The sequence below is a fragment of the Sporomusa rhizae genome (genome assembly GCF_041428845.1).
Lineage (GTDB): Bacteria > Bacillota > Negativicutes > Sporomusales > Sporomusaceae > Sporomusa > Sporomusa rhizae.
The window spans coordinates 5,745,476-5,803,146 of the sequence record NZ_CP156925.1 but is presented as its reverse complement, the minus strand read 5'-3'; the positions used below and the strand labels follow the sequence as shown (position 1 = coordinate 5,803,146).

The window sequence follows — 57,671 nt, the reverse complement described above, 5'->3', positions numbered from 1 at the left end:
ATAAAGTAGTAGACCAAGCGGTGAATAAACTGATGGCTGCTAAGAAATTGCAGTGTTTTGATAAACTATATATTGTGTCAAGCATAGTCGAGCGGCTTACTCACAAGATGACTACTGCTCTGCGTGAATACCATAAAAGTCAACCGGACAAGGGCGGATTGACGAAAGAAATAATCCGGCAAAAGCTGGCGGTTGATGAAAAAAGTTTTGATACCATGCTGGCACAGTGGTTACAAGACAATAAAGTGACAATTAATGGTGGGTTGCTCGCGCTTAGAAGTCATGCCGAGCGGCACGGTGGCTGGCAGCAGGATATTATTGCTAAAGCCGAGGCTGCTTTAGCTCAAGCTGGGTTAACCAATGTTGACCAAGGGTATCTAGCCGAAAGATTAACGCTGCCGCCAGAAAAAGCAAAACCTGCTCATGAGGCGTTAGTACGGGCCGGAGTACTTGTAAAGCTTGGCGATATGTATGTATACCGCAAAACAATGCAGTACATTGTACAGCTTATTCATAAACATTATCAGGAAAAAGAAACATTAACAGTTGGGGAGTTACGAGACATTTTGAACACTTCGCGCAAAGTTGCCTTGCCAGTTATGGAGTATCTTGATATGAATAAATATACAATAAGGGATGGAGATGTAAGGCGAGCAAGCAGAAAAATTCAGGATTTATCAGAATAAAATTACTTAAAAATGTATATTGACAACAAAACAAATCGTTTTTATAATAAGACTTGAAACAGTAAATTGTATATATTGGTACATTGTATACGCACAACTGTTTTAAGGGAGTGTGTCTAGGGTTCCGTGCTGACAAAGTGGTCTGGACCAAGCGACACAGGTGCTGCCATGGTGCGGCACTACACCGTGGGTATAAAAGACCCGGCGGAAGGTCCCAGCTAATGGGGATCTTTTGCTAGGTCTTTTTTTGCTTTTTTATCTTCTGTCTGTAAATTTTTTTGATAAGTTTGAAAGGGTGGGGAGAGTAGGATGTGTAGAATAGGGGCTATAAAAAGCAAAGTCGCATTTCATCCATCGCGGGCGCTGCATTTAATGCTGCCCCAGCAGGAAGGGCATGATAATTCAGGGTTTGCCATGGTCATGCAAGATCTCGAAGGGGTCTTTGCCAAATACAAGGATAAACCTCTGCTGTCTTTGGCTTGTACGCAAAAAGGGGCAGCTATGGTAGAACATTTCATGGAAACCAACAACTTTACTCCCCTGTATGAATGGATTCCCCGGGGGGGACGCCAGGAAGGCCTGGATATTAAAGCTATGCCTTATTATATATTCCGGGCATATGACTATCCGGAGTACTACCGGACGGCTACCCAGGAAGCCAAGGAGGAGCTATTACTCGATACACGGCTGGCGCTAAGAGCCTTACTGGAAAAAGATGAGCAGGGATTTGTGTATTCGTTCTGGCCTGATGTTTTGACACTGAAAGAGATTGGCGATCCTCGTGATATTGCCGTTTACTTTAAACTTTGGGACAATAACGGCGACTTAATGGCTAAAAATGTTGTCGTGCAATGCCGGCAAAATACCAACTATGAAATCGTGCGTTATGCAGCTCATCCTTTTTTTATGCAAGGATATACCTTATGCGCTAACGGGGAAAACACTTTCTATACCAAAAACAAAGAATATCAAAAATCGTTACACCGTGGTTATATCGGTTTTGAATCAGATTCGCAAAACTTCCTCTATACTTTGCATTACGTACTTAAGGTACTTAAATGGCCAATAAAATATTACAAGCATGTTATTACGCCGCTGCCGTTTGGTGAGATTTCTGAGCGGATCGACAAACAGGAACTGACGGCAATTCGCCAATCATTGGGACACCTCGAGATAAACGGTCCTAATACCATTATTGCGATGCTGCCGGACGGACGGATGATGACTTGCTGTGACTCGAAAAAATTACGGCCGGTTGTTGTAGGCGGTGACGGTACTACTATTGCCATATCTTCTGAGGTTTGCGGTATTAACCACATTCTGCCTCACCGTAACCAGGAACTTGATATATATCCGAATGAACGGGAAGTAGTAGTTATTACCCGGGAATTGGAGGTAGAACGATGGAAGCAGTAAGAGTACAAGATGTCAGCGTAACTGACTTACCTTGGAAAATTCAATATAGCAGCGAACGCTGTACTATGTGTGGCAGTTGTGTTGCGGCATGTACATTTCAGGCAATTGAGGCGTCAATGGAACGGCGGTCGGTCACGGTGTCGACAGGCCATCAGCCGGAGCCGAGCCAGCGCCATATGGCAGTGCCTGTTATTAAACAAAAAGCAGCCGTCGCTAACGCGTGTGTTGGCTGCGGTATGTGCGAAAAAGTTTGCCCTAATAACGCTATCAAACCGGTTCGCAACGTTGATTGCCGGATAAATAGCTTGAATCGCAGCGGTGGTGCGACGGTTAAACGCGGAGGGAGAAATAACCTTAGCGTTAACGAACGAACCCTGGATAAAATCGTTGTTGGACGGATTTCGCAGATGACTGATCCGTCTTTAGATTCAGAGCGCCACACCTTCGATATCTTGGCCCCATTTGGCCGGGTCTTACTGCCCCACGAACTGCCGCTTGCATCAAACGGTCATGATCTCAGATTAACAGGTCATACACCGCCGGTAAACTGGATTTATCCGGTCATATTCAGCGATATGTCAATCGGTGCGCTGTCAACCCGAGCTTGGGAAGCCGTGGCCTTAGCAACCGCCTATCTAAATGAAAAGCACAAAATGCCTGTCCGTATGTGTTCTGGTGAAGGAGGCATGCCTAAAAGGCTGCTGCAATCCGAATTTTTGAAATATATGATCTTGCAAATTGCTTCAGGCCACTTTGGTTGGAACCGTATTATTCAGGCTATGCCTCATATGAAGGTAGACCCGGCCGGCGTCTTAATTAAAATCGGCCAGGGAGCTAAACCGGGTGACGGCGGGTTATTGCCGGCAGCCAAAGTTTCAAAGCCGGTTCAAGCCATCCGGGGTGTGCCGAAGGCCGACCTTTTATCGCCGCCTAACCACCAAGGTCTATACTCTATTGAAGAATCGGTACAGAAAATGTTTATGTCCATGAACGCGGCCTTTAAATTTCGCGTGCCGGTAGCGATTAAATGTGCGGCTTCAGCTACTTCTGTGTCGGTATATAATAATTTGCTGCGTGATCCATATAAAATTTGCGGTGGCTTTTTCATCGATGGAATACAAGGCGGTACTGGTGCTGCTAACGAAGTATCGCTGGATCATACCGGTCACCCGGTTGTTTCAAAGGCCCGGGAGTGTTATCTGGCGGCGGTTAAACAAGGCCGTCAAGGACAAATCCCGCTGTGGGCAGGTGGCGGCGTCGGACTGACCGGCAATGCGGCAGCCGATGCCTTCAAATTAATTTGTCTTGGTGCCAACGGCGTATTTATAGGTAAATTGCTTATTCAGTTATGCGGCTGTGTCGGCAATGAACATGGACGCTGCAATGCCTGCAATACCGGCAATTGTCCGGCTGGAATCTGTACGCAGAACCCGCGGCTGGTGAAACGTCTTGATATTGATAAAGCGGCACAAAACATAGTTGACTATATGCTGGCCTTAGACAGTGAGTTTAGGAAGCTCATGGCTCCTGTCGGCAACAGCTCACTGCCTGTCGGACGGTCCGATGCGTTAATTACTACCGATAAAGCCATAGCTGACAAGTTGGCTATCCAATATGTGTGTTAGGAGGATCTCTGCATGTTTAGAATAAATACAATTGATGGCAATAACCGGATGTCAACGCAGGACCTTCTGGAAAGTATTAATGCAGCGTTGGCACAGGGAGAAACCGAGTTTCATATAGAAGCCTCAGGGCAGCATGATATCGGCGGTCCACTATGGCACCCGGAAGGAAAACCTCTTACATTTCATGTAACGAATGCCGGCCAGCGGGTGGGTGCGATGTGCTTGCCCGGCACAGAAATAATCGTAGAAGGGTCAGCTTCCGCCGATGTTGGCTGGCTCAATGCCGGAGGACGGATTGTAGTCAAGGGCGACGGCGGCGATACGACGGCTCATTGTGCGGCTGCCGGTACAATCTATATTGGCGGACGCGCCGGAACACGGTCGGGTTCGCTCATGAAGCACGATCCACTCTATGAAGCACCGGAATTCTGGGTCTTAAAAAATGTCAGCAGCTTTGCCTTTGAATTTATGGGCGGCGGTATTGCGGTGGTATGCGGCTATGACAGCGAGCAGTTTGAATCGGTACTGGGTGACCGAGCCTGTACGGGTATGGTAGGCGGAATCGTTTACTTCCGCGGCAAGGCTGGCGGCATTTCGGTTAAAGATACCAAAATTCTGCAGCTTACAGCTACAGATATTGCTTATTTGGACGGCAAAATGGAAGATTTCCTTACCGCCATTGGCCAGCCGGAACTGAGAGGTCTCCTTTCCAACTGGCGGGAATGGCGTAAAGCCGTACCGCTTTCCTATGAGGAAAGGCCGAAAAAAGCGAATACTGATATATATTCTTTCCGAACTAAAACCTGGGTGCCTGACAGTATTTTCAGCGATGTCTGTTACGACGATTTTTCCGTCATAGGCGCCATCGCCACCGACGTAGACCGCCGGCGTGTTCCTGTCTGGGAAAACGGAAAATACAGCGCTCCTTGTGAGTTCAACTGCACGGCCTCAATCCCTTCCCAACGACGCTTTAATTTGCTGCGGGAAGGTAAGATAGAAGAAGCTTATAAGCTGGTACTTGAGTATACACCGTTTCCTGGTTCGGTATGTGGTGCGGTATGTCCCAATCTGTGTATGGACGAATGTACCCGAAAAACAGTTGATATTTCCGCACAAATTGGTAAGCTGGGCAGATACTCGGCAGATTTTGAATTGCCTAAGGATCAGATAAAAACAGGAAAACGCGTGGCTGTCATCGGTGGTGGTGCGGCAGGTCTTACAGCGGCTTGGCAGTTGGCCCGGCTGGGGCATGAAGTAGCAGTATTTGAAGCCCATGAAAAAGCTGGCGGCAAAATGGAGCAGGTGATTCCACGTTCGCGGCTGCCACAAGAGACATTGCGTAAAGAAATAGAAAGAATTGCCGCAATGGGAGTAAGTTTTAAAAATGGTGTTGTTGTAGATAAAGAACTGTTTGTCTCTATAAAAAATAACCATGATGCAGTAGTTCTTGCGACCGGCGCTCATATCACCAAAATTTTTCCTTGGCCGGGCTGCGAAGGGATAACTAAAGGACTGGATTTCCTTAAAGCCGTTAACCGTGGAGAGAAGCCTGTTGTTGGTAAACAAGTAGTTGTTATTGGCTGCGGAAATTCCGGCATGGATGTGGCTGTCGGTGCCTATGGCGCCGGGGCCGAGCAAGTTACCTGTATTGACGTTCAGCAGCCGGCTGCTTTTGAGGAAGAAATGGAACATGTCAAAGGCCTAGGGGGGGAAATACTCTGGCCGGTATTCACTAAAGAGATTACGGAGCAGGGCGTTATTACCCAGGAAGGAAACCTGATTAAGGCTGATACGGTAATAATTGCAATTGGTGAAATCCCGGACCTTACCTTTTTGCCTGAACCATTAGAAGTTGATCGCGGCTGCTTAAAACCTGCCAGCGACTATAGTGTAGCACCAGGGATTTTTGTTGCCGGTGACATCGTTCGACCAGGCCGTCTCGTAGACGCAATTGGCGCCGGCGGCCAAGCTGCTATGGCTGTCAACGCCTATCTAAATGGAGAAAGTTATAATCCGGCACAAAAAAACAAAATTCCTGCAAAGCGAATGAGTATCGCCTACTTTAAAAAATGTCATAGCTGTGAGATGCCTGAGGCTAACAGCGATTATACCCGGTGTATTAGCTGTGGTACTTGCCGTGACTGTCATATGTGTTTGAAATCATGTCCGGAAAATGCAATTACCCGTATAGTTCAAGAAAATGGTACTGAGTATGTTTCCGATCCTGCTAAGTGTATCGGCTGCGGTATTTGTGCCGGTATCTGCCCCTGCGGCATCTGGAATATGGAGTCTAATGACGAGCCGATTCGCTTCTATAGATAATGTGTAAATAAAATACATGCCTCCAAAACTGGCGGCATGTATTTTATTAGGTTTTTCGCAGAATAGTAAGTTGGTGTCCTTTGTGAATGGACAAACAGTGAGATGTACTATGCTGGAAGTATTGACAGAGATAGACAAGGCACATATAATTACACTGTATGGCATACATCTATATGTTGATGGTGGACACGAAGTACTAAAGACAGAGGATTTACGGTCAAAATTGCCCGTGATTCTCGGTAACGGTACGAAGGGATAGTGCCGAGCGGAAACAGCGCTATCAGTAAACGGGAGAATGACTATTGGAGGGAAAACCATGGGAAAGAGAAAATTTACAAAACTAGTAAGTGTTTTGATCAGTGTACTTATGGTAGCAAGCCTTGTTGCCGGTTGTGGCGGCAGTGGTGGCTCCCAGTCGGATGTAATTAAACTCGGTGCCGACCTTGAAATGACTGGTGGCAATGCTACCTTCGGCCAATCAGCTACCAACGGAGCTAAATTGGCAATTAAAGAAGTAAATGCGAAGGGTGGAGTCCTTGGTAAACAGTTAACGCTGGTAGTTGCCGATAACAAGAGCGAAGCAGCCGAAGCAGCTAATGCCATGCAAAAATTAGTTACCCAAGACAAGGTAGTAGCTGTTATTGCACCAATTGCGTCTTCCAGCGTTATTGCAGCAGCTCAGGTTAATGCCGATAACAAAGTGTTGTCAATCAGCCCGACAGCATCTAACCCTAAAGTTACCGTAGATCCTAACACCGGCAAGGTTCGTGAATTCAATTTCCGGGGAGCCTTCATTGATCCGTTCCAAGGCTCAGTAATGGCGACATTCGCCCAAAAGTCGCTGAAAGCCAAAACGGCTGCTATATACATAGACAACTCCAGTGACTATGCTAAGGGGTTAGGGCAATTCTTTAAAGAAACCTTTGAGAAAAATGGCGGCACAATCGTATCTAACGAAGCTTACTTAGCTAAAGATACTGATTTCAAAGCAACGCTGACAAAAGTTAAGGCACAAAATCCTGACGTAATTTTTGTTCCTGGTTACTATCAAGAAGTGGGCATGATTGTAAAACAGGCTCGTGAACTTGGTCTAAACGTACCTATACTTGGTGGTGACGGCTGGGATTCCGCTAAGCTCCCGGAAATCGGCGGTGCGGCAGCGCTCAATAATACCTTCTTCAGCAACCACTATTCGCCTGATGATAATAGCCCTGCAGTAAAAACTTTCGTTGAGGCTTATAAAAAAGAATATGGCCAAACTCCGGATGCATTCGCTGCATTATCCTATGATGTTACTATGATGGTTATCGACGCCATGAAACGTGCTAACAGCGCTGATCCGGTTAAAATTAAAGATGAACTGGCGAAAACTAAAGACTATCAAGCAGTATCCGGTTTAATCAGCTTTAATGCCAACCATGACCCTGTTAAGAGTGCCGTAATAATCGAAATGAAAGACGGCAAACAAACTTTTAGAGAGAGAGTAAATCCTTAATTGAGGGCGAGTTGCGTTCCCTGTGACCGGGGCGAAAGTCCCGGTCTCCGGACCAACCGGCCCTTCATATTTCTAATACTATTTTTTGACAATGGAGAGGGGAGAGCGCAGTGGATTCGTCACACGTAATTATACAGCTAGGACAACAGCTAATTAACGGTATATCCCTGGGCAGCATTTATGCGCTCATTGCTCTAGGTTATACCATGGTTTACGGTATAATCAGGCTGATCAACTTCGCCCACGGCGATATTTATATGGTGGGTGCGTATGCAGGGTTTTTTGCTACGTCGGTGTTTAAATTTTCATTTGTTCCCGCACTGATTTTTTCTATGGCAGTTGCTGGTATTATGGGGATGATTATTGAACGGGCTGCCTACCGGCCGCTCAGAAATGCGCCGAAAATCGCCATATTAATTACGGCGATTGGTGTATCCTTGCTTTTGGAATACGGTGGAATGCTTCTAGTAACGCCCCAGCCGCGCACTTTCCCGGCAATATTCGTTGCTGAGGTATACACCTTTGGCGGTATAATAATCAATAGCCAGCAAATCGTCATACTAGCGGTTTCCCTGCTTTTGATGGTCATTCTGACCTATGTCGTACACCGTACAAAAATGGGCAAAGCCATGCGGGCGGTAGCCTTTGATACCGACGCTGCCCGGCTTATGGGTATCGACGTTGACAAGGTAATTTCCTTTACCTTTGGTATCGGCTCCGCGTTAGCGGCGGCGGCCGGTGTGCTTGTTGGCATTTACTATAATTCAATTGATCCGCTTATGGGAATTATGCCAGGCCTCAAGGCCTTCGTTGCCGCCGTACTTGGCGGTATTGGCAATATTCCGGGCGCCATGCTTGGCGGTACCATTTTAGGTGTTATCGAAGCTCTTGTCAGTGGCTTCTGGTCTTCCACCTTCCGGGACGCAGCAGCCTTTGCCATCTTGATTATAATCTTGTTGTTTAGACCGGCCGGCCTCTTGGGCAAAAACGTCCGGGAGAAAGTGTAGGTGACAGGTCATGAATTTTCAAAGAAAAACCAAGACTGACATTATGGCATTGATGGCCTGTGTTGTTGTATATGCCGCTGTTCAAGGGTTAATGCTTGCCGATGTTATCGATCCTTTCTGGTCGCTTAATATTATCCTGATTGGTATTAATATTATTTTGGTGGTAAGCCTTAATTTGATTAATGGTTTTACCGGCCAGTTTTCTATCGGTCATGCCGGTTTTATGGCCGTCGGCGCTTATTTAAGTGCTGTACTTACCGTAAAGATGCAGCTTCCCTTTATTGCAGCTATTATTGGCGGGGCACTCGGCGCCGGTATTTTAGGTTTTGCGATTGGACTACCAACCTTGCGGTTAAACGGCGATTATCTCGCAATCGCAACTCTGGGTCTGGGAGAGATTATCCGTATCTGTATTCTTAATATCCAATATGTTGGCGGTGCTTCAGGCTTTATGGGCATTCCCCGTTATACCGATTTTACCTGGGTATTTGGGCTTGCTGTATTAACGGTGTTTATTATTAAAAATTTTATTGATTCAACACATGGCCGGGCGTGTATCTCCATACGCGAAAATGAGATTGCCGCCGAGGCCATGGGTGTTGATACTACGAAATACAAAGTATTGGCATTTACCATCGGGGCGGCTTTCGCCGGAGTAGCCGGTTCATTGTTTTCCCACTACTTTTACATTGCCCACCCGGCGTCCTTTACCTTTATGAAATCCTTCGACATTCTGACAATGGTAGTTCTAGGCGGTTTAGGAAGCATTACCGGCAGTATCACTGCCGCTATACTGTTAACCTTTGTCTCAGCTGCCCTGGCTAGTTATCCTGAGTGGCGGATGATTATTTATTCGGTATTATTGATTGTCTTAATGCTGTATCGGCCGCAAGGCTTGTTTGGCAATAAGGAATTAAGCCTAAAAGTATTCAGCCGCTTGACAGGAGGTAAGAAACATGGCACTACTCAAAGCAACTAAATTATCCAAAGTCTTCGGCGGTCTTAAGGCGGTCTCCAATTTTGAAGTAGAGATTGCTCCCGGCGGGCTTATTGGTTTGATAGGACCAAACGGCGCCGGTAAAACCACGGCCTTCAACCTGTTAACCGGTGTATATGAACCGACAGAAGGGCAGATTGAATTTGACGGTGCCAGCATTGTCGGACTTAAGCCTTATCAGATTACCCAGCGCGGCATTGCCCGTACCTTCCAGAATATCCGGCTGTTCGCCGATCTTAGCGTTCTGGATAACGTTAAAATTGCTTATCATTTTCATGTAAAATACGGTTTATTAGAAGCTATGCTCCACATGGGCCGCTATCATGGCGAAGAGGCTGAAATCGAAGCTAAAGCCATAAAACTTTTGGAGATATTTCAGCTTGCTGATAAAAAAGATGAAATCGCCAAAAACCTGCCGTATGGCGAACAGCGCCGCCTGGAAATAGCCAGAGCGCTAGCGGCTCAGCCTAAATTATTATTGCTGGATGAACCGGCCGCCGGGATGAACCCCCAGGAAACACAGCAGCTCATGGAGATGATCCGCTGGATTAAGAAAGAATTTAACCTGACTATTCTTTTGATTGAACATGACATGAGTCTGGTTATGGGTGTGTGTGAACGCATTTATGTGCTGGACTATGGCAGTATCATTGCCCAGGGAACGCCGCAAGAAATTAAAAATAATCCGCGGGTTATCGAGGCCTACCTCGGTGAGGAGGTTTAGATCATGACAATGCTAAAAGTTGATAATATAAACGTATATTACGGTGCCATTCATGCCCTTAAAGGAATTAGTGTGGAAGTAAGTCAGGGACAAATTGTGACTTTGATTGGCGCTAATGGCGCCGGCAAAAGCACTACATTGCGCACTATCTCGGGTTTACTTAAACCGAAGAGTGGGCAAATTACCTTTGAGGGACAAAATATTGCCGGTATGGCGGCTCAGAATATTGTTAAACTGGGAATATCCCAGGTTCCTGAAGGACGCCGGGTATTTGCCAATATGTCGGTGCAAGAAAACCTGGAACTGGGGGCGTATCTTCGTTCAGATACTAAAGAGATTAAAGAAGATATGAACAAAATATTTTCCCGGTTCCCGCGGCTGTCAGAACGCCGCAGTCAGCTTGCCGGTACACTTTCGGGCGGTGAGCAGCAAATGCTGGCAATGGGCCGTGCGCTCATGAGCCGTCCGCGCATTTTGTTGTTAGACGAACCGTCGATGGGTCTGGCGCCATTACTGGTAAAAGAGATATTCTCAATTATTAAAGATATTAATGAGACAGGCACAACCGTTTTGCTTGTTGAGCAAAATGCGCATATGGCCTTGTCAATTGCCAATAAAGCCTATGTACTGGAAACAGGCCGGATTATCCTGTCCGGCGAAGCCAAAGAATTGGCGGAAAGCGAAGAAGTACGCAAAGCTTATTTGGGTGGCTAATAAAAAATCTTCCTGGATTTTACACATTTTGTTTGATATGCTAATATAATAAGCGTAGGAACAGGCGGCCTTAGAGCAAACAGGCGCAGCCGGATACGCAGCAGGTAAGCCTGTGGACCTATCGTCCTGCAGGCTTATTTTCGTTATCAGTAAGAAGAGTTTTTTCTGATAATGAGCAAGAACAAGTGAGGCTTATGCTGTAGTCTTGAAGGACTTGGCACAAGCCAAGTTTTTTCTTATCCAATAAAATGGATAACTTTACCTGTATAAAGGCAATATTGATTTCCGCTTTTGTCAAGGTTCGGCGCAAGTCGTATTTTCTTTACTTAAAAATGGGGGGGAGAGGCTTGGAGACAAAATATAGTAGGCTAAAGCAACAGACAGCACGTCTGTCGGTAATATCGAATACATTGCTTGTTGTGCTAAAATTATTTGTCGGCATAGCTACTGGTGCTGTTAGTATTGTTTCTGAGGCTGCTCATTCTGCTGTTGATTTGATAGCTGCCCTTGTGGCTTATTTTGCTGTAAAAAAGTCTAGTAAACCACCTGACAGCCAGCATGCGTATGGGCATGGAAAAATCGAAAACCTTTCGGCTGCTTTTGAAGCAGTGCTTATTGTAGTAGCCGCTTTATGGATTGTGTATGAGTCAGTACAAAAAATAAATAGTCCGCATGCTCCGGAATTTCTTGAATACGGTCTGGTAGTAATGGCCTTATCTGTTGCCGTAAACTACTGGGTATCCAATAAATTATATACCGTAGCGCGTCTGACGGGTTCACATGCCTTAGAGGCTGATGCACTTCACCTTAAAGCCGATATTTGGACCAGTGTGGGTGTTTTTATAGGGTTAGGTGTTATAAAAATAACCGGTTTATATTGGCTTGACCCGGTAATTGCTATTGCGGTTGCCGTCATCGTCTTCAAAGCAGGCTTTAATATGACAATGAAAAGTGTTTACGAATTGACAGACGTTACTTTACCTGAGGTGGAGGAAGAAGAGATCAGGGAGATTGTTCACAGTCACCCGGCGGTGATTGATTTTCATCAACTTCGAACCAGACGGTCAGGCAGTTTCCGGTTAATTGACATGCACTTGATCCTGCGGAAAGATATGCATCTGGATAAAGCGCATGCTGTGTGTGATGAAATTGAAGTCTTAATTAAAAAGCGGTTCGAGCCCTGTGATGTTATCATCCATTTAGAACCATGCGACTATTACGACAATGGTTTTGGTGCCTGTCCTTTGGACTGCAGGGAAAAATGCAAACATGAATAAAATAATTCGCAGACAAATAAAAAAACATCAGACTTGATGCTATAATTAAGCTGTACAAACAAAGAGTGCTTCTATGGGGCACTCTTAAGTCTTAAACAGCTTAAATTTTGCTATTGTCAGGAGCAGAATATGTCTAAATTATTTAACATTAAAGAAAGTGTTCAGCAGGTTGTTGAAGCGATTGCCAGTGTGCTAGGTGTTGAGGTTACGGTTGTTGATAATGAGCTGCGCCGTATAGCAGGTACGGGGCGATATGCCGGGGATGTTAGCAATATGCCCATAAAGGCTACTATCTTCGACCAGGTCTTACAGTCCGGTAAAGGCGTCATTATTGACAATCCGGGCAAGAACAGTGTTTGTTTAGCCTGCGAAGCGCAGCAGTATTGTTCGGAAATGGCGCAGGTATGCTGCCCGATAGTGGTTGAAAAGCAAACCGTTGGGGTTATTGCGTTGGTTGCTTTCACTGCCAAGCAAAAAGAGACCTTATTAGGCCAGCAGCAGAGTTTGTTTGGCTTTTTGGACAAAATGGCTGATTTATTAGCGAGTAAAGTAATTGAGCAAGAACAGCTGACACAATTGGAAGATACCAAAATACAATTGGAGACAGTATTAAATACCGTTCACGAAGGCATTATTGCTATCGACTGCAATGGATGCATTGTCGATTTTAATGCTGCTGGCCAGAAAATGATCGGGATACCTGCTGACAAGATCATGGGTATGAATGTCGGCCAAGTGTTTGTAGATCTTTCGGCTGAAACCTTATTGCGCCATGCCAAAGAAAGAGCCAATAGAGAGATTTCCTGCTGGATTGCCGGCCGCCAGCTTCATTGTATTATGACGGTGAATGTCTGGGTTGATTCGGGTGGGATAAAAGGCATCGTGGCCACTTTACAGGAGATGGCTAAGGTTAAGAAAATTGTATCACGCTATGGCTTGGAAATAGACTGCAGCGGCAACCGCATTCTGGGGAACAGTGCGGGTATGAAAACAGTTAAAGAAGCTATTACCATGGCGTCGCGCACCAATGCATCCGTTTGCATCCGGGGCGAAAGTGGAACAGGCAAAGAATTGTTTGCCAGACTATTGCATTGCAGCAGCCAACGCAAGCAGCAGCCATTTATTGCAATAAACTGTGCGGCCATTCCGGATAACCTGCTGGAGTCAGAATTATTCGGTTATGAAGAGGGAGCTTTTACCGGTGCCCGCCGCGGCGGTAAGCCGGGAAAATTTGAACTGGCCAATGGCGGTACACTGTTTCTTGATGAAATTGGGGATATGCCGATGCAATTGCAGGCTAAAATCTTGAGAGTTTTGCAGGAAAAGCGAATTGAACGGGTAGGTGCTACACAATCGCAGCCTGTTGATGTACGCATTATTTCGGCAACCCATAAAGATATAGAAGAGATGATCAAGAATGGACAATTCCGGCAGGACCTTTACTACCGGATTAATGTATTTCCGGTTACAATCCCGCCGCTGCGGGAGCGGAAAGATGATCTACCTGAGCTAATAAAGGATTTCTTAGACAGATATCAAGTCATGTACGCCAAAGAAATAACCGGCATTGACGATGATGCCTATGCGCTGTTAGTGGACTACGACTGGCCGGGCAATGTGCGGGAGTTGGAGAATGTTATGGAGTATCTTGTCAGTACAGAAACAGGAGCAGCCATTTCCCGGCAGAATGTTTCCCGGCGTATTCAGCGCGGCAAAACCATATCCTTGGATATCATGCCTATTGCCCAGGCTGAACGCCAGTTAATTCAAACGGCGCTGGCCAAGTTTGGAACTACGCTCGAAGGCAAAGCCAAGGCGGCTGAAGCCTTAGGAATCAGTAAAGCCACTTTGTATCGAAAACTAAAAGAGTACGCAGAACCAGGTTTAGAAGGCTAAATTGTAAGGCTAACTGCAACTTCTTGATAGTAGTTGCAGTTTTTTTATTATAGCGAATAAAAATTGGCATCAATCTTGCGAATGGAATATAGTAATACAGCAATAACTCCCGCAGAAATATTTTTGCGTGAAGACTGCTGCAAGTAAGAAAGGAGAACAGGAAAATGAAGTATGTAACAAAAGGGGTTTGCGCTAAAGAAATTCATTATGAAATTGAAGACGGTAAGGTTAAAAACGTTAAGTTTGTTGGCGGCTGTCGGGGCAATCTGAAGGCTATTAGCATACTGATCGAGGGAATGCCTGTGCAAGAGGTTATTGCCAAACTCAGTGGAAATGTATGTCAAAACAAAACTTCCTGTACCGACCAGTTAGCTAAGGCGCTGGCCGAGAATATCAGCAAGGATAGAAAAAATAGCTGAATAGAAATAAAAAATAGAAGTTCATTCTCAATTTGAGAAGAAATTCTCGTTTTGAGAAGGTGCGTAGTTTCTGGGAAAAATGAGCTTGCGACAATAAAAAGTTCGCAATTTGAGAATATGTGCTGTGTTAACATGCCGAAAAGCCGCAGTTTTACAGCGCTTTAATGATTGGCATCAAAATTGCAATGAATGTTTACTAGTCGCAAGTTATAGCAGCTTCTGCTATACAAAAATGAACAAAGGGAAGGGATTAATAAAATGAATTGTAGTCATACTCCAGAAACTACCGCCTCTGAGCGTATTTGTATGCAGCTTTTAGAAAAGGAATTGGTATTGGCTTTAGGATGTACTGAACCCGTAGCTATTGCCTACGTTGCAGCTTTAGCCAAACATTACAGTGATGGCGGTGCTATTAACTATGTACAGGTAGTTGCAAGCGGCAATGTAATTAAAAATGCTATGGCAGTCACTATTCCCGGAACAGATGAAAGCGGTGTGGCATTAGCGGCTGCATTAGGAGTTGTGGCCGGTGCCCACGAAAAGAAGCTGGAGGTATTGGCAGGTATAACCAAGGAGCAGGTAGCTGAGGCCAAAGCAATGATTTCCGGCGGCTTGATTCAAGTGTCTTTGGCTGATACCGAAAAGAAACTGTATATTGAGGTCGTTGTCCACACTGCCGACAGCTATGCTAAAGTTGTGCTAGCCGATGAACATACCGGTATTGTGTTGATTGAGAAAGACGGACAAATACTGCATCAGGAAATTGTTGCCAAAGATAGAGCTGACGAATCTCAAGCGGAAGATGCGGCAATAAGCCTGGATATGGTTTGGGATTTTGCCATGAAGGTTAATGTTGATAAATTGGAGCTTGTAAAGCAGAGTATTGAGCTTAATAAGGTAGTAGCAATGGAAGGCTTAGAACATACTTATGGTTTGCAAGTTGGCAAAACTCTGCATGATGGTATCAGCAAAGGCTATGTAAGTGATGACCTTGCTACCCGGGCTATGGCGCTTGCGGCTGCTGGTTCAGATGCCAGAATGGCAGGCGTTATCATGCCGGTCATGAGTAACTCAGGCAGCGGCAACCAAGGCTTGTGTGCTACCTTGCCTGTTATTGCCGTAGGTGAAAAATTAGCTGTTAATGAGGAAACCTTGCTGCGGGCAGTTACCCTCAGTCACTTGATAACAATCTATATTAAGAGAAAGTTTGGAAGGTTATCGGCTTTGTGCGGCGCTGCTATTGCCGGAACAGGCTCCAGCTGCGGAATTACTTATTTGCTGGGTGGCGGGCTGAATGAAGTCAAATATGCAATTCAAAACATGCTAGGCAATGTTACCGGTATGCTGTGTGATGGTGCCAAAGCCGGTTGTGCTATGAAAGTATCTACCTGCGTAAATGCGGCAGTACAATCGGCAACCCTTGCTTTGGCAGGACGCAATATTCAGGCAACTGACGGAATTATTGAAGTCGATGTGGAAAAATCTATTGATAATCTTTGCCGCCTGGGCAATCAGGGATCATTAGAAGCCGATAAGATAATCCTTGATATTATGATTAATAAGAAATTGTGCTAGCATATCTTTAGTAATCAAACAATAAATTAGAGCAAAAATAAGGAGTGTTATTATGGGAGAACTTTCCTCGGTTCTTGTGAACTTAGCTGGTATGCTTGTACTTATGTACATTCTATTCCAAATGCAGCAGCGGCACATGAGTTTCGGTAAACGGGTTATGACCGGTTTGGGCCTTGGTATTTTATTTGGTTTAGTTTTGCAAGGGATATATGGCCCAAGCTCGGCTGTAGTGAAACAATCTAACACCTGGTTTGATGTTGTTGGTTCCGGATACGTGCGGCTGTTAAAAATGATTGTAATGCCTTTAATCATTGTTTCAATCACTTCAGCGATTACCAACCTGAAAGATACTAAAATTCTGGGTAAAGCCGGTACTTTGATTATTGCTATTTTGCTTCTTACTACTTCTGTTGCAGCTGTTGTTGGTGCAGGTTATTCACTGACTTTTGGTCTAAATGGGGCAAGCCTGCAGGCCGGGGAAGCAGAGCTTAGTGCCCAAAAATCAGTGGAGGGTAAGAAAATTTCTTTTGAAGCTAAACCGGTGCAGCAGCAATTGATAGAGATTATTCCTAGCAATCCATTTTATGCTATAACCGGTCAGGGCAGTAACGCCACTTTATCAGTAGTATTTTTCTCAGCTTTTATTGGTATTTCTGTCCTGGGAATCAAGAAGAAAAAACCAGAAGCGGCCGATTTCTTTATCAAAGCGATTAACTCCTGCCATGACGTAGTTATGCGAATGGTTACTCTGGTACTCAGGTTAACACCTTACGGCGTTCTAGCGCTGATGACAGGCTTTGTTTCAACGAGTAATTTTGCCGAAATCTATAAGCTGGTTCAATTCGTTATGGCTTCTTACTGTGCGCTGATAACTATGTTTATAATCCATATGCTTATCCTGACGTTTATGGGCTTCAATCCATTTACCTATGTTAAGAAGATTTCTCCTGTTATGATATTTGCCTTTACTTCCCGTACCAGTGCCGGCACCATGCCGCTGACCATCGAGACTTTGATTAACAAATTGGGTCTTTCTGAGGCTTATGCCAATTTAGCGGCTTCTTTTGGCACCAGTATCGGCCAAAATGGCTGCGCCGGTATCTATCCGGCCATGCTGGCAATCATGGTAGCACCGACGGTTGGTATTAATCCGTTTGAATTTGGCTTTTTGGTCAAACTTGTCGTTATCGTTGCCATTAGCTCCTTCGGTATCGCCGGGGTAGGGGGCGGTGCAACCTTTGCTGCATTGGTTGTGCTGTCGACAATGGGGTTACCTGTAGGACTTGTTGGCCTGTTAATTGCTATCGAGCCTTTGATTGACATGGGCAGAACAGCCTTGAACGTTAGCGGTGCCATGACAGCCGGACTCGTTGCCGGCAAGATGCTGAATGAGGTAGACGTTAACAAATATAATCAAGATATTGAAGAAGTAGCAGATTAAACGCGATAAGCGATAGGTTAGGAGAATTGTCATGAGAATCGTTATTATTGGGGCAGAGGCAGCTGGAGCCAGTGCAGCAGCTAAAGCCAAGCGGCTGCTGCCGGATGCCGAAATTATTGTCTACGAAAAATCGGTTATTGTTTCGTTCGGAGCCTGTGGCTTACCTTATTTTGTAGGCGATAGTTTTGATGATCCCGATTTTATGATTTCAAGAACAGTAGAACAGTTTACTAATAGCGGGATAACTGTTAAAATTAAACATGAAGTACTTGCTGTCGATGCAGAAGCCAAAACTATTACCGTAAAGAATCTGGACAGTGGCGAAACATTCACACAGTCTTATGACCGGTTATTGATAGCTACCGGAGCGGCCGCGGTTAAACCGCCGATTACCAATCTCAACCTGCAAAATGTATTTACCCTAAAATCAATGGCTGACGGTTTGATGCTAAAGCAAGCCGCACACCAAGACAAAATCAAAGATGTAGTTATTATTGGTGCTGGGTTTATTGGTTTAGAACTTGCGGAAGCAATGATTAAACTGGGTAAGAGAGTACGGATACTGCAATTAGATGAACGGGTAATGCACGATTTCTTTGACCAAGAAATTACTGATATATTTGAAAAGGAACTGACTGCGGCCGGCACTGTTGTGCAGGTGTCTGAAACCGTTACATCCCTTCAGGGAGATATCAGTGTTACCGGTGTTGTTACTGATAAGGGTGAATATCCTGCTGATCTGGTTGTAGTAGCCGTAGGAGTAAAGCCGAATACGGCCTTTTTGCAGAATACCGGGATAACGATGCTGAAAAACGGAGCCATAGCTATTGATGGTCATGGACAAACCAGTCTGCCCGATATCTATGCCGCCGGCGACTGTGCTAGTGTATGGCATCTAGTCAAAAGAGAAAATGTTTATATACCCTTGGCTACGACGGCTAACAAAATCGGTAAGATTATCGGTGAAAATCTAGGCGGCGGGGATGCCATATTCCCGGGAACTCTAGGGACGGCAGCAATCCGGGTAATGGAACTGGAAGCAGGCCGGACAGGGCTAACCGAAAAAGAAGCTGCGAAAGCCGGGCTGCCTTACAAGACGGTGTTTATTCGCGATAAAAACCACAGCAATTACTTGCCTGGTCAATCGGATATTTTTGTGAAATTAGTATATCATAAGGAGACCAGAGTATTGCTAGGTGGCCAGGTTGCCGGCAACTATGGTTCAGCCTTACGCGCCAACGTATTGGCAGCAGCAGTTTGGAACGGCATGACAGTCGATCAACTGGGCATGATGGATCTTTTCTATGCCCCGCCGTTTTCCCGCCCATGGGACGCCTTGAATATTGCTGCAAATGCGGCAAAATAAGATACAGGGAGGATGTTATTATGAAAAAAGTAGTACATACCGACTCTGCCCCTAAAGCGATTGGGCCTTATTCTCAGGCCATTAAGGCTAATGGATTTTTGTTTATATCCGGCCAATTGCCTGTTGTTCCGGCAACAGGTGAGTTTGCTGAGGGTGGAATAGAAGCACAAACCCGCCAATCTCTTGAAAACTTAAAAGCCATCCTTGCTGCGGAGGGACTGACCTTCGCTAATGTGGTTAAGACTTCGGTATTCCTGAAAGACATGAATGATTTCGCAGCTATGAATGGTGTTTATGCCACTTACTTTACTGCAGAGGCTCCGGCACGGGCTTGTGTTCAAGTCGCCAGACTGCCTAAAGACGCCATGGTGGAAATTGAATTAATTGCCGTGTGCTAATCTAGCCAACCGCAAAAAGTAATAGTTTCAACTATACCCCTCCTTTTGTTTGAGTTATATATTTCAAACAAGAGGAGGGGTATTTTCTCCCTAACAGGATGTACTTACTTCACGAAATTAGGATAAGGGTAACAGCGGCTTCCTCTTCGCCAGAGGCTCGGAGCAAGCCATGTTTACTTTATCGTGACATTTCATAAAAAAGGTTGTCAGTACAAGCAGGTTATACTTATTCAGGGGTATAATATATAGTAAGAGTCAATGAAAAGGAGGTGGCATACCTTGATCAAACTTACAGAATATACCCAGCGGGGTGGTTGAGCGGCTAAAGTTGGGCCAGGGGACCTGGCCGAAGTATTGAAGCATTTGCCGGCAATGCAGCATCCCAATATCATTGTGGGCATTGATACATCCGACGATGCAGGTGTCTATCGCTTGAATGAGAGCACTGCCTTAGTCCAGACAGTAGACTTTTTTACACCAATTGTTGATGATCCCTATCTGTTTGGACAAATTGCCGCCGCCAACAGTCTAAGTGATGTGTATGCCATGGGGGCAACACCATTAACGGCATTAAATATAGTAGCCTTTCCTAACTGCAAACTGCCGGGAGAGGTATTAGGGGCCATTCTTAAAGGGGGCCAGGCTAAAGTCGCCGAAGCGGGGGCGGTAATCATCGGCGGTCATACCATTGATGATACCGAGCCGAAATACGGCCTGTCTGTTACCGGCCTAGTTCACCCGGATAAAGTTTGGACAAACGCCGGTGCTAAGCCAGGGGACTGCCTGCTCTTGACTAAGCCGCTAGGTACGGGGATTTTGTCCTCGGCGGCCCGGGCCGACCTGTTTCCTCAGGGCGCTCAAGCAGCGATTGACAGTATGGCGGCGCTCAATGCCACTGCAGCTAAAGTTGCGGCCGGCTATACGGTGCATGCCTGTACCGATATTACCGGTTTTGGTTTAGCCGGGCATGTTTATGAAATGGCTGCTGGCAGTCAAGTTGACATAGAACTTGACAGTGTGGCATTACCGCTGCTGCCTGAAGCCGCCGATGCCGCCGCCATGGGCTTTGTACCAGGCGGGGCGTATTCTAACCGTATGTATCTTACTCAAGTTGATTTTGACGGGGATGTTCCGGAGAATATCAGAGATATCTGTTTTGATCCGCAGACTTCAGGGGGGTTGCTGCTTTCTGTTCCTGCAGCAGAGTCAGAAGACCTACTGGCGGCACTGCAGGCCGCAGGGCTGGCGGCATCGCGGATTATTGGCGAAGTTACGGGAATGGGAGAGGGGAAAGTTCATGTCAAATAAAACTGTTGATTGCCGGGGGTTAGCCTGTCCACAGCCAGTAATCCAAACCAAACGGGCGGTGGAAGAGCTTGCATCAGGCCGGCTTACCGTTATTGTTGATAATGAAGTAGCTAAGAACAATGTAGTCAAATTTGCCGCTGCCAATGCTTTGGGAGCAGGCGTAGAGGAACAAAACGGACAGTACTATATTACTATTGTTAAAGGGGCAGATTATAAAGCCGCTCCAAACGGAAAAAGTACTGCTGCAGATGGAGAAACTGGCAGTCAAGTTTACCTCGTTACCCAGAATACACTGGGACACGGTTCACCCGAACTGGGGGCTGTGCTGATGAAGGCGTTTATGAGTACCCTGCTGGAAGTAAAGCCTCAGCCCCTGGCTTTGCTGTTTATTAACGGCGGGGTAAAGCTTGCTATTAAAGGATCACCGGTAGTAGAGCAGTTGACAATGCTTGCCGGGCGGGGCGTAACGATACTGTCCTGCGGTACCTGCCTGGACTTTTATCAATGCAAGTCTGAACTGGCAATAGGTGAAATAACCAATATGTATACGATTTTGGAAACAATCAATACTCATAAAACAGTGACCTTATAAGCAGGTGATTTTATTACATATCAGCAATATGACAGGCTGATTTCCTTTGATTCGGTACACCACGCCATCAAGGCCGAAAAAGTTCTGGGTAAACACGGCATTGCCATCTATGCGCTGCCAACTCCCCGGGAAATTGATATTAGCTGCGGCCAGTGTCTGCTATTTATGGCATCAGGACAAGACAAGGTTATGAATTTGCTTGCCGATGACCATGTGCGGTGGTCGAAGCTATTCAGCCGAACTCACACAGGTACTGCATATATATATGAAAAAATATTAGAGTGCGGAGGTTAGTGTGGAACAATTACTAACATCTGATTTTTGGTGGAGCACAGCGGTGCGGATAATTCGGCTGGTGACAATTGTTATCGGTGGATTAATCGTGCTTCGCGTTACCAATGTGATTGTTGAACAGTTTTTTATCCCCAAGCCCGGGGCTAAGACGTTATATTTAGAGGAAAAACGCGCCAGGACATTAAGCAGTCTGCTCCACAGCATTATTCGCTATACAATTTACTTTATCGTTGCGGTTATGCTTCTGCAGGAATTTAAAATTGACACTACCTCCATTGTAGCAGGCGCCGGCATTATAGGTTTGGCGCTGGGCGTTGGTGCGCAAAGCCTGATTAAAGACTTTATTACCGGCTTTTTTATCATCCTGGAAGACCAGTATGGCGTTGGCGATTATGTTGTTATTGGCGATATGTCGGGGACGGTAGAAGAACTCGGGTTTCGCGTTACCAAGTTGCGGGATGGCAATGGTATTCTTCATATTATTCCTAACGGATCGGTGGTCAAGGTAAGCAATCATACCAGAGGCCATATGCAGGCTGTTGTCAATGTGCCTGTTCCGTACGAGGCGGATATTGCGCAGGTTTTTACCCTTTTGGACGAGGCCTGCATCGCCGTTGGCAAGAGTATGCATGAAGTGCTGGATGGGCCCCACATTGTTGGTGTAGTTGATCTTAGAGCAGGAGAAGTGATTATTCGTCTGACGGCAAAAACCGTACCCTTAGAGCAAGTTAAAGTCGAAACAGCGCTGCGCCGTTTAATAAAAGAAAAATTTACCGAAGCCCAAATACCCCCGCCACAACCGTTAGGCGGGGTTCGACTGGCCGAAATCAAGGTCGCTCAAACAGGAGGACAGCATGAGTCTGCAAAAATATAATTATAAAGTTGGCGAAATAGTGAAAATGAAAAAACCGCATCCCTGCGGTGGTGATCGCTGGGAAATTACCCGCACCGGCATTGACTTCGGGCTCAAATGCCTGCAATGCGGCCGGCAGGTCATGATTCCACGGCCGAAATTTGAAAAAGGCGTTAAGGCCGTGATTCCCCCTTCCGATAATACTTGATTTTTTGCGATCTTTATTAGGTGGCTCAAGGAAAAGCTTGAATTTAAACCGCCATTATCTTACAATAAAGTAGACTTGCTTCAGGTGGGGGAGATAGCCCCACTTAAATTTTAGTCGCACTTATCCAGGGACTAGCCGCCTTAATCTCCGGCGGGGAGTTTTCGAGGAAGTTAGTCACAGGATAATGTTAACTTCAAAAAACAATCAGGCTGTACTCTTGAACCAGCCTTTAAAGGTGGAGTAGTATAATGAGCACAAATTTGGAAGTAGGTATCGTAGGCCTGCCGAATGTCGGCAAAAGTACACTGTTTAATGCCATTACCAAGGCTGGAGCCGAGGCCGCCAATTATCCTTTTTGCACGATTGAGCCCAATGTTGGGGTTGTTGATGTACCTGATGCCCGTCTGGGAAAACTGACTGAGATGTATAATCCTAAGCGGACAATGCCTGCGGCTATGCGGTTTGTGGATATTGCCGGTCTTGTAGCCGGAGCTGCGCAAGGCGAAGGACTTGGCAATAAATTTTTGTCCCATATCCGTCAGGTTGACGCAGTAGCACAAGTAGTTAGATGTTTTTCTGATGATAACATTACTCATGTAGCCGGTAGTCTTGATCCGATTCGGGATATTGAAATAATAAATACCGAACTATGTCTCGCTGATTTAGAGACAGTGGAAAAACGCATCGAACGGTTACAGAAGATGCTGAAAAGCGGTGATAAGAAAGCGCAAGCGGAGTTGGAGGTTCTCAAACAGGTAGAGCAGGCATTGACTGACGGTCAACCTGCCCGACGGGTTGTTAACGATGAAGACACGGCCGCGCTGTTAAGGGATTTATTCCTGTTGACTTTAAAACCGACCTTGTTTGTTGCCAATGTCAGCGAACAGGAAGCTGCCGATGCCAGCGGCAATCCGCATGTTGCCAAGGTTCGTGAATATGCCGCGCATGAGGGTGCCGAAGTTATCGTAGTATCGGCTAAAGTTGAGTCCGAGATCGCTGAGCTTGATGACGAGGAAGCCCGCGAGTTTTTAGCGGACTTGGGTTTGGCAGAATCCGGTCTCGATAAACTGATTCGTGCCAGCTTCAGTCTGCTGGGACTAATGACCTTCTTTACCGCTGGTGAACAGGAAGTCCGGGCCTGGACAATAGTCAAAGGAACCAAAGCGCCGCAGGCCGCCGGGAAAATTCATAGCGATATTGAACGCGGGTTTATTAGAGCTGAAATCGTTTCCTATGACGACCTAATGGCTTGTGGTTCGCATGCAGGCGCCAAAGAAAAAGGCTTAGTACGCCTTGAAGGTAAAGAGTATGTTATGCAGGATGGCGATGTAACGTATTTCCGGTTTAATGTATAGTATATAATTGCAGTTCAAAGATTAAAACCATGAGCGGTTTTCCCTAGGCCGCTCTCTTCTTTTTTAGCGAGGTGGGAATATGGGGGAGAAACTAAGAGGATCTGTAGCCTTCCATGTGGCATTACTAGGAGCAGGACACTTCTTCAGCGATTTTTACGCTAACTTTTTGCCGGCTTTGCTACCTGTAGTTATGGCTAAGCTCGGCTTGTCCCTGACCTTGAGCGGGATGCTTGTTATGACCTATGCGGTCATCTCGAATGTACTGCAGCCGCTTTGCGGTTATCTAGTTGACAAGTATGGTTATGGGTGGCTTATTCTTGTTACTACGCCGGTTAGCGCAGTATTTATTTGCATGGCAGGTTTAGCAGACAGCATTGTTGCCTTATTTTTGCTGGTAGGCATTGCCGGACTGGGTGCGTCCGTTTTTCATCCGCTGGCGGCAAGTCTGATGGGAAAAGTAGTTACCGAGAAGACTAAAGGTACGGCGATGTCGGTGTTTGTGTTTGGCGGCAACGTTGGGTTTGCCGTAGCGCCTGCGATTATATTATATTGTTTAGACGTTGGCGGCACAGAAGGAATACTTTGGCTTATTATTCCCGGATTACTGGTTACTTTAGCTACATACCTAGCGGGATTGCATAAGGTGGACATTAGCCCGGCCGGTAAACGGACTGAAATTGACGCAGACACTCAGGAAGAGCCTTGGTATAAATCTACCGGGTTAATACTTTTAAATGCTGTTACGGCGCTTCGGTCATGGCTGCAGGTAGCGTTGACTACCTTTTTACCGGTAGCGTTAGTTAAAATGGGGCAGCCCACAGCTGTTTCAGCAAGTATGCTGACCGTTTTTCTCATGGGTGCTTCTTTTGGGGCGCTCATTGGTGGCTGGCTGGGCGATAAAATAGGACGCAAATCAGGGGTTATCGGCTCGTTGGTAATTTGTTTGCCGGTTACGTATCTGTTTTTATCAAACTTTGGTCCATCACCTGTTAATTATGTGCTGCTTGCCGTTATTGGGGCATTACTGCAAAGCACAGCACCTACCTCGGTAGTTTGGGCGCAAGAGCTCATTCCCGGCAATGCTGCGATGGCATCAGGTATGATGCTGGGGTTATCCTTTGGCTTAGGCGGGGTAGGAGCTGCTATTACCGGAGCATTAGGCGACAGAATTGGTCTTGAGGCCGCGCTATTATGGTCACTCTTGCCGTTAGTTGTCGCCGTGGGTTTAGCGTTTGCCATTCCCCAACCGGGCGCTAAACACGCTGCCCCTAAACTTGCTAACCCTAACGCACGAGACGTCTAAACCGGATTGAAGTAACTTTTAGCAAATATCTTTGTATTTTCCTTGCAATTGCCGGACAACTAATGATATAATAATTTAGTCGCAAAAATACATATTGTGACATGGTTTTGTTATTTCAAAACCTTCCCTGCTCCCTTATCGGGGGCCACAAGTCCAAAGGAGGAGGTGATTTCGTGAGAAAGTACGAAGTCGTGATTATTGTTAAAACTGGTGAAGAAGAAGCTATCAACGCTACTATCGCCAAGTTCGAAAACATTATTAAAACAACCGGCGGCACTGTTGATAAAGTAGACCGTTGGGGCAAAAAGCGTCTGGCCTATGAGATTAAGGACATTATGGAAGGGTATTACACCCTCATTAACTTTACTGCCGAGCCAGCTACCGTATTCGAGCTGGAGCGTGTGCTGAAGATTACTGATGATGTTCTTAAGCATATGGTCATTAAATTGGAAGACTAATTCTTGAGCCAGGAGGTATGAGGATATATGAATAAAGTCATCCTTGTCGGTCGCTTGGCACAAGATCCTGAAGTAAGATACACCCAGAGCGGTAAAGCAGTTGCGTCGTTTAACCTGGCAGTTAACCGTTTTGGTGGTGGACAGGGTCAGAACAACGCCGACTTTATCCCCATCGTAGCATGGGAAAAGCTGGCCGAAACCTGCGGCAACAACCTTACCAAGGGTCAGCGCGTGCTGGTTGACGGTCGGTTGCAAATTCGCTCTTATGAAACCAATGATGGTCAAAAGCGCCGTATCGCCGAGGTCGTGGCGCAGTCCATCGAGTTCCTGGAACGTAGACAGGCGTCCAGCGGGGACGCCGGGAATATAGATATAAATTCGTTCGGCAAAGATGTCTTCCCTGATGAGGAAATACCGTTTTAAAAGGGGGGTAAAAAAATGGCTATGAAACGCGAAAGAGGCCGCAAACCTAAGAAAAAAGTTTGTAGCTTCTGTGTTGATAAAGTAACCGATATTGACTACAAAGACGTTCCGAAATTGCGCCGGTACACCACCGAACGTGGCAAAATTCTGCCGCGCCGCATTTCCGGTAACTGCGCCAAACATCAGCGTCAGTTGACTTTGGCTGTTAAACGGGCTCGTAATATCGCCCTTCTGCCGTTCACTGCAGAATAAACCTAACAAAAGTAAAGTGACTAGTCTTGAACTTCGTTCTAGATCTAGTCACTTTTTTGTTTTCAACTTATTGTCAGGCAGTTCTACAAACTTTTAGTCTACGCAGATATTTGTATAAAGGGTAAATATGAATAATAGGAGAACTAAGTTCATGACAACCCGTCAACAAAAAGGGAATTTAATCCTTGACATTATTTTCAATTGTGGTTATAATTTGAACATAATTCAATTTATTGAGGTGCATTATGGCCAGAACTCCGCAGGATCCTCAAATTCGTATAAACGAGATTTTAGATGTTGCCGATCAGCTTTTTTTTACTAAGAGTTATCATGGAACTACCATTAAAGACATCGCTAGTAAAATGGGTGTTGCTCAGGGAATGTTGTATTACTACTTTAAGTCAAAAGAAGAACTATTAGAGATCCTGCTTGATCGCCACGCTTCTCACCTTGTGTCGGAGGTAAAGGAAATCACTTGTTTAAACAATGTTTCCCCGTCTGAAAAATTGGCTTTAATGCTAGCTGCTGTGCTTCGGAAAATCAGTTATAAAGACGGACATCTGCTCAATATGATATATGATACTAAGAATCTGCATATTAAAGATAAACTGTTTCGGAAAATTGATATCTGGCTATCACCCTGGCTGCTGAAGATTATCGACGAGGGAATAAAGAATCGGGATTTTTGCATATCACATCCTCCAACCGCTGCAGATTACATCAAGCTAATCATGGATTTTTTAAGCGAAGTAATCTATGAAAAAACATCTGCCGACATCTTGTCTTATCGCTTAATGATGGCAGAAGTTCTTATTGAGAAAGCATTAGGAGCGAAGGAAAAAACGATTCATATCATGTTAACCGACGAGCCATAACATAAGGTAAAATCCGCTATCCAAGATATTTGGATGAGCGGTTTTTTCGGGCAATTATTTGAACATAGTTCAATTATTGTTTAATTCTATGCCATTCAGCATTGTTAAATTGCCTCAACTTGTCATTTGCTATAAAAGTGAAAGGAGAACGACATACCTATGCTTATTCATGGTATACCGATAACATTTGCCCCATCCTTGTCCTGGGAAGAAGTAAGTAAGATTGCCGAAGAGCTGAGTATTCCGGTCTCAAAGTCATCACCTGACCGGTGATTGGAAATCAGTATACCGACTAAATGGAAATCAACATACCGGCAAACAGAAATCAATAATTGCTTGTCCTATAATGAATTTATACATCGAATGATGTAAATTCATTATTAGGAGGGTCAAATTTATGACCAAGTACAGAGAAATCCTTAGGCTGACAAGCCTAGGATTCTCACAACGTAATATCATGCAAAGTTGTGGTGTTGCTCAGAAAACTGTCGTAAAGATTCAACGCCGTGCTAAAGAGCTAGGAATATCATGGCCTTTAGACGAATCAATGACCGACAAATCTTTGGAAAATTTGATGTTTCCAAAAGAACAGAAAAACTTTGGGAATAAACGACTCCCCGATTTAGTCCACACTCGTAAGGAATTGCTTAAAAATGGTGTAAGTAAAAAATTATTATGGACTGAATATTTAGAAGACTGCCGACTAAACGGCGATGAACCGCTTATGTACTCGCAGTTCTGCCATTACCTTTTGCAAGATGAGCAAAAACGTCGTGCTACGATGCATATTAGCCGCAAACCAGCTGAACAGGTCGAAGTAGATTGGGCTGGAGATCCAGCAAAGATTATTGATCCTGATACTGGTGAGGTTACTGAAGCTTATCTTTTTGTCGGTGTTATGACATATAGCCAGTACGCCTATGTGGAGGCTTTTATCAATGAAAAGCAGCGTGCTTGGATTACGGCTCATGTCCATATGTACAACTACTTCGGCGGTGTTGCAAAAATTCTTGTTCCAGATAACTGCAAAACTGCTGTAGTTCATACAAAAGATTGGTATACACCTAAACTTAATGTAACTTATCATGAAATGGCTGAACATTATGGCACTGCCATTATTCCAGCTAGGATTAGAAAACCTAAAGATAAAGCAAATGTTGAAGGTACTGTTGGCAACATTTCCACATGGATAACCGCTGCGCTTAGAAATGAACAATTCTTCTCTTTGGATGAACTTAATGCTGCAATCCGAGAAAAACTCGAAGCATTTAACTTAAGAACTTTTCAAAAGAAAGAAGGTAGCAGATGGAGCCTCTTCCACCACGAAGAGTTGCCTTTCCTAAGCCCCCTACCAGCTACCTTTTACGAACTGGCGGACTGGAAACAAGCCACCGTTCAGTTTAATTATCACATATCACTCGAAGGAATGCTATATTCTGTTCCATATGAATACATCAAACTCAAAGTCGATGTGAGGGTAACTGATAGAGTCTTAGAAATCTTTTACAATCACAATCGTATTGCATCTCATAAACGCCTTTACGGCCGCAAGGGGCAATACAATACTATTCTGGAACATATGCCGCCGGATCATCAGAAGTATCTAGAATGGAATGGAGATCGCTTTAAGCATTGGGCCAAAAAAATTGGGACTAATACTCATAAAGTCATTATTGCCATCCTATCCTCCAGCCGCGTGGAACAACAAACCTATAAAAGTTGCATGGGATTACTCAAGTTAGCCGAAAGACATTCAGAATCACGTCTTGAATCGGCTTGTGAGAAAGTTTTGAGCTACACAGCAAGTCCAAGTTATAAGAGTATCAAAAATATTCTTACCACAGGAATTAAAGAGAGCTTAAAACCAGGCACAGAGAATCCCCCGAAAAACAATTATGGCGTAACACGCGGTGCAAATTACTATGGAGGTAAAGGCAATGATAAATAATCCAACAATTGATAAACTTATAGAAATGCGTTTAACTGCAATGGCCGAAGCTTATCTGCAACAAGTCTCTGATCCTAAGATGAAGGAGATTGACTTCGAAGACCGTATGGGCATGGTGGTTGATATTGAATATACCAGAAGAAAAAACAATCGCTTGAATCGCCTCATTAAAAATGCTGAGTTTGAGCAACCGGATGCCAGTATTATGGGAATCAACTATTCATCAGGACGAAAAATCAACAAAGATTTGATCAAACGCCTTGCGACTTGCGAGTACATCGCAGAATTCAGAAATATTTTCATCACTGGTGCAACAGGCTGTGGTAAAACATATCTTGCCAATGCCTTTGGCATGGAAGCCTGTAAGCATTACTACAAAACACAGTATGTTCGTCTGCCGGATCTACTTCTAGATCTCGAACATGCAAGGGATGAAGGCACTTATAAAAAAGTAATGATGAAATACTCTAATCCCGTTCTTCTGATAATTGATGAATGGCTACTTTTGAAACCTACTCAAAATGAAGCAAAGGACATTTTCGAACTCCTTCATCGACGAAGAAAACGTTCATCTACAATCTTTTGTTCTCAATACAGGCATGAAGGTTGGTATGATCAACTTGGCGGTGATGCTTCACCTCTGGCTGATGCCATTCTTGATCGAATCGTTCATGATTCGTACAAGATAAATATCGAAAGCATTGATCCAACGAAAGATTTATCGATGAGAGAGGTTTATGGATTAGATAAACGACTAAGCGAATAAATTAAGGCATTGGACTACCAAAGTATGATTTCCAGTTCCGGACTCATGATTTCCTTGTTTCCGGAACTGCGATTTCATCGCACAAGAATATTCAGAAGAGCTGATACACACATCACCCTTCATGTACTTTGTCCCGGCTATATTAAGAAAGGAGTAAATCAGCTATGCAAATCACTTAAACCATTTACCTATCTAAAAAATAATCAAAAAAAATAGCCATCGTTTTAGCGACAATGGTCTTAAAAATAAGGAGTGGTAAAATGAAAAAAATCCTTTTTATAGTTTTTACTTTATTGATTTCCCATATTACGGCATTTGCTAACTCTATTCCTGAACCAGGGAAAACTACTGTTTTTCCTATTTATATTAATAATGCCAAAACTGCTTTCGATAAAGATTTAGAGCAAAAACTAGTCAAAAGCATAGAGCCTGAATTATCCAAGAATTACACGATTGTTAAAAATGATAATTATAAAGAAGATTTTAAAAAAATAGGGATTGAGGATTTATCAAAAGCTGAGCGTGTTGATATACTTGAGGTCTTTAAAGATAAAACTGATTTTGTAGTCATCCTAGAAATTGAGCCTGTGATAAATGAATCTTCAAGTAGCCTTTTAAGCAAATCAGTCACCTCAAAAGGTAGTTTACAGCTTAAAATTGTAGATATAATCAATAAGAAATATTTAGTTAACGAGAGGATTTCTTATAAAGATAAAGATTCGCAATTAAGTGTTTCTTATCTTGACTTAATTGATATAAAAAAGAAACCAATTACTATGAGAAATTTTGAGAAAATACTCAAACAAGCTTCAAATAAAATTGTGACTACGATTCCTAAAACTAATACCGAAAAGACTATTAATGATAAGACAGAGTCATCGGGAAATATCTTAATGCCAAGTAAGAAAAATTAAAGAGAGGTGTTATGGTGAAAAAGTCGCTATTGCTAATCTGCATAATGGTAGTAAGTATAATGTGCCTATTACCAACTGGAGTATATTCAGCAGAGCCGTCCTATAATTTAGAAGTAAAAACCATCCAAAATCGGGATGATTTTATAAACTACTATATCTTAAAAAAGGAAAATCAAGAAGTAGGAAATAAAAATCTGATTATTTACCTTAATGGCAGTGAATTGACTCCAGTAATCGGTACTAACCAAAAAAATAAACCGTATTTTACCAGTATGCTGAATACACTTAATCAATATTGTTCTGCCAATTTTGACATGTTGATTCCTGAAAAAATAAATATTGGCCAAGCAAAAGATTATAGTAATGATTTAAAAGTAATAAGTCATTATACAGTTGAGGAAAGGGCTTTATCTGCAGTTACAGTTGTAGATGATTTTTTAAGTGAAAATAACTACAAAAGAGTTATTTTAGTTGGGGCATCCGATGGTGGAGCAATATTGCCTAAAGTTTATAATGGTTTAAAGAATAAGGGAAAAGTTTCTAATTTAATTATAATGGCGGGGGGAGGACTCTCACAGTACGATGATTTCAAACTGTTACAACAATCAAAGCTTCCCAATATGGGAGTTTATAGAAAAGAGCTGCTAAAATTGGATATGACTATGGAAGAAATAAAAAAAGACCCCAATTCCCTTACTAAGCAATACTTAGGCTGGCCTTTTAAACGTTGGTCAAGTTTTATGGATTATCGACCTTTAGATGAATTATTGAAAATAGACACTCCCATTTTAGTATTGCATGGTGATTTAGACATATCTACGCCTGTCGAAAGTTCAAGAGCAGTTGAAGAAGAATTTACTAAGAAAGGTAAGAAGAATTTGTCATATATTGAGTATAAGGGATGGGATCATCAACTGAGCAAGCATATGAATATAATTTTAAAGGATATTTCCGATTGGTTGAGAAAAATGAACAGATAATGAAAAAATTAATAACTTCTGGGTTTTGCACGGGTTCCTATCTTAGTTTCAAAGAGACTGCAGAAAATTAAGTATAAATAAGCATGAAGAATCTTCCTTAATGGCAAGGATGGGAATAAATCTATTCAGGCCAAAAAGGAAGATTTTTTTGAGCAAAATATATAAAATTTTTAGGGGGCTTTTTAATGTATAGTTATGCTTGTCAGGAGGATAATAAGCATTTCATAGGTCTTTCACTAGGGGTTAAACCGTAAATGTAGTTGAGTTATATTAAAAAAGTAAATTATTGCATATAAAGGTCATGATAAGTATTGGTTCTTTCTGAGGCTTTCTTTTTGTGGATGCAGTCAATGAAATTTTAAAACTGAGAGCGCCAAATTCGGCAGGTGCCGGCATCCAAGGCAACGAAATGACAATATAAAAGGGAATAAAATCCAATTAAGGGGGCTCTGGAATGATTGAAACAGATCGTCTTTATATAATGGATGCAACTGAGGCTGATATTGAATCTATTATTGAATTGGAGAATCATAAGGACAATAAGAAGTTTATCTGGACGGGTACCTATGAAGAACATAAGGCTGAAATTGCTGATAAAAACCACTTGCTTTTTGTAGTTAGGCGTAAAGAAGATAGTTTAATTATTGGTTATGCCTTAATCAGATTAGATTTCAAATCAGATATATTTGAGCTTCGGAGAATTGTAATTGCCCATAAACGGATGGGATATGGCAAAGAAGTTTTGAGTGCGCTTATCAAATATGCATTTGAAGAGAGAAACACCAATCGCTTTTGGCTAGATGTGTATCCGGATAATGTGGTAGGAATTAAGCTTTACGAAGGTTTGGGGTTGCATCGCGATGGAGTGTTAAGGCAGAATTATAAAGCGGATCGTGGCTATTTGGACCAAATTATATATTCGATGCTAAAAAGCGAGTACTTTCAAAAGAGGAGTTAACCCTTTGTAAATTTTATCAGTATACAAAGCATAAGTTTATTCATGCTGTAATTAACAATGTGTAAAAAGCAAATCATTTTGTGGCGATCTTGTTGTTTAAGTCATTAATAAGCCGCTAATAGGGCTAAAATCTTAAAAAAACTTAGGATTTTTGCTCTATTTTTGTTTCAAAAAAAAGGAATATGTAGAATTACAGGGAATATATACCCGTGTAAATAATTGGTAAACTTGTAAAAGTTAACATATAAGGTGGATGAATGTCTGACAGGCTAGCACTAGGGGAGGAAAAGTCTGTGCAGTATAGCAGTATCGCAAGTGTCTTAGAAAATATAAGTGACGCCTTTTTGAGTCTTGATCGTGAATGGCGAATCACTTATGTAAATTCTAAAGCGCTGAAACTATTAGGTAGAACTTCCGACGAGCTTATAGGCCGACATATATGTGCTGCATTGGGCAGGAAAAACATGTATCCGTTCTTTACTAAATATCAGGAAGCGGTCACTACAGGTAGGACGGTGGTTTTCGAAGCCTTTGACACTTTGAATAATGTCTGGGCAAAAGTTCGTGCGGTGCCATGCCCGGAAGGGCTAATGATTTTCTGTCGGGATATTTCTGATAAAAAATGTTTATGCAGACTGAATGAGACGTTGAATAACATTCGTAAGCTATCGATACAGGCGACCGATGTCGACGAATTTATTCAGGCTGTAATAGATCAAATGGCACAAGGAATGAATTGCGATGCGGCTACAGGTTGTACCTACCAACACAATGTTTGGCAGCTTAACTATGCATATAACTTGGCGCCGTCTATTATCGGGAAACCTGTATCAGAAAAATTATTGGCTCATTTGATGGAGGCAGTATTCAGACGCCAACCGGTTGAGTTCAGCATTGCGGAATTGCCTGAAAGACAGATAATTTTTGAGGACTCCGATAGCTTTGATCCAGGGGCTACTGTTGCAGTGCCGTTATTTGTTAAGGAAAGTCCTTTAGGCTGTATTATTTTCCATACTTCGGCTGCCGGTTTTAGCAAAGGGCAGTTGGAATTTGTGGAAAGGGCCTGTGAGTATATTCAACCGTTATTGACCAATGTGTCCTTGGCACTTCGGGATAAAAAGCATTTAGCGACATTTAAGGCAATTCTTGACCAAGTTCCCATCGGAATTGCCCTGTTTGATACCCGGCTGAGATACACTCAAGTCAACAAATGGATTGCCAGTAGGATGAACTTTATACCAGAAAAGTTAATAGGCCGGACCATTCGTGAGGTCTTTACCGAAGTGTTCGGAAAGGAATATGCAGAACAAAGAGTCGCAATCTGCAGAAAGGCTCTCGAAACGGGAGAAACTTTCTCAATCTCCGCTTGGAGGCCGTCAGGAACTGATTTTGATCTGGACTGGAATTTAAAACGGATAGAAGTTGACGGAGTTGCCGTTGGTTTGTTGCAGACAGCTATAGATGTATCTAATTATATTCACATGCAAAATCAGTTAGAGAACTATCAGGAACGGTTAGAACAACTGGTCGAGGAACGTACAGGGGAACTTAGCCGGGCGAATGATCGGTTTTATACTGCATTTTATGCTAGCCCCAGCATTATGTCCATCTACGATAGTAGGGGAAAAGTAGTTGATGTTAATAATAGTTTTGTTAAAACATCTGGCTGGTCTAGGGAGGAACTGATAGGATATTCTGTATTAGAGCGTGGTATTTGCGACGCGAAATTGGGGCGTGGGCTATGGAAAGAGTTTTGGCAGGTAGGCTATATTCACAATAGGGAAATCGTTTTCTACACGAAGGATGGACAAACGCGTATCAGCTTACTATCGGCAGAAAAAATAATACTTGACGGGCAGCCGCATATGCTGTCACTGACGACCGATGTTACTGAAATAAAGCTTATGGAAAAGGAAATGCTCAGACTTGACCGGCTGAATCTAGTCGGCCAAATGGCGGCAGGTATCAGTCATGAAGTTAGAAATCCAATGACAACGGTTCGGGGTTTTCTGCAAATGTTGCAAAGAAAGCCGGAGTGTCAGCAGTACCGGGAGTATTTTGGGCTTATGATCAGTGAACTTGACCGCGCCAATTCGATTATTTCAGAATTCTTATCTGTAGCCAAAACCAAGCAGTCAAGTACTAATGAAGCGGACTTAAATGATATTATCAGGGCTATGGAACCTTTACTAACAACAGATGCCATCGCCGCCGGTAAAAATATTACGTTAGATTTAGGCGAAATTGATAGGCTTAAGTTAAATGAAAAAGAAATCCGCCAGTTATTGCTTAATTTAGTCCGTAATGGCCTGGATGCTATGACGAAGGATGGCTCCGTCACAATTCGAACCTACCAGAAAGAAGGGCAGGTAGTCTTGGCCGTGCAAGATGAAGGTACAGGCATTCCTCTCAATATCATGGAAAAGCTCGGCACGCCATTTTTGACAAGCAAGGAAAACGGTACTGGTCTGGGATTAGCGATTTGCTATGGTATTGCTGAACGGCATAATGCAAAACTTACAGTTTCGACAAGCTCGGAGGGAACAACCTTTTTTCTGTGTTTTCAGGAATAGTGCTCGGCAAACTAGCTATAATTTTTACTAATAATATTATGTAGTATTTTTAATGCCCCGGTTACTCCGGGGCTTATACTATTTTCCTGCAAGATAAAAGAAGGAAATACTGACTGCTCTTTAGAATATAAAAGGATGGACTAAGGAGGGGATCTTTGGTGTTCTCCCAGGGATCGGATATCTTGCGCAAACTAAGGTTGATCGAAGGCCTGAAGGCTGATCTTTTGGCTGAAGTGGGCAAACTATATCAAGCGATGGCTATTAATAAACGGGAGGCTATCGGGGAAGCGCTTGCACAGGTAATTATACTGGCATTTGTCCTTGGCCGCCGCCTGGGATTTGATTATGCTGAACTGGATGAGATTGTAAATGCTAAGCTTGGACACAATATAAAACAAGAACCGGAAATTGAACGTTGGTTTGGAGATATGAGTGAATACCGCCGCCATCTCCGACAGAAGAGGTGAAATATGCAAAAAAGTCCTGTCAGACCCGTTGTTGAAGGCGGCGTACTTACCGCTGTAGCGATAATTTTTGCGCTTATTAGTACTTATATACCGGTACTGGGCGTTTTTGTTAACTTGATTTGGCCAGTTCCCATTGTGCTGCTGGGTGTAAGACATGGCTATAAATGGAGCGTTATGGCGCTTGTTGTCTCAGGTCTCATAAGTGCTCTCATTATGCATCCGCTTAACGCAGTTTTAGTAATAGTTGGATCCGGCTTAATCGGTGTTGCTTTAGGATATGGTCTGAGAAAAGAGTTTCCTCCTGCCAAGACGTTGTTGATCGGAGCAGGTGCATCCTTAATTTCTAAAGTGATGGTTATTGCCATAAGTGCGGCGGTTATGGGAGTTAACCCGCTCAACATTCAGACCGAGGCAATGGTTACCGGAATGGAGCAGGCTATTAATTTCTACCGGGAAATGGGAATGAAGCCGGAAGACCTGGCAACAATGGAAGCGGCCATGCGCCCGGCAATTGCGCTTATGAAAATTATTTTGCCTGCCGGGTTTATTATGGCCGCCATGGTAGATACCTACTTGAATTTTCAAGTGGCCAAAATGGTGCTGGCAAAATTAGGTCAGCCGATAGAGTCGCTGCCGCCGTTTCGTCGGTGGTCGATGCCGCGCTTTACAATATATGCACTGGCGGTGGCGCTAGTATCTATATATTGGGGCAGCTCCCGGTCAATTGTGATTTTAAACAGTGTCGGAATGAATCTTATGATTGTTACTACTATGATGTTATTTATTCAAGGAATGGCTGTGTTTTACTTTCTTGCCGATAAATACAAATTGTCAAGAATAGTTCGGGGTATTATACTATTCTTGATATTTTCTAACGGTATCTTCATGCAAGCACTTGTTATTGGCGGTGCCTTTGATATTATTTTCGACTATCGTCAATTGCGTGCCCCGCGATTGGAGTAACAGGAGGAATATATCATGCCTCAAGGTCCATCATTTTGGTTTGATACCCGTATCTATTTGGCAGTAACGGCTGCATTTCTGCTGATTATCGCCTACTATAATCCCTATACGGCCATAATCGGTGCCGTTATGCTGTATGCTCTCTATTTATATGGACGGGAACGCTATTCGGCACGGCAAAAGGAAGTTGACAGCTATCTGGAAACGGTAGGCCGGTGTGTAGATACTGTGGCGACACAGGCTTTTGAAAAATTGCCGCTCGCCGTAGTAGTCATAAATGCGCAAGGAGTTATCTACTGGCGTAATAATTTACTTACCCAATGGCTGACCGATCCTTTGGAAGTTGGACAATCTCTGTTAAAAGTATGGGCAAATCTGCCGCTGGATAAAATAGCCGGAAAAGACGGGCAAACCAAGTTTGAAACAGGCCAATATCATTATGAAATCATTCACCGGAAAGTCGAAGAATCATTAACTGTACTGTATATATCTGATGTAACCGGCGTCGAAACTGACCGGGCTGCCAGCTGCCGGGTGCAGACAGTTTTGGCCTATATTCAGATTGACAATTATGATGATGTATTAACAGGACTTACCGAAAGTCAGCGTACTACCATTTTAGGTGAAGTTAACCGTATGCTGGCGGAATGGATAACAGAACTGGACGGCCATTTAAAAAAATATAGTGAAGATACTTATATAGCGGTTCTAAACCGTTGTGCGCTAGAAAGGCTTATGACTGGAGACAAGTTTGAAATCCTGGACCGCATACGGGGTATACAAGGCGGTAATAAGATTCCGGTAACCTTAAGCATTGGCGCGGCAACCGGCGAAAACTCGGTTGCTGAATTGGGGCAACGGGCGCAGGCCGGACTAGACTTGGCGTTAAGCCGTGGTGGTGACCAGGCCGCAGTCAACATTAGTGGCAAGGTTCAGTTTTTTGGCGGAAAAGCTAAGGCTGTGGAGAAAAACACTAGAGTTAAAGCACGAATTGTTGCTCAGGCCATTCGGGAATTAATTGAACAAGCCGGTAGTATTGTGGTTATGGGTCATACCGGGGAAGACTTTGACAGTCTGGGTGCTGCTTTAGGCGTTGCCAAGATGGTGCGCCATATGGGTAAGCAGGTGCACATTGTTGTCAGTCAGCCTGGGGTGGCAGTTGACAAATTATCTGAGCTATTACTCGACTATGAAGAATACCGTGACGTATTTATTTCACCGATGCAGGCCGCCATACTGGTTAACGCTAAGACTTTGGTGTTTGTCGTTGACACTCATCGTCCGGAACTTGTGGCAGCTCCTGACGTGCTTGCCGGAGCCGAACGGACAGTCATTATCGACCATCATCGGCGGGCGGAAACCATTATTGGCAATACCTTGCTGATATATCTTGAACCATCGGCCTCTTCTGCCAGTGAGTTGGTTACCGAGCTATTAGGCTACTTTGATGAAAAAATCGAATTAAATCGGCTGGAAGCTTCAGCGCTTTATGCCGGGATCGTTGTAGATACTAAGAACTTTGCCGTGCAAACAGGCGTACGAACCTTTGAGGCCGCTTCGTATCTGCGCCGGGCAGGTGCCGATCCGACACTGGTGCGGCATTTGTTCAGAATTGATTTTCAGACAATCAGAAATCAGGCAGCCATTATCAGGAATACTGAAATGCCGCATGACGGTGTAGTTATTGCCGTTTGTCCGGAAGCCGTTAAGAATGCGCAAGTAACCGCCGCCCAAACTGCCGATATGCTATTAAGCATTGAAGGTGTGCGGGTAAGCTTTGTAATATTTAACTTCGAAGACGGTATTGGTATCAGCGCCAGATCCCATGGCGATATTAACGTTCAAGTCATTATGGAAAAACTGGGGGGCGGCGGGCACCAGTCTGTTGCCGGCACCAAAGTTAAGGACAGCAGTGTTGATGAGGTTAAAGCTAAATTAATTGAAATAGTGGATAGCTACATAAAGGAGAGTGGAACAAATGAAAGTAATACTGCAGCAAGAAGTGAAAAAACTCGGTAAAAAAGGCGATATCATTGAGGTGTCTGAGGGTTATGCCCGTAACTATCTGTTGCCACAAAAGCTGGCCATTCCGGCCACTAACAATAACGTAAATACTGCTAAACTGCAAAAGGCCGCTGAAGAGCGCAAAAAAGAGCGTATGCTTGATGAAGCCAAACTTCTGGCAGCACAAATGGCCAAAATTGCTGTAACCATTCCGGTAAAAATGGGAGAAGGCGGCCGCCTGTTCGGCTCGGTGACAGCTAAGGATATTGCTGATGCTTTGGTAAAAGAGCATAAGCTCGAACTGGATAAGCGCAAAATTGAGCTAAAAGATGCAATTAAATCTCTGGGAACCTTTACTGTAACCATTAAGCTGCACCCGGAAGTCAGCACCCAGATCGAAGTTATTATTAAAGCTGCCGAATAGCAGATACATACAAGTGATTTCTTACGAGGTTGCTTGGTATGATTTCAACTAAAATACAGCCCCTAATGCTTAATATTAGAAAGGTAATAACATGAAACATTTCTTTAACAAACTGGTACGCAGCAGCAACAATGAGCCTGCTGCTGACAGCCGCGGCAATCAGGAAGATCAGCTTAAACGCCAGGTAGCCGCTCTGTACGGTTTGTATACCGGTGTCTTAGGTGCAGAAAAAGTAGTACTTAAGGCCGGTAAGCTTGGGGCGCTGGAACTCATGCGCTCAAATAACCTTGCAGAACGGGTACTAGCGCTGCAAAAGCTGGTATTTGAAGATCCGACAATTGATAAATTACCGGCTACCGCGGAAATTCCGCAGATTCTTGAGAAAATTGAAGACGAATTGGCAGACTTATGTGCCCGTCGTACTGTCGAAGACCGCATTGAGAAAAAGATTGCTGAAAAGATGGAGGAGCGCCATCAGGAATATGTACAGGAAATCCGCACACAAGTAATCAAAGAAGAAAGTCAGGCTAATCCGGAAAATCCTCAAACGCTGAAAAAATATGCTATGCTGGAGAAACTGGAGACGCGTAAGCTTACTCGTTCGGCCATGGAACTGCTGCGCCCATCTAACCTTGATGAAATAGTAGGTCAGGAACGGGCAGTAGAGGCTCTCAGAGCCAAACTGGCATCACCGTATCCGCAGCACTTAATTCTCTATGGGCCACCTGGGGTTGGCAAAACAACGGCGGCCAGACTGGTGCTGGAAGAGGCCAAAAAAGTTAAAAGCGCTCCTTTTGGCAAAGAGGCTCCATTCATTGAAGTTGATGGTACCACCCTGCGTTGGGATCCCCGGGATGTTACCAACCCGTTGTTAGGTTCGGTGCATGACCCTATTTATCAGGGTGCGCGCCGCGATTTAGCCGACAGCGGTGTTCCTGAACCTAAGCCCGGCTTAGCAACAGATGCCCATGGCGGTATCCTGTTCATTGATGAAATCGGCGAAATGGATCCCATGTTGCAAAACAAGCTGTTAAAAGTGTTGGAAGACAAGCGGGTATTTTTTGATTCCGCCTATTTCGATCCGTCTGATAGCAGTGTGCCGAAATATATCAAAAAGCTATTCGAAGAAGGCGCACCGGCAGACTTTATTTTAATTGGAGCTACAACCCGGGATGCCAGCGATATTATGCCTGCCGTACGATCCCGTTGTGCCGAAATTTATTTTGAACCATTGACCCCGAAACATATCGAAGAGATTGTTTATAACGCCGCAGTGAAATTGGAAGTTACAATTGATCCGGAAGTGCCCCAACTTATCAGTGAATATACTATTGAAGGCCGAAAGGCAGTCAACATTTTGTCAGATGCGTATAGCATGGCTCTTATGCGGGTAGGTCAGGACAAGGAACAAGTTTCTATCACTAAAGAAGATGTATATCGTGTGGCTCAGGTCAGCCGCCTGTCGCCTTATGTCAGCCGTAAGGCAGCCACTACCAGCGAAGTGGGTAAGGTATTTGGCCTAGGCGTAAGCGGTTACCTTGGTTCCGTTCTGGAAATCGAAGCGGTGGCTTTCCCTGCTGAAAAAGGTAAAGGCAGTATCCGCTTTAATGACACTGCCGGAAGTATGGCCAAAGACTCGGTATTCAATGCTGCAGCTGTTGTCAGAAAGATTACGGGACAGGATTTGGCCAGCTATGATATCCATGTCAATATCATTGGTGGTGGCCGTATTGATGGGCCATCAGCCGGAACGGCCATATTATCGGCTATTATATCGGCCATTACCGGCAAACATATCCGGCAGGATGTAGCCATTACCGGGGAAATCTCTATTCAAGGTCGGGTTAAAGCAGTAGGCGGTGTTTTTGAAAAGGCCTATGGCGCTAAACAAGCCGGTATTGTTACCATGATTATACCTGAAGAAAACAAGGCTGATATTCCTGAGAGTCATCTTGGTTTGGCTATCCGCCCTGTTTCTACCGTTGAAGAAGCGTTGGCAATATTGTTTGACGAAAGTCAAGAAGCCACCGCCTAAGACACGGATCAAGATTGCATTGGCCGCGTTAACCGGACAGCTTGCTCGTTTGCTCATCCGGTGAGCGCGGCATTTTAAGTGAGGAGAGTTTACATGATTGACCGCGTTCCCCCCCAAAACGTTGAAGCCGAGCAGTCAGTGTTGGGCGCTATGATGATTGAACGCGAAGCTATTTCCAAGGTATCGGAGATTCTTCACCCGGATGACTTTTACCGGGAAGCCCATCGTCTTATTTATAATGCTATGATGGAATTATTCAATAAGAACGAAGCTGTTGACTTGGTTACCGTTGTTGAAGTGCTTCGCCGCGATGAAAAACTGGAGGCTGCAGGCGGCATTGCCTACGTTTCGGCACTGGCCAATAGTGTTCCGACTGCCGCCAACGTCACATATCACGCCCGGATCGTCGAGGAAAAGGCGTTACTAAGGCAACTAATAAATACGGCAACCTATGTAGCCGGTATGGGATATGAGGCCAACGAAGAAGTAACTGTCATCATGGACAAAGCTGAGAAAATGATTCTTGAGGTTGCTAGCCGTAAGGCCGGTCAGGAATTTGCATCAATAAAAAATATCATTTTTGATGTTTTTGATAAGGTTTCTGAATTATACTCCTCCCGTGGCGGCATTACCGGGCTGCCAACCGGGTTTAAGGATTTGGATAAGCTGACTTCCGGTCTGCAGCCATCAGACTTGATTCTGATTGCGGCCCGTCCCAGTATGGGTAAGACTGCTTTCGTTCTTAACATTGCGCAGAATATTGCTATCAAAGAAAAGAAGGCTGTCGCTTTCTTTTCCTTGGAGATGTCCAAGGAGCAGCTGGTGCAGCGGATGCTGTGTGCCGAAGCTCCCATTGATGCTCAGCGCCTGCGTATCGGTGAGTTGGAGAACAGTGACTGGGACAAACTGGTTCGTGCCGCCGACCGTTTGGCAGCCGCTCCCATCTTTATTGATGATACGGCCGGTATTACTGTTATGGAGATGCGTTCCAAGGCGCGCCGGCTAAAGATTGAACATGACTTACAGCTTATCATCATTGACTACCTGCAGCTTATGCAGGGCAGTTCCGGCAGTTCTAAGAACGAAAACCGCCAGCAGGAAATTTCGGAAATTTCCCGTTCGCTAAAAGCGCTGGCCAGGGAATTAAAAGTTCCGGTAATAGCCTTATCCCAGTTGAGCCGGGGTGTTGAGTCCCGCCAGGTTAAGAAGCCAATGCTGAGTGACCTCCGGGAATCAGGCTCTTTGGAGCAGGATGCCGATATTGTTGCATTTATCTACCGGGAAGATTATTATGAGCCAGAAACCGAGCGTAAGAATATTACGGATATTATTGTTGCTAAACATCGTAATGGTCCGGTTGACAGTGTACAGTTATTTTTCCATAAACAATTTACCAAATTTAGTGATTTATCAAAGATCCCGGGATAGTATAGTTGCGTTTTATCCATAGTTAAACATTTATTATGAAAGCGAAATAGTTTACTTTACTATAATATAATTGCCAAGCCCTATAAAAGGGCTTATTTTTTTGCTAAATAATGCTTTTCGGTATTAAACCTAATAGTTATCAAACAGATAAAACAGCAGAATAGTCTGTTCTTACTTTGAATATAGTAAAGGGACGTTAACTGACGTAAGGTGTAATCACAGTGAAATGTAATACCCAACTATTTACATAATGTGTGAAATACTATAAGGCATTGACATGCGGAAACTAATATACTAAAATAGTACTGGAGTTGAGAATAATTTGGAAGTAGCCGTTTACGAGGTGAGTATAGATGGATAATATGAAAAATTTAATTCTTGATAAAGCCAAAGAACGGGCGGAACGTTTTGGTTTTAAGAAAACAACAATGGATGAAATAAGTAGAGACTGTAGGATCTCTAAAAAAACTATATATGATAACTTTGCCGATAAAGAGGACATGTTCAGGTGTCTTGTAATCCGTGAGTGTCAAAGAGCAATGCAGCTGCTATTTGCGCAAATTGCCGGTATTTCCGATCCATCTGAGAAAATAGTCCAATTAATAAAAAGATCAATCGCATATTTTAATGAAGAAGACTTTATAACCAAGGTATTAAGAGAAGATGGAACAGATATTGCATTATCAGACAGAAGTTACAAGGAAATCGTTGATGAGAAGGTAATTTCACTGATTGTCGAAATTATACGCGATGGGAAAAAGAAGGGGGCATTCCGGGAGGTTGATGAAGAAATTACAGCCTACGCAGGATTAAAATTATTTGAAGCCTTCTCCTTTGGTCGCTCTGGCCCTCTGCGGCAAAAAAATGAGGAGTATTATACGAAAGCGCTCATTGACTTTATTTTGAACGGTATTATTAAGAAATAGGAGAAACATCGGCTACATGTGTAAGGGGTCGGCATGTGGAAACTAAAAAACCGTAATAGTTTATGGAGGTAATGGTGATGATTCGATGGAAGGTCTTAGGTAAAAAGGATTATTTGAATGCCGCAGTTTTTTCTATTTTGTGCATATCCATTATCCTTGCCGGATGTTCCAAAACGGAACCAGTGAAGGATGAAGCTACTCTTGTGCGTGGCCAAACGGTGAATTTCAACGTTTCGGGGCAAACTGCGAACTATTCTGGTGAAGTGCGTGGAAGATATGAGACTCAGCTCGCTTTTCAAGCAAGTGGAAAAATTATTAAGCGTAACGTCGAAGTCGGTGGTATTGTCCATCAAGGTGATGTTTTGATGGAGATTGATGCCAAGGACATTCAACAGACGGTAAATATTGGCTCGGCCCAGGTAGCTTCGGCTCAGTCTCAATTGAGTTTAGCTGAATCCAATTTGGAACGCTACCGGAAACTGTATGAGCAGGGTGCCGTGAGCAGTATGCAGCTTGAACAGTATCAAAATGCTTATGAAGTTGCCGCCGCTGCCGTACGTCAAGCCTCAGCGCAGTATACACAAGGTTCCAACCTGCTCGGATATAGCTCGTTAGTAGCCAATGCCGATGGCGTTATTGCCAATATCAATGCGGAGGCTGGACAAGTTGTAAGTGCTGGTCAACCTATAATTACCTTAGTACAAGACGGGGAGCGCGAAATCGAAATAAATGTCCCAGAGAATAGAATCGACGAAATGCGCAGTGCCGAACAGGTCATGATTAACTTTTGGGCGATGCCTGGGTTAACAGCCGAGGGCAAGGTTCGGGAAATTTCCCCGGTAGCCGATAAGGCGACGAGAACATATAAAGTTCGAATTACTTTGGTTAATCCTCCTCCCGGTGTTAATTTGGGCATGACGGCAAATGTAACGGTGGCAAATGCAAAGGCTCAGGCCGCTGTATATATTCCTCTTTCCGCTATTTATCAGACGAGTGATATACCAAACGTCTGGGTAGTACAAGACGGCGAAGTTCATTTGCGACCAATAAAGGTAGGCAATTTTGGTAATCAGCAGGTGCAAGTGCTTGATGGGTTGCAAAATGGCGACGTGATTGTCAACGCCGGTGTGCAAAAACTACGGGAAGGTCAAAAGGTGCGATTATGAGTAAGCTAAACTTAACTGAATGGGCGCTTAATCATAAGCAACTCGTATACTTCTTTGTAATGCTCACCTTTATTGCAGGAATATTTTCATACCAGCAGTTAGGCCGCATGGAAGACCCTGATTTTGTAATTCGGACAATGATTGTATCTGTTGGCTGGCCTGGAGCTACTGCAAAACAAGTGGAAGAGCAAGTCACTGATAAAATTGAAAAAAAGCTGCAGGACACACCAGGGCTTGATTACTTAAAAAGTTATTCACAGCCGGGGCAAGCGGTTATATACGTAACACTTAAAGAATCGGTAAATGAAAAAGATATACGTCCCACCTGGGTTGAAGTGCGTAATATGGTTAATGATATAAAAGGAACCTTGCCCCAGGGCGTTATCGGACCGGCTTTCAATGATCGCTTTGACGATGTTTTTGGCAATATCTATGCCCTTACTTCAGACGGATATAGCTATGAAGAGATGCGGGAGAAGGCCGAACAAATTCGCCGAATAATACTTGACGTAAAGAATGTGAAAAAGGTTGAGCTTATCGGGGTTCAGCCGGAAAAAATCTATATCGAAATGGAAAATAGTAAGCTGGCCCAACTTGGAATCAATCCCAATATTATTGTTAGCGCCGTGAAAACCCAAAGCGCTATGGCGCCCTCGGGCATGATTGAAACATCTTCAGATAACGTATATCTCCGCGTTTCAGGCATGTTTGAAGATATCGAAGGCCTGCGTAATTTACCCATCCGCGTAAATGATCGCACATTTCGGTTAGGAGACGTTGCCAATATTAAGCGCGGCTATATTGAACCGATGGAACCAAAAATGTATTTTAATGGTCAACCCGCCCTGGGTATTTCAGTCTCTATGGAAAAGGGGGGCAACATTCTTACTCTGGGGACAGACCTGGATAAGACAATCGCAAAAATAAGGCATGACTTACCTTTGGGGTTAGAGATTCATCAGGTGTCCAGTCAGCCTGAAGTGGTTAAAAAATCGATTGATGAATTTGTTAAGTCCTTGAAGGAAGCCATTGTTATTGTCCTGATTGTCAGCTTCCTTAGCCTGGGAGTCCGCTCCGGGGTTGTCGTTGCACTTTGTATTCCTCTTGTAATTGCCGGCATATTCGTGGGCATGAAAATGTTTAGCATTGACTTGCACAAAGTATCATTAGGGGCTTTGATTATGTCTCTGGGCTTGTTAGTAGATGATGCAATTATCGCCGTAGAGATGATGACCGTAAAGCTGGAGCAAGGCTGGGAAAGATTTGATGCTGCCTGCTACGCATATAAGGCTACAGCAATCCCTATGCTGACAGGAACTCTGATTACCTGTGCAGGATTTATACCTGTTGGTTTTTCGAAAGGCTCTTCTGCCGAATTCACGAGCAGCCTTTTTACAGTTATAACGATTTCGCTTCTTATTTCGTGGTTTGTATCGGTGCTCGTAACGCCGCTATTAGGCTATAAGCTAATAAAGCCCAAGCACACGGCAGGCCAAGAGCACGAAATGTATGATTCCAAGTTTTATCGGATATTCAGAAACACATTGACCTGGTGCCTGGGACATCAAAAGCTGGTGCTTATTACAACTCTAATATGCTTTATTGGTTCTATTGGCTTATTAAAGTTTGTAAAGCAAGAGTTCTTCCCGCCATCCATTCGGCCTGAGGTTATCGTTGAAATGACGTTACCGGAAGGCTCATCCATTGCCGCAACCGATCAGGAAGCAAAAAAATTAGCCGATAATCTGAGCGGTGATCCTAATATTGAAAATTATAGTTATTACGTTGGTAAAGGGGCTCCGCGGTTTGTGCTTACTACTGACCCTAAATTGCCGGCGACGAATTATGCTCAGTTTATTATTGTAGCTAAAGATCTCAATGCCCGCGATGCGATACAGAAAAAAGTTGGACAATTGTTTACCGACGATTTTGCCAATGTGCGTGGAAATATCAAGTTAATCCAAACAGGTCCACCTTCTCCGTATCCTGTTATGATTCGAGTTTCGGGTTACGATCATGATAAAGTCCGTGAGATTGCTAATCAAGTGAATGGAATAATGTCCGAAAATCCTAATGTGAAAAACATTAACTTCGACTGGAACGAAAAAAGCAAAGTTATGCATTTGACAGTCGACCAGGATAAAGCAAGAGTGCTAGGGCTCGACAGTCAGAGCCTGGCTCTTGATTTACAGACGCAGTTAACCGGGGCTACGATTGCCGAGTATTATGAAAAAGACAAGACGGTGAGCATTGTTTACCGTCTGGATGCACAAAACCGTAAAGATCTATCTACTATCAAAGATATGCCTGTTCACATTGGCAGCGGAAGATTTGTGCCTTTGGAGCAAATTGCCCAAATTAGTTATGATGCCGAGGATGGACTTATCTGGCGGCGTGATTTAAAGCCAACGGTTACCGTTCAAGCCGATGTTATTCCCGGTGTGACCGGAAACGATGCTACGCAGCAAGTTTATGCAAGTCTAAAATCGGTTCGGGATGATCTGCCTCTTGGGTATAGTATTGACATTGGCGGTTCCCTGGAACGAAGTAACGTTTCTATGGAATTTATGCTGCAACCCGTTCCGGTTATGATCATAGTCATTGTGATAATTCTGATGCTGCAGTTACAAAAGATATCCTTGATGATTTTGGCTCTGCTTACGGCACCATTAGGAATTATCGGGGTCAGCTTGGCAATGCTGCTGACAATGCGACCCATGGGCTTCGTAGCTGAACTGGGGGTTCTGGCGCTAAGCGGTATGATTATACGCAATTCGGTAATTCTTATTGATCAGATCGAGCAGCATATTGCGGCAGGCGAGACTCTGTGGGATGCCATCATTGACTCCGCCGTATTGCGTTTCCGTCCGATTATGCTAACTGCGGCAGCCGCCATCCTAGGTATGGTTCCGTTAATTTCAAGTAATTTTTGGGGGCCGATGGCGGTAGCAATTGCCGGGGGGTTACTGGGGGCCACTATATTAACTCTGGTTGTTTTGCCTACCATGTACGCCGCCTGGTTTAGGGTAAAACCTGGGGTAGAACAAACGATTACTACTTCTCATAACGAAGCAAAATTTAATGAGTGAAAACGTTAAAAAGATTTTTTGGCCTTAGGAAATAGAAGAAACTTGTAATCATTATGACAGAACAGCAAATAAAGCGCTGTTCTGTTTTTTTTATAAATATAGAATCTTCTAGGATAATGTAACAATAACTTCAGCAATCGGCAAATGTTTTGCGTATGTCGTACTCGCTATATAGTCTGGTAATGTTATAATAGTAATTTAGGTTAATTTATAGTGAACAAATTTGCATATAATTACAGGTGTTGACACAAAACAAATGCTGAAATGTACAAAAACGGAGATGAAATGCAGTAAAACGACATTGAAATATGCAGAAACGACTTTAGTTGTACAAAAAACGACACTGGAGTGTACAAAAATGTACACTTTGACATAATTTGTATAAATGAATACTGCCAAACAACTGCTAAATCAAGGATATAAATGTTGGCACGGTTTTTGCTATATAATAATATGTCGATACAACTTCGCAGTATTTGGTAAACCATGGATGGAATTCCAAAACTAATTTAGCAAGGGGTAGGGAATCGTGCTTGGATTATGCTTTTATGATGACGGACAAATTAATAATGCAGAGTTTGAAAAAATCGTAGGCAAGTATCATAAAATCATTTTGCGCTATGTCAAAACGTATTATTTGCCTGGCGGCGACTACCGCGATATGTATCAGTGGGGACTAATCGGGCTTTATAAAGCTGTGCTTTACTATGATGAAAGACGCGGTAAATCGTTTCGTTTGATTGCCGAGTTAAACATTAAAAATACGATTAAGTCTGCTATCACTTCACATAATCGCAAAAAGCATTACATCTTAAACGAGGCACTGTCATTGAACGTTTTGGCAGATTCGCCTAACACGAACAGCCAGCTAGAGTCAGTTATTCAAATAAACAAATGCTATCAGGATGATCCTGCTGCGCTGGTTGTAGAGCAAGAGACGGTAGAAAATATTAATCAAGAACTAAAAACAGTATTATCAAAATTAGAAAAAAGGGTTATTGATTTATATATAGAAGGATATAAGCAGCGTGAAATATCACTTATATTGGGACTAAATGAAAAAGTTGTCGATAATGCCATTCAAAGAGTGCGGCAAAAACTGGGTGTACGGGTGGGTTTTCGCAAATACAAGCACAATAGTAAAAAAATCAGCCGTATGCATAGTAATGAGCTCAGTCTAAATGCGCAATAGTTTAATTTTTTTGTTAGGTAGGGTATCCCTGCGATTTTGAAAGACGCTAAAACATTATGTTTTTTAGAATTGGGTGTTTGTCGCCATTATTATGAATTATTCAGATTGACTGGTGGAAAATGTGCAATTATTTCCGGGTAATATTATAGGTAGGTATTATTTTGTTAACCTGCAGCAAGGAATGTGCTGCAGGTTTTCGTATTTTCCGAACGTTATTTATGTTATGTAAAAAAACATTCGATTTTTATTGACAGCCAGCATATGCTAGTGCTATGATAAACAAGGGAAAAAAGGGGGAAAACTAGATAAGCTGTTAGTAGCTGACTTCAGCAATACTGAAGCATGTTTTACACATATTACCTCAGGCATATAGACACTATCATAGTTCGATCTGGGCTGTAATAGTGTTGTGCCTAAGTAAAATATATAGCCTACAACTACTAGAAGCGGTTGAAACTAGACAGCATGCAGTTAGGTGCTGCTTCGGAGACTGTTTGTAGAAGGTTGATTATGGAAAGGATTGATGATATGTCATCTGTAGTTGTTATCGGTACCCAATGGGGAGACGAAGGTAAAGGCAAAGTTGTTGATTTCTTAGCAGAAAAGGCGGATGTAGTTGTCCGTTACCAAGGTGGTAATAATGCTGGTCACACGGTTGTCGTTGATGGTACTGAATTTAAATTACACTTACTACCATCCGGCATTTTGTATTCCGGTAAAACCTGTGTAGTTGGTAATGGCGTTGTTGTTGACCCTGCCGTTATGTTAAAAGAGCTTAAAGGTATGCAAGATAAAGGCATAGATACTTCAGGGCTGAAAGTTTCTAACCGTGCCCATGTAATCATGCCCTATCACCGTCTGCTTGACGAAGTAGAGGAAGATTCCCGCGGTGACCGCAAAATTGGTACTACTAAACGCGGTATCGGACCTTGCTATATGGATAAAAATGCCCGTTCCGGTATTCGGATGGTTGACTTGATGGATGAGGAAGAATTCTGCTCCAAGCTGGAATTCAACCTGGAAGCCAAAAATCATCTCTTAAAAGCCGTTTACGGTGTTGAAGGATTTGACTACGAACAAGTTAAAAATGAGTATCTTGAATATGCCCGTCAGCTTAAACCATATGTGACTGACACTGCTGCTGTGCTGCATGGCGCTATTAAAGAAGGTAAAAAAGTGCTGTTCGAAGGCGCGCAGGCAACCTTGCTCGACTTAGATCACGGCACATACCCCTATGTTACTTCTTCGCATCCGATTGCCGGAGGCGCATGCATTGGCGCTGGGGTAGGCCCAACTCAAATCAACAAGGTAGTCGGTGTAGTTAAGGCCTATACTACCCGGGTTGGCGAAGGTCCTTTCCCGACAGAACTCAATGACGAAGTGGGGCAAACAATTCGTGAGAAAGGCCATGAGTATGGTACAACTACCGGACGTCCTCGCCGCTGCGGCTGGCTGGATGCTTGTGTAGTGCGTTATGCAGGCTATGTTAGTGGTATTGATTATATGGCCATTACCCGACTGGACATTCTTGACAGCTTAAAAACTCTCAAGATATGCACCGGATATAAATATAAAGGCGAGCTGTTAAACGAGTTTCCGGCAAGTCTCAAAGTATTGGCTGATGTGGAGCCTGTTTATGAAGAACTACCAGGCTGGTGTGAACCTACAAGCCATGTAAGAAGCTATAATGATCTACCGGCTAATGCCCGCCGTTATGTTGAGCGGTTAAGCGAAGTTACCGGTATTGCCCTTGGGATTGTTTCGGTTGGCCCTGGTCGTGACCAAACCATTATTTTAGCTGATATGTTTTAACAGCAAAAATAGCTCACAGCGCAAAGCTGTGAGTTATTTTTATTTTTCTAACACCGACATTCGCTTTTGCCAAGGGATCGTCGCAACTGTTAGCATCTATGTTTGTTTTCTATGAAAAAACGCTAAGGTTCTCATCCTTTGACAAGATGAGAACCTTAGCCGTTTTTATACTAGTTAATCTTCTTTGGCCAAGCTATCGGCGATCAGATCCAGCTGATGGGCCATAGCGGCGGTTTGTTGAACCGAGGCGGCTACGCTGCTAATGGCAGTGGCTATTGCACCAATAACAGAATTAACTTGATTAATCTTGCTGGCAGTTGAACTGCTGTCCGACTGGATGGCTGTGATAATTTTTTCAATTTTACTGACGGACTCCGCGCTATTGGTAGCTAGTTTGCGAATTTCCTCGGCAACTACGCTAAAGCCGCGTCCTTGCTCGCCGACCCGGGCGGCTTCGATGGCGGCGTTTAGCCCTAATAAGTTAGTTTGACCAGCAAGGTTTTTAATGAGATTGAGTACTTGACCGGTTTCGTTGGCCCGCACCTGAGAAGCTTGCACAACGCTGACAAGTGACTGGCTGACCGCCGCAATCTCCTGCGTCTGGCCCGATATTTGTTCCGCGGTTTGGGCTAAGTGATTTATATTATTATTTAAATCGGCCGCCATTGTCTTCAAGCTTTCCTGACGGTCAACGGCCTCAAAGACACAGGCTGAACCAACGATTTCTCTTTGTTGGTTATATAGGGGAATGGCTACCGCAATATAGGGGATACCCCAGCGAGTTTTATCGGCTTTAATCAGTACCCGGCGTTTTTCATGAATGGCTCGATACAGTACCATACCTGGCTGCAGAGGTGTACGGAGTGGGACCTTTAAGTCCAGGGTTTTGCCGGGCTGATAGAAAATAATTTGCTTTGTGTCCGATATCCCAACCCCGACATCGCTAAACATAAGGTTATTCAGAAAGGGCATAACATAAGTGAAATGATCCAATATGGTTTGATCTTCTACTTGCATGATGAACTCCTTTCCTAAAGCCGACTCTCCAACTAGACAATATAGTTCTATTCTATAATTCCAGCTAAATTCCTTTATTTCCCATAAATAAAAGCGAAAAAATTTATTGACAAGCCTAGTACCATATTGTATAATTTTATCTTGTGAAGAAGGTCCACTAGCTCAGTCGGTAGAGCACCTGACTTTTAATCAGGGTGTCCCGCGTTCGAGTCGCGGGTGGATCACCACGGCCCGTTGGTCAAGCGGTTAAGACACCGCCCTTTCACGGCGGTATCAAGGGTTCGATTCCCTTACGGGTCACCATGGGCGATTAGCTCAGCTGGGAGAGCGCCTGCCTTACAAGCAGGATGTCGGCAGTTCGATCCTGTCATCGCCCACCATATAGTAAGGAAGAGTCTCTGATAAAACAGAGACTCTTTCAGGCTGTCGACAAAGTCGGCAGCCTTTTTATATTTGAGAACCTCTTCTAATCCGGTGTGAAATATAGTAAAATAGAGATAATAAGAGATTGGGAGAGATAATCGTGCTTAAGAAGAAAAACAGAGTGATAATCGACCAAGTCGAATTTGTTTGTCTAAGCGAGCTAGTTCCACAAGATCATTTACTGCGCTTAGTTGATGCAAGCATAAAATTCGATTTTATATATGATGAAGTTAAAGATTTATACAGTGATACTACTGGCAGACCCAGTATCGATCCGGTCGTTCTGATAAAATTGCTAGTACTGCAGATTTTGTACGGTATTACATCTATGCGTCAAACAATTAGCGATGCTCAAGTCAATCTTGCTTACCGCTGGTTCTTAGGCTACGGCTTTCAGGAGAAGATACCGCATTTTTCTACCTTCGGGAAGAATTATGAAAGACGGTTTAAAGAAAGTGACCTCTTTGAAAAAATCTTTGAAAGAGTGTTATTTGAGGCCATAGAATGTGGTTTTATCAAAGCAGATGCTGTATTTTTTGATGCTAGTCATGTTAAGGCCAACGCCAATAAAAACAAGTATGTTAAAAAGATGGCCCAGCATCGAGTACATAAATATAAGCGTGAATTGATGATTGAAATTAACGCTGACCGTGAATCACATGGCAAGAAACCTTTTACCGATGACAACGACAATGATTCTGACGGAACAATGATTGAAGAAAAGGAAGTCAAAGAAAGTACAACTGACCCAGAAAGTGGTATGTTCCATAAAGGTGAAAAAGAGCGTTGCTTTGCTTACACCGCCACAGTGGCCTGTGAGCGCAACAATTTTATTCTTGGTGTTAAAACAGCCCCAGGTAATGTTCATGATAGTCAGGTGTTTACCGATGTATTTCAAGATGTCATTGAAAAATTTAATGACATAAAAGCAGTAGTTGCCGATTCTGGTTACAAAACGCCGGGAGTATGTCGTGAAATTATGCAAGCAAATAAAATACCGGTTATGCCCTACAAACGCCCTATGACTAAAGAAGGATACTTTAAGAAATACGAGTATGTTTATGACGAATACTATGACTGCTATATCTGCCCCAATAACCAAGTGCTAAAATATTCCACTACAAATAGAGAAGGCTATCGGGAATACAAAAGCAATCCCAAGATATGTGTCCAATGCTCACTGCGTATGCAATGTACCCAAAGCCAAAACTTTACAAAAGTCGTAAACCGGCATATCTGGGAATCTTGCGTTGAATATGCAGAGGATGTCCGTCATACTCACCAAGGCCAAGACCTATATCGCCGCCGAAGCCAAACCATTGAACGTGTCTTCGCAGATGCGAAAGAAAGACATGGAATGCGCTATACTCGCTATCGTGGCTTGAGGAAAGTACAACACTACCTCACGCTTCTTTTTGCGTGTATGAATTTAAAGAAGTTAGCAATGTGGAAAAAAAAGCGCGGTATGTTACCGCCTTTTTCAAGAACTTTTCCGTCTATGTTATCAAAATTTATGAAACTCGTAACTATTAACAAAATCCCGCTTGTTGGCCTTCCGGCCTGAAGCGGGATTTGTCTACACTCTGGAAGAGTCTCTGATAAAACAGAGACTCTTTTTTTGTTTTTTTATTTTTCTCAGAAAACTTTAAGCTGTTCAGTTAGCTGAATAAACCTGTCGGTAGTAAGAGCATGCAAGTAAAATGCGCACACTGATCAATGTGGCGTTTGCTTACTGCTTTGCGCTAATTCCTGCCAGGCTCGCATACCGGAAACAGTGGACCAGGCATCAATTGGAATAAAGCAAGTTGCGGCGAGGGCGAATAATAGAGCAATACGGGCAGAGAGCACGGCTACAGCCGTAAAGCTTTGCTTGAGCTGGTCAGCCAGTTTTTTGGAAACACCGATATAGAACATGCCGATAATTTGGCCTGAGTCATTTTTTATTGGTGCATAGCAGGTTTGATATTTAACGCCGACAACTTCAGCTTCACCGACATAGATTCTGCCGCCATGCAGTACTGTTTCCGTAACATAATCTGCGGCCAGTGTACTAGTGGCACGGCTGCCGTCACGCATAACATTAGTGGCGACACGGGTATTGCCTAAGAATATTGTCACTGTATCATTCGTCAAACGGCCGATCTTATCAACGAATTCGGTATCGTCATTGATGCGGATACTGCCTTTATATAACTCACCGTCAATCACTGTCCAAGGGCCAGGGCGCATATAATCGGCAATTTCCAACGCGGTAGCCAGGTCAGATTTGGCTTTTTCGGCAATCGCTGCTTCAATCTGTATCTGCATATCCCGGATAGTAACAATACCGACAATTAAGCTGACTAAGAGCGCTGCACCAACAAGAGCGACCGTTAGCTTGGTTTTGAGACTAAGCTGCTGCATGGTAGCCTCCTTAGAAAACAGCCTTATTTAAGGCCGAGAGCGATTTTAAGATTTTTTACCCTGTTGCGGCTTACGGGTACTTCTTGCTTGTTAGCGTCGTTCATGCGCACTAAATAAGAGCCGTGGAACCAGGGCGCAATCTCCAGAATTTCGTCAAGGTTGACGATATATTGGCGATGAATGCGCAAGAAATTTGCCTCGGTCAGTAGGTTATCAAACTCCTGTAACGTCAGCATAGCTGAAAATTCGCCGGTACGGGTGCGGACATATACGTCTTTGTCCTTAACATAAATAAAAACAATGTCTTTTTTATTCACCGGAACAATTTTCCCGCCGGCCAAGACACAGACTTTGGCAATTTGCGCGCTTTTTTCAATGATAGTTTTTGAAGATAAACTCCGGACTTTAGTTAATGCGCTGGTTAACTTTTCCTCAGTAACCGGCTTGGTGATGTAACCAACGGCCGGTGTTGCAAAGGCATCAATGGCATGCTCTGGATATGCCGTGATAAATACGATGTAGGGCGGTCTATTCATGCTGCTTAACTTTTGTGCCATTTCTAGACCAGACATGCCGGGTATGTTGACATCCAAGAAGACTAAGTCTGGTTTCTTTTCTAAGATATAAATGATGGCATCTACGCAGGTAGTAAACTTAGCACATACCTCAATATCCGGATGTCGTCCGAGCAAGTATTCAATCTCATCGCAAATTGGTTGTTCGTCATCAATAATAACAGCTTTTGTCTTCATGATATGTCACCTTCTTTCTGCAATGGTGTGGATTGGAAGGGTAGGCGCAGCTGGACTGCGGTACCAAAGGACTGATCGGACTTTATTGTAAGGCCAAACTCTGACCCGTACAGACTTGTTAATCGCTTGTGAACATTGGATATTCCAACTCCTTCAGAATGACCGGCTTGAATCTGCTCAAGACGTGCCGGTGGGATGCCTACTCCGTTATCTGTTACTGTAATAATAAGAACACCATTTTCAATATAGGCATCAATGGCCAGGAGGCAACTGCCCAACTTTGGAAACAGACCGTGATTTAGCGCGTTTTCTACCAATGGCTGTAGCGATAGCGCCGGAACCGAGGCAATATTTGCCGATTCGTCAACATTAACTGCGATATCCAGTCTTTCGCCAAAACGCGACTTAGCAATCTCCAGGTAGGCCATGATTGCAGTTAACTCATCCTGAAGTGTCAGAAGCTCTTCTTGATTGGAATAACCGCGATGCATCAGAGTAGCCAAACTTCCCAGCAAGCTGCGGGCTTTATCGGGGTCTGTGCGACAGAAGGACATGATAATATTAATTGTATTAAAGAGAAAATGGGGGTTAATCTGAGCCCGTAATGCTTTTAGCTCAGCTTTTTCCCGCATTTTTCGCTGCTCATCAATTTCAGCTAACTGAATTTGCACTGACAGCAAGTTCGCAATACCATCAGCAATCCTGATATCCAGTTCTGATACCGCATGATCTGTAACCCGGGCAAGCTCGATGGTGCCGACAACCTTGTTGCTGGTAAACAGGGGGACGACAACTCCCGCTTTTAGTTGACAATTTGGAAAAGGGCAGCCGCGCTCGGCCGAAGTCGTAATAATTTTCATGGTTTTGTTGGTTATGGCTTCTTTTACTCTCCCGCTTTATGATGATCGCCGCCCTGACCAACAAAGGCCAGACGCTTATATCTGCCAGTAATAGAAACGGTGTCTACTTTAGTAAGTTCATAAATAATGCGAGCCGCCACAGTGGCTGAGTGTCGGTTGAATCCCAATCTGAGATAGGGGAGAGTCCTGCTGGCGATTTCTAAGGACAATTGAGCAGCGCGGGCACCATAAATGTCTTGTTCTGCTTCAATCCAATTGATGATAAACAGGAATAACCAAACACCGAGGACGTTAACTATCAGGGTTAAGACTGCGACTTTAAGATTAAAAATAATTAAATGCGCCGGGCCGGACATCAGTGTAATGAAGCATAATTGGCACAACTCGGCCAGCAAAGTAACGCCGGCTCCGGTGAGCGGCGTTAGTTGAAAAAAGTTAAAACGGAATCTGAGCATTCCGGCTAAAGTACCTGCTATTACTGTATAAATAATCGGAGCAGTTTCTGCGTTTTCCACAAGCTCCATATAACTTCCGCAAATAAGTCCAACGCTAAACCCCGATATTGGGCCTCCGGCGATACCTGCTAATAAAACGCCAAGCATGCGGGGCAGAATTAACGGTTCGCCCCAAGGCAGAGCGCTGTAGCTCCCGGTTATTGCCAAAAAGGAAAATACCACAACAAGCGGAAACTGGCTTGCTAGCTGAAAGGGGTCGCTTACGCACCGCATAATAAAACGGCTGCGGCCGATAAGATACGCAGTCATCGCAATGAATGACAACGTACTTAAAATTTCCAGTAAGATTAAAACCGTCATAATTGCCTCCGCAAAAGAGTCTATAAAAATATTCGAACGCGGCGGTTGGATTTCCTTTTTTGACTCTGTGAAAATATAGAATATTTTCAAAAATAGATTTGAGATTTCAAACCTATCATGCGAGTTAGCGACCTTGCCATTTTTAATTAACGCAGGTAATGCTTGACGAATAGTAAACCATAATATATAATTACATCTAGCAAACGGCCCTGTGGTGTAGCGGTCTAACATGCCGCCCTGTCACGGCGGAGATCGACGGTTCAAATCCGTTCAGGGTCGCCATTTTCGCTGTTAGATTTTCGACATGCGACATTCGAATCCTAAATCGAAAATCGAGCGTCTAAAATCGACAATCGAATACGCCTCGGTAGCTCAGTCGGTAGAGCAGAGGACTGAAAATCCTCGTGTCGACAGTTCGATTCTGTCCTGAGGCACCATAACCAAGAACCTTGCAATTGAAGGGTTCTTTTTTTTATG

49 protein-coding genes, 5 tRNA genes and 1 pseudogene (1 of these 55 cut by a window edge) are annotated in these 57,671 nt (G+C 43.8%); 50 read left to right on the top strand and 5 right to left on the bottom strand.

The features are described 5' to 3' along the window. The 44 genes from selB to SRRS_RS26990 form a co-directional block, all read left to right on the top strand. A protein-coding gene (gene selB, locus SRRS_RS27205) for a selenocysteine-specific translation elongation factor (RefSeq protein ID WP_371365020.1) crosses the window boundary here: on the top strand, positions 1-686 show its end. It extends 1,195 nt beyond the left edge of the window; the window shows 686 of its 1,881 coding nt (coding positions 1,196-1,881); the start codon falls outside the window, past its left edge; it ends in the stop codon at positions 684-686. Between the two features lie 309 nt (positions 687-995). Then, complete coding sequence (locus SRRS_RS27200) at positions 996-2,102, top strand: glutamate synthase (protein ID WP_371365019.1); 1,107 nt, start codon at positions 996-998, stop codon at positions 2,100-2,102. Then, a complete protein-coding gene (locus SRRS_RS27195) occupies positions 2,090-3,727 on the top strand; it encodes a glutamate synthase-related protein (protein WP_371365017.1) in 1,638 nt (545 codons plus the stop codon). Before SRRS_RS27200 ends, SRRS_RS27195 begins: the two co-directional genes overlap by 13 nt. A 12-nt stretch (positions 3,728-3,739) precedes the next feature. Continuing rightward, positions 3,740-6,049, top strand: a complete 2,310-nt coding sequence (locus SRRS_RS27190; RefSeq protein WP_371365015.1) for an FAD-dependent oxidoreductase — start codon at positions 3,740-3,742, stop codon at positions 6,047-6,049. Between the two features lie 367 nt (positions 6,050-6,416). Then, the gene (locus SRRS_RS27185) at positions 6,417-7,544 is read left to right on the top strand and encodes an ABC transporter substrate-binding protein (RefSeq protein WP_371369946.1); all 1,128 of its coding nucleotides are present in this window, start codon (positions 6,417-6,419) and stop codon (positions 7,542-7,544) included. A gap of 110 nt (positions 7,545-7,654) precedes the next feature. Then, positions 7,655-8,551 carry a branched-chain amino acid ABC transporter permease gene (locus SRRS_RS27180; RefSeq protein ID WP_371365013.1) on the top strand — a complete coding sequence of 299 codons (897 nt, stop codon included), beginning with the start codon at positions 7,655-7,657 and terminating at the stop codon, positions 8,549-8,551. Between the two features lie 10 nt (positions 8,552-8,561). Beyond that, positions 8,562-9,530 (top strand): branched-chain amino acid ABC transporter permease, encoded by a 969-nt coding sequence (locus tag SRRS_RS27175; protein WP_371365011.1) that lies wholly within the window; start codon positions 8,562-8,564, stop codon positions 9,528-9,530. Continuing rightward, positions 9,508-10,272, top strand: a complete 765-nt coding sequence (locus tag SRRS_RS27170) for an ABC transporter ATP-binding protein (protein WP_371365009.1) — start codon at positions 9,508-9,510, stop codon at positions 10,270-10,272. The genes SRRS_RS27175 and SRRS_RS27170 overlap by 23 nt, the downstream gene beginning before the upstream one ends. A gap of 9 nt (positions 10,273-10,281) precedes the next feature. Continuing rightward, positions 10,282-10,986 (top strand): ABC transporter ATP-binding protein, encoded by a 705-nt coding sequence (locus tag SRRS_RS27165; protein ID WP_371369944.1) that lies wholly within the window; start codon positions 10,282-10,284, stop codon positions 10,984-10,986. A 347-nt stretch (positions 10,987-11,333) separates the two neighbouring features. Beyond that, on the top strand, positions 11,334-12,263 hold the full coding sequence (locus SRRS_RS27160) for a cation diffusion facilitator family transporter (RefSeq protein WP_371365007.1): 930 nt from the start codon (positions 11,334-11,336) through the stop codon (positions 12,261-12,263). Positions 12,264-12,392: 129 nt separating this feature from the next. Beyond that, positions 12,393-14,159 (top strand): sigma 54-interacting transcriptional regulator, encoded by a 1,767-nt coding sequence (locus tag SRRS_RS27155; protein WP_371365005.1) that lies wholly within the window; start codon positions 12,393-12,395, stop codon positions 14,157-14,159. 164 nt (positions 14,160-14,323) lie between these two features. Continuing rightward, complete coding sequence (locus tag SRRS_RS27150; RefSeq protein ID WP_371365003.1) at positions 14,324-14,578, top strand: TIGR03905 family TSCPD domain-containing protein; 255 nt, start codon at positions 14,324-14,326, stop codon at positions 14,576-14,578. A 258-nt stretch (positions 14,579-14,836) separates the two neighbouring features. Further along, entirely contained in the window at positions 14,837-16,153 is a 1,317-nt protein-coding gene (locus SRRS_RS27145) for a serine dehydratase subunit alpha family protein (protein WP_371365000.1), read from the top strand. Between the two features lie 52 nt (positions 16,154-16,205). Continuing rightward, positions 16,206-17,594, top strand: a complete 1,389-nt coding sequence (locus SRRS_RS27140) for an L-cystine transporter (protein ID WP_371364997.1) — start codon at positions 16,206-16,208, stop codon at positions 17,592-17,594. A 31-nt stretch (positions 17,595-17,625) separates the two neighbouring features. Then, on the top strand, positions 17,626-18,960 hold the full coding sequence (locus SRRS_RS27135) for a CoA-disulfide reductase (RefSeq protein ID WP_371364995.1): 1,335 nt from the start codon (positions 17,626-17,628) through the stop codon (positions 18,958-18,960). A gap of 20 nt (positions 18,961-18,980) precedes the next feature. Continuing rightward, on the top strand, positions 18,981-19,358 hold the full coding sequence (locus SRRS_RS27130; RefSeq protein ID WP_371364992.1) for a RidA family protein: 378 nt from the start codon (positions 18,981-18,983) through the stop codon (positions 19,356-19,358). Positions 19,359-19,616: 258 nt separating this feature from the next. Beyond that, positions 19,617-20,666 (top strand): selenide, water dikinase SelD, encoded by a 1,050-nt coding sequence (gene selD, locus SRRS_RS27125; protein ID WP_371364991.1) that lies wholly within the window; start codon positions 19,617-19,619, stop codon positions 20,664-20,666. Beyond that, positions 20,656-21,258: a sulfurtransferase-like selenium metabolism protein YedF gene (gene yedF / locus SRRS_RS27120; protein ID WP_371364989.1), complete on the top strand. Its 603-nt coding sequence runs from the start codon at positions 20,656-20,658 to the stop codon at positions 21,256-21,258. Before selD ends, yedF begins: the two co-directional genes overlap by 11 nt. A 12-nt stretch (positions 21,259-21,270) precedes the next feature. Beyond that, positions 21,271-21,552, top strand: a complete 282-nt coding sequence (locus SRRS_RS27115) for a DUF3343 domain-containing protein (protein ID WP_371369942.1) — start codon at positions 21,271-21,273, stop codon at positions 21,550-21,552. A gap of 1 nt (position 21,553) precedes the next feature. Then, the gene (locus SRRS_RS27110; protein ID WP_371364986.1) at positions 21,554-22,426 is read left to right on the top strand and encodes a mechanosensitive ion channel family protein; all 873 of its coding nucleotides are present in this window, start codon (positions 21,554-21,556) and stop codon (positions 22,424-22,426) included. Beyond that, a complete protein-coding gene (locus SRRS_RS27105; RefSeq protein WP_371364984.1) occupies positions 22,407-22,613 on the top strand; it encodes a DUF951 domain-containing protein in 207 nt (68 codons plus the stop codon). Before SRRS_RS27110 ends, SRRS_RS27105 begins: the two co-directional genes overlap by 20 nt. Positions 22,614-22,861: 248 nt before the next feature. Then, positions 22,862-23,968 carry a redox-regulated ATPase YchF gene (gene ychF / locus SRRS_RS27100; protein ID WP_371364982.1) on the top strand — a complete coding sequence of 369 codons (1,107 nt, stop codon included), beginning with the start codon at positions 22,862-22,864 and terminating at the stop codon, positions 23,966-23,968. A 79-nt stretch (positions 23,969-24,047) separates the two neighbouring features. After that, positions 24,048-25,271 (top strand): MFS transporter, encoded by a 1,224-nt coding sequence (locus tag SRRS_RS27095; protein ID WP_371364980.1) that lies wholly within the window; start codon positions 24,048-24,050, stop codon positions 25,269-25,271. Between the two features lie 173 nt (positions 25,272-25,444). After that, positions 25,445-25,729, top strand: coding sequence for a 30S ribosomal protein S6 (gene rpsF, locus SRRS_RS27090; protein ID WP_371364977.1), 285 nt, complete (start codon positions 25,445-25,447; stop codon positions 25,727-25,729). 27 nt (positions 25,730-25,756) lie between these two features. Continuing rightward, positions 25,757-26,152, top strand: a complete 396-nt coding sequence (locus SRRS_RS27085; RefSeq protein WP_371364976.1) for a single-stranded DNA-binding protein — start codon at positions 25,757-25,759, stop codon at positions 26,150-26,152. Between the two features lie 21 nt (positions 26,153-26,173). Then, positions 26,174-26,404: a 30S ribosomal protein S18 gene (gene rpsR / locus SRRS_RS27080; RefSeq protein WP_371369940.1), complete on the top strand. Its 231-nt coding sequence runs from the start codon at positions 26,174-26,176 to the stop codon at positions 26,402-26,404. Positions 26,405-26,649: 245 nt separating this feature from the next. Further along, a complete protein-coding gene (locus tag SRRS_RS27075) occupies positions 26,650-27,279 on the top strand; it encodes a TetR/AcrR family transcriptional regulator (RefSeq protein WP_371364974.1) in 630 nt (209 codons plus the stop codon). 397 nt (positions 27,280-27,676) lie between these two features. Further along, positions 27,677-29,227, top strand: coding sequence for an IS21 family transposase (gene istA / locus SRRS_RS27070; RefSeq protein ID WP_371363667.1), 1,551 nt, complete (start codon positions 27,677-27,679; stop codon positions 29,225-29,227). After that, entirely contained in the window at positions 29,217-29,993 is a 777-nt protein-coding gene (gene istB / locus SRRS_RS27065; protein ID WP_371363668.1) for an IS21-like element helper ATPase IstB, read from the top strand. The genes istA and istB overlap by 11 nt, the downstream gene beginning before the upstream one ends. A gap of 260 nt (positions 29,994-30,253) precedes the next feature. Next, positions 30,254-30,907, top strand: coding sequence for a hypothetical protein (locus SRRS_RS27060; RefSeq protein WP_371364971.1), 654 nt, complete (start codon positions 30,254-30,256; stop codon positions 30,905-30,907). An 11-nt stretch (positions 30,908-30,918) separates the two neighbouring features. Beyond that, positions 30,919-31,887, top strand: a complete 969-nt coding sequence (locus SRRS_RS27055; protein WP_371364969.1) for an alpha/beta hydrolase family protein — start codon at positions 30,919-30,921, stop codon at positions 31,885-31,887. 454 nt (positions 31,888-32,341) lie between these two features. After that, entirely contained in the window at positions 32,342-32,845 is a 504-nt protein-coding gene (locus SRRS_RS27050) for a GNAT family N-acetyltransferase (RefSeq protein WP_371364966.1), read from the top strand. Positions 32,846-33,138: 293 nt separating this feature from the next. Next, complete coding sequence (locus SRRS_RS27045; RefSeq protein WP_371364964.1) at positions 33,139-35,418, top strand: PAS domain S-box protein; 2,280 nt, start codon at positions 33,139-33,141, stop codon at positions 35,416-35,418. 158 nt (positions 35,419-35,576) lie between these two features. Further along, positions 35,577-35,885 (top strand): MazG-like family protein, encoded by a 309-nt coding sequence (locus tag SRRS_RS27040; protein ID WP_371369938.1) that lies wholly within the window; start codon positions 35,577-35,579, stop codon positions 35,883-35,885. Between the two features lie 3 nt (positions 35,886-35,888). Next, the gene (locus SRRS_RS27035; RefSeq protein WP_371364961.1) at positions 35,889-36,848 is read left to right on the top strand and encodes a YybS family protein; all 960 of its coding nucleotides are present in this window, start codon (positions 35,889-35,891) and stop codon (positions 36,846-36,848) included. Between the two features lie 15 nt (positions 36,849-36,863). Beyond that, positions 36,864-38,867 (top strand): DHH family phosphoesterase, encoded by a 2,004-nt coding sequence (locus SRRS_RS27030; RefSeq protein ID WP_371364958.1) that lies wholly within the window; start codon positions 36,864-36,866, stop codon positions 38,865-38,867. Then, the gene (gene rplI / locus SRRS_RS27025) at positions 38,827-39,276 is read left to right on the top strand and encodes a 50S ribosomal protein L9 (RefSeq protein ID WP_371364957.1); all 450 of its coding nucleotides are present in this window, start codon (positions 38,827-38,829) and stop codon (positions 39,274-39,276) included. Before SRRS_RS27030 ends, rplI begins: the two co-directional genes overlap by 41 nt. Positions 39,277-39,367: 91 nt before the next feature. Then, on the top strand, positions 39,368-41,311 hold the full coding sequence (gene lonC / locus SRRS_RS27020) for a Lon family ATP-dependent protease (protein WP_371364954.1): 1,944 nt from the start codon (positions 39,368-39,370) through the stop codon (positions 41,309-41,311). A 93-nt stretch (positions 41,312-41,404) separates the two neighbouring features. Further along, positions 41,405-42,739 carry a replicative DNA helicase gene (dnaB, locus tag SRRS_RS27015; protein WP_371364953.1) on the top strand — a complete coding sequence of 445 codons (1,335 nt, stop codon included), beginning with the start codon at positions 41,405-41,407 and terminating at the stop codon, positions 42,737-42,739. A gap of 353 nt (positions 42,740-43,092) precedes the next feature. Further along, on the top strand, positions 43,093-43,665 hold the full coding sequence (locus SRRS_RS27010) for a TetR/AcrR family transcriptional regulator (RefSeq protein ID WP_371364951.1): 573 nt from the start codon (positions 43,093-43,095) through the stop codon (positions 43,663-43,665). A 71-nt stretch (positions 43,666-43,736) separates the two neighbouring features. Beyond that, the gene (locus SRRS_RS27005; RefSeq protein ID WP_371364948.1) at positions 43,737-44,831 is read left to right on the top strand and encodes an efflux RND transporter periplasmic adaptor subunit; all 1,095 of its coding nucleotides are present in this window, start codon (positions 43,737-43,739) and stop codon (positions 44,829-44,831) included. Then, complete coding sequence (locus SRRS_RS27000; RefSeq protein ID WP_371364946.1) at positions 44,828-47,920, top strand: efflux RND transporter permease subunit; 3,093 nt, start codon at positions 44,828-44,830, stop codon at positions 47,918-47,920. Before SRRS_RS27005 ends, SRRS_RS27000 begins: the two co-directional genes overlap by 4 nt. A 529-nt stretch (positions 47,921-48,449) precedes the next feature. Next, the gene (locus tag SRRS_RS26995) at positions 48,450-49,112 is read left to right on the top strand and encodes a sigma-70 family RNA polymerase sigma factor (protein ID WP_371364943.1); all 663 of its coding nucleotides are present in this window, start codon (positions 48,450-48,452) and stop codon (positions 49,110-49,112) included. A gap of 528 nt (positions 49,113-49,640) precedes the next feature. Next, the gene (locus tag SRRS_RS26990; protein WP_371369936.1) at positions 49,641-50,924 is read left to right on the top strand and encodes an adenylosuccinate synthase; all 1,284 of its coding nucleotides are present in this window, start codon (positions 49,641-49,643) and stop codon (positions 50,922-50,924) included. A gap of 174 nt (positions 50,925-51,098) precedes the next feature. Here the strand turns inward: SRRS_RS26990 and SRRS_RS26985 are convergent, their stop codons facing one another. Beyond that, positions 51,099-51,941, bottom strand: coding sequence for a methyl-accepting chemotaxis protein (locus tag SRRS_RS26985; protein WP_371364941.1), 843 nt, complete (start codon positions 51,939-51,941; stop codon positions 51,099-51,101). Positions 51,942-52,092: 151 nt separating this feature from the next. On the opposite strand from SRRS_RS26985, the gene SRRS_RS26980 reads away from it, so the two are divergent. From SRRS_RS26980 to SRRS_RS26965, 4 genes and pseudogenes are all read left to right on the top strand, one after another. Continuing rightward, positions 52,093-52,168, top strand: a tRNA-Lys gene (locus SRRS_RS26980). Position 52,169: 1 nt separating this feature from the next. Beyond that, positions 52,170-52,244: transfer RNA gene (locus tag SRRS_RS26975), tRNA-Glu, on the top strand. 1 nt (position 52,245) lies between these two features. Next, positions 52,246-52,321, top strand: a tRNA-Val gene (locus tag SRRS_RS26970). 143 nt (positions 52,322-52,464) lie between these two features. Beyond that, positions 52,465-53,823, top strand: a pseudogene (locus SRRS_RS26965) (IS1182 family transposase); the annotation flags it as partial. Positions 53,824-54,077: 254 nt separating this feature from the next. Here the strand turns inward: SRRS_RS26965 and SRRS_RS26960 are convergent. Genes SRRS_RS26960 through SRRS_RS26945 form a run of 4 tightly spaced genes read right to left on the bottom strand, consistent with a single transcriptional unit; the run spans position 54,078 to position 57,194 of the window. Then, positions 54,078-54,767: a cache domain-containing protein gene (locus tag SRRS_RS26960; RefSeq protein ID WP_371364939.1), complete on the bottom strand. Its 690-nt coding sequence runs from the start codon at positions 54,765-54,767 to the stop codon at positions 54,078-54,080. Between the two features lie 23 nt (positions 54,768-54,790). Continuing rightward, on the bottom strand, positions 54,791-55,519 hold the full coding sequence (locus SRRS_RS26955) for a LytR/AlgR family response regulator transcription factor (protein ID WP_371364937.1): 729 nt from the start codon (positions 55,517-55,519) through the stop codon (positions 54,791-54,793). Then, positions 55,516-56,379 carry a histidine kinase gene (locus SRRS_RS26950; protein ID WP_371364934.1) on the bottom strand — a complete coding sequence of 288 codons (864 nt, stop codon included), beginning with the start codon at positions 56,377-56,379 and terminating at the stop codon, positions 55,516-55,518. The genes SRRS_RS26955 and SRRS_RS26950 overlap by 4 nt, the downstream gene beginning before the upstream one ends. A 23-nt stretch (positions 56,380-56,402) precedes the next feature. Continuing rightward, positions 56,403-57,194, bottom strand: a complete 792-nt coding sequence (locus SRRS_RS26945) for a LytS/YhcK type 5TM receptor domain-containing protein (protein WP_371364931.1) — start codon at positions 57,192-57,194, stop codon at positions 56,403-56,405. Positions 57,195-57,399: 205 nt separating this feature from the next. Between SRRS_RS26945 and SRRS_RS26940 the strand changes: the two genes are divergently transcribed. After that, positions 57,400-57,476: transfer RNA gene (locus SRRS_RS26940), tRNA-Asp, on the top strand. A 79-nt stretch (positions 57,477-57,555) separates the two neighbouring features. Next, a tRNA-Phe gene (locus tag SRRS_RS26935) sits at positions 57,556-57,631 on the top strand. Positions 57,632-57,671: the final 40 nt, after the last annotated feature.

Excerpts from the sequence above, each read along its gene's own strand:
- SRRS_RS27200 (WP_371365019.1), top strand. The coding sequence starts at position 996 with ATGTGTAGAATAGGGGCTATAAAAAGCAAAGTCGCATTTCATCCATCG.
- SRRS_RS27195 (WP_371365017.1), top strand. The coding sequence starts at position 2,090 with ATGGAAGCAGTAAGAGTACAAGATGTCAGCGTAACTGACTTACCTTGG.
- SRRS_RS27190 (WP_371365015.1), top strand. The coding sequence starts at position 3,740 with ATGTTTAGAATAAATACAATTGATGGCAATAACCGGATGTCAACGCAG.
- SRRS_RS27185 (WP_371369946.1), top strand. The coding sequence starts at position 6,417 with ATGGTAGCAAGCCTTGTTGCCGGTTGTGGCGGCAGTGGTGGCTCCCAG.
- SRRS_RS27175 (WP_371365011.1), top strand. The coding sequence starts at position 8,562 with ATGAATTTTCAAAGAAAAACCAAGACTGACATTATGGCATTGATGGCC.
- SRRS_RS27170 (WP_371365009.1), top strand. The coding sequence starts at position 9,508 with ATGGCACTACTCAAAGCAACTAAATTATCCAAAGTCTTCGGCGGTCTT.
- SRRS_RS27165 (WP_371369944.1), top strand. The coding sequence starts at position 10,282 with ATGCTAAAAGTTGATAATATAAACGTATATTACGGTGCCATTCATGCC.
- SRRS_RS27155 (WP_371365005.1), top strand. The coding sequence starts at position 12,393 with ATGTCTAAATTATTTAACATTAAAGAAAGTGTTCAGCAGGTTGTTGAA.
- SRRS_RS27150 (WP_371365003.1), top strand. The coding sequence starts at position 14,324 with ATGAAGTATGTAACAAAAGGGGTTTGCGCTAAAGAAATTCATTATGAA.
- SRRS_RS27145 (WP_371365000.1), top strand. The coding sequence starts at position 14,837 with ATGAATTGTAGTCATACTCCAGAAACTACCGCCTCTGAGCGTATTTGT.
- SRRS_RS27140 (WP_371364997.1), top strand. The coding sequence starts at position 16,206 with ATGGGAGAACTTTCCTCGGTTCTTGTGAACTTAGCTGGTATGCTTGTA.
- SRRS_RS27135 (WP_371364995.1), top strand. The coding sequence starts at position 17,626 with ATGAGAATCGTTATTATTGGGGCAGAGGCAGCTGGAGCCAGTGCAGCA.
- SRRS_RS27130 (WP_371364992.1), top strand. The coding sequence starts at position 18,981 with ATGAAAAAAGTAGTACATACCGACTCTGCCCCTAAAGCGATTGGGCCT.
- yedF (WP_371364989.1), top strand. The coding sequence starts at position 20,656 with ATGTCAAATAAAACTGTTGATTGCCGGGGGTTAGCCTGTCCACAGCCA.
- SRRS_RS27105 (WP_371364984.1), top strand. The coding sequence starts at position 22,407 with ATGAGTCTGCAAAAATATAATTATAAAGTTGGCGAAATAGTGAAAATG.
- ychF (WP_371364982.1), top strand. The coding sequence starts at position 22,862 with ATGAGCACAAATTTGGAAGTAGGTATCGTAGGCCTGCCGAATGTCGGC.
- SRRS_RS27095 (WP_371364980.1), top strand. The coding sequence starts at position 24,048 with ATGGGGGAGAAACTAAGAGGATCTGTAGCCTTCCATGTGGCATTACTA.
- SRRS_RS27085 (WP_371364976.1), top strand. The coding sequence starts at position 25,757 with ATGAATAAAGTCATCCTTGTCGGTCGCTTGGCACAAGATCCTGAAGTA.
- rpsR (WP_371369940.1), top strand. The coding sequence starts at position 26,174 with ATGAAACGCGAAAGAGGCCGCAAACCTAAGAAAAAAGTTTGTAGCTTC.
- SRRS_RS27075 (WP_371364974.1), top strand. The coding sequence starts at position 26,650 with ATGGCCAGAACTCCGCAGGATCCTCAAATTCGTATAAACGAGATTTTA.
- istA (WP_371363667.1), top strand. The coding sequence starts at position 27,677 with ATGACCAAGTACAGAGAAATCCTTAGGCTGACAAGCCTAGGATTCTCA.
- istB (WP_371363668.1), top strand. The coding sequence starts at position 29,217 with ATGATAAATAATCCAACAATTGATAAACTTATAGAAATGCGTTTAACT.
- SRRS_RS27060 (WP_371364971.1), top strand. The coding sequence starts at position 30,254 with ATGAAAAAAATCCTTTTTATAGTTTTTACTTTATTGATTTCCCATATT.
- SRRS_RS27055 (WP_371364969.1), top strand. The coding sequence starts at position 30,919 with ATGGTGAAAAAGTCGCTATTGCTAATCTGCATAATGGTAGTAAGTATA.
- SRRS_RS27050 (WP_371364966.1), top strand. The coding sequence starts at position 32,342 with ATGATTGAAACAGATCGTCTTTATATAATGGATGCAACTGAGGCTGAT.
- SRRS_RS27035 (WP_371364961.1), top strand. The coding sequence starts at position 35,889 with ATGCAAAAAAGTCCTGTCAGACCCGTTGTTGAAGGCGGCGTACTTACC.
- SRRS_RS27030 (WP_371364958.1), top strand. The coding sequence starts at position 36,864 with ATGCCTCAAGGTCCATCATTTTGGTTTGATACCCGTATCTATTTGGCA.
- rplI (WP_371364957.1), top strand. The coding sequence starts at position 38,827 with ATGAAAGTAATACTGCAGCAAGAAGTGAAAAAACTCGGTAAAAAAGGC.
- lonC (WP_371364954.1), top strand. The coding sequence starts at position 39,368 with ATGAAACATTTCTTTAACAAACTGGTACGCAGCAGCAACAATGAGCCT.
- dnaB (WP_371364953.1), top strand. The coding sequence starts at position 41,405 with ATGATTGACCGCGTTCCCCCCCAAAACGTTGAAGCCGAGCAGTCAGTG.
- SRRS_RS27010 (WP_371364951.1), top strand. The coding sequence starts at position 43,093 with ATGGATAATATGAAAAATTTAATTCTTGATAAAGCCAAAGAACGGGCG.
- SRRS_RS27005 (WP_371364948.1), top strand. The coding sequence starts at position 43,737 with ATGGTGATGATTCGATGGAAGGTCTTAGGTAAAAAGGATTATTTGAAT.
- SRRS_RS27000 (WP_371364946.1), top strand. The coding sequence starts at position 44,828 with ATGAGTAAGCTAAACTTAACTGAATGGGCGCTTAATCATAAGCAACTC.
- SRRS_RS26990 (WP_371369936.1), top strand. The coding sequence starts at position 49,641 with ATGTCATCTGTAGTTGTTATCGGTACCCAATGGGGAGACGAAGGTAAA.
- SRRS_RS26985 (WP_371364941.1), bottom strand. The coding sequence starts at position 51,941 with ATGCAAGTAGAAGATCAAACCATATTGGATCATTTCACTTATGTTATG.
- SRRS_RS26960 (WP_371364939.1), bottom strand. The coding sequence starts at position 54,767 with ATGCAGCAGCTTAGTCTCAAAACCAAGCTAACGGTCGCTCTTGTTGGT.
- SRRS_RS26955 (WP_371364937.1), bottom strand. The coding sequence starts at position 55,519 with ATGAAGACAAAAGCTGTTATTATTGATGACGAACAACCAATTTGCGAT.
- SRRS_RS26950 (WP_371364934.1), bottom strand. The coding sequence starts at position 56,379 with ATGAAAATTATTACGACTTCGGCCGAGCGCGGCTGCCCTTTTCCAAAT.
- SRRS_RS26945 (WP_371364931.1), bottom strand. The coding sequence starts at position 57,194 with ATGACGGTTTTAATCTTACTGGAAATTTTAAGTACGTTGTCATTCATT.